We start from the raw sequence: 55,332 nt of genomic DNA on the forward strand, positions 1-55,332 counted from the left end.
CATATCCCTGCTCGAAGAACAGGCACATCGCGAGGATGAAGTAGACCACCACCCGCGCCGGCAGCAGACGGTTGCGCTGCTCAACGCGGCCGGTCTCAGCGATCACCTCATCCACCAGATGAGGCGGAAACGCCTGCGTCAGCACCCCGACCGCAATCCGGTCCGACAACCGCTCACCCGCAGGCGTCCCGGCCTGCCCCACCCTCGCCACACCAACGACAACGAGACACAGCCACTTAAGTCACCGGCATTGCGACTAGACCGCGTCGGGCCCGCGGAGGTTGTACGGCCGACGGGGTCACCCCTCGGCACGCCGGGTGAGGTGCGCGAAGGCGTCCAGGTTGCGGGTCGATTCCCCCCGCGACACCCGCCACTCGTACTCCCGGCGGATCGCGGAGGCGAAACCCAGTTCCAGGAGCGTGTTGAAGCTGCCGTCGGCGGCCTCCAGGACCTGGCCGAGCAGGCGGTCCACCTCGTCGGGGGTGACGGCGGACAGCGGCAGCTTTCCGGTGAGGTAGACGTCGCCGAGGTGGTCCACGGCGTAACCGACGCCGTAGAGCTTGAGGTTGCGCTCCAGCAGCCAGCGGTGGACGCCGGCCTCGTTCTCGTCGGGGTGGCGGATCACGAAGGCGTTGAGGGAGAGCGAGTGGCGGCCCACTAGCAGGGAGACCGTGGTGGACAGCTTGCGGGTGCCGGGGAGCTTGACGACGTAGCTGCCCGGCGCGGGGCTCTCCCACTCGAGTTCGGCGTCCTTCAGGACGCCCTCGATGACCTGACCTGCCTTCTCCGCATCAGCCATGGTGGGAGCGTACGCGACGCCGGTGCGACTGCATCGCCGCCGTGTAGACGTCCGCCGTGGCGGCTGCCGCGGCGTCCCAGCCGAAGGACTGCGCGTGCCGGGCGGCGGCCGCGCCCATGCGGTCCGGCAGCCGCGGGTCGTCGGCGAAGCCGCGCAGCACGCGCGCGTAGTCGGCCGGGTCGTGGCCGCGCACGAGGAACCCGGTGCGGCCGTCCCGCACGGCGACCGGCAGCCCGCCCACGGCGGCCGCGAGCACCGGCGTGCCCGCCGCCTGCGCCTCTATGGCGACCAGGCCGAAGGACTCGCTGTAGGACGGCATGACGAGCACGGACGCCGCCCGGAACCAGTCCGCGAGCTGCTCCTGCCGGACGGGCGGGTGGAAGCGGACCACGTCCGCGATGCCCAGCCGGGACGCCAGCTTCTGCAGTCCCTCCGGCTTGGCGAGGCCGCTGCCGCTGGGCCCGCCGACGACGGGCACGACGATCCGGGAACGCAGCTCGGGACGCTCGTCGAGCAGCACGGCCACCGCGCGCAGCAGCACGTCGGGGGCCTTCAGGGGCTGTATGCGGCCCGCGAAGAGGGGGATCAGGGCGTCCTGCGGGAGGTCCAGACGGGCGCGGGCGGCGGCGCGGCCGTCGGCGGGGCGGAAGCGGTCGAGGTTCACGCCGGGGTGGACGACGGCGACCTTGCCGGGGTCCGCGCTGTAGTGCCGTACCAGCTCGTCGGCCTCCTCCGCGGTGTTCGCGATCAGCCGGTCGGCGGCGGCGACGATCTGGGTCTCGCCGATGACGCGGGCGGCGGGTTCGGGGGTGTCGCCGTCGGCGAGGTTGGCGTTCTTCACCTTGGCCATGGTGTGCATGGCGTGCACCAGGGGCGCGCCCCAGCGCTGGGCGGCGAGCCAGCCGACGTGGCCGGAGAGCCAGTAGTGGGAGTGGACCAGGTCGTAGTAACCGGGGCGGTGGCCGGCCCAGGCCTGCATCACGCCGTGCGTGAAGGCGCACAGCTGGGCGGGCAGGTCCTCCTTGGCCAGGCCCTCGTAGGGGCCCGCGTCGACGTGCCGTACGAGGACGCCCGGCGCCAGTTCCACGACCGGCGGGAGCGCGGCGGCGGTCGCGCGGGTGAAGATCTCGACCTCGACGTTGATCGCGGCCAGCCGCTGCGCGAGCTCCACGATGTAGACGTTCATGCCGCCGGCGTCGCCGGTGCCGGGCTGGTGGAGGGGTGAGGTGTGCACGGAGAGCATGGCGACGCGGCGGGGGCGGCGGTGCAGCCTCAGCCGCGAGGACGTTGCCGGGGAACGACGCCCGAGCCTGCTGCCGTACTGGCTCACGTGGCGTTCCTCCTTGGTGCGGACATGCCGGACAGAGGGTGTGGGGCTCCCTCCAGGGGTGTGCAACAGCGCGGGGACGGGTTCCCATTCCGGGCGGAACGAACTTTGCCGAGGCGTTACCGCAGTCGCTCAACCGTTCGACGGCGGGGCGCGTCCGTCCCGGTCCCCGCACGGCCCGCATACCCTCGTACGCATGACCTCCCGCGCCGCCGCCCTCACCCGCTCCCGGCCTCGCCCGGGCGGGAGCACCGCCGTCGTGGGCACCGTCACGCGCGGGACGACCAACCCCAACCGGCTGCGCCGCATGGACCGCTGGATCGCGGCCGTGCACGGGGCCGCGCTGCGCCGCGCCGACGATCCGGTCGCCGTCGACCTCGGGTACGGGGCCGCGCCCTGGACGGCCGTCGAGCTGCTGCACCGGCTGCGCGCCGTCGCTCCACGCGTGCGCGTGGTCGGCATCGAGATCGACCCGGCCCGGGTCGCGGCGGCCGAGCCGTACGAGCGCGACGGCCTGGTCTTCCGGCACGGCGGTTTCGAGATCCCGCTCCCCCGGCGGCCGCTGCTCGTCCGCGCGGCCAACGTGCTGCGCCAGTACGACGAGGGCGAGGTCGCCGCCGTCTGGGAGCGCCTGCGCGGGCGGCTCGCGCCGGGCGGGCTGCTGGTCGAGGGCACCTGCGACGAGATCGGGCGGCGGCACGTGTGGGTCGCGCTGGGCCCCGAGGGGCCGCGCACGGTCACGTTCGCCACCCGGCTGGGGTCCCTGGAGCGCCCCTCGGACCTCGCCGAGCGGCTGCCGAAGGCGCTCATCCACCGCAACGTGCCCGGCGAGCCCGTGCACGCCTTCCTGCGCGACTTCGACCGCGCCTGGGCGGCCGCCGCGCCGTACGCCTCCTACGGCGCCCGGCAGCGCTGGATCCGCGCGGTGCGCGCCCTCGCGGCCGACTGGCCGGTGACGGACGGGCCGACGCGCTGGCGCCAGGGCGAAGTGACGGTGGCCTGGCGGGCGTTGGCCCCGCGCGGGTGAACCCCCGCCTTCCGCGCACCGGCTGACCTGCGCGGCGCCCCCCGTGGGGGACGACCTGCCGGGGCGCCGGGCGGAGTGCACCGGCCGGGGGTGCCGCCCCGGCGCTGCGGCGGGCGCCCCCGCGCGCGGCGTGCCTTGGCCTGCGCGGCGCAAGTGCACCTGCCGGGGCGCCGGGCGTGCACCGGCCGGGTGAACTGCCGCAGGAGTGACGGCCTGTCGGGAACGGCGGAGGTGAGTCGTTCGTCACAAAGGCGGGGAGATCGCCATCAAGGGAGGGCAAGAAGGGAAGTCCCACGTCCGACGGCCTCTGTCGTTTTGCGCGCGGGCATGGCACGATCCCCCAGGCATCGCAAGTTACTGACGGTTAATCAGGTTGGGGGACAGAGGCATGCGCATGGCGATGGCACCGGGCAAGCACGGCCTGATCGCGACCGCCGTCACCGTGGTCTGCGCGGTCACCGTCCTGGCGGCACCGGGCACCGCGCTGGCGAGCCCCGGCCCTTCCCCATCCCCGTCGGCGTCGCCCTCGGCCTCGTCCTCGTCCTCCGCGTCCCCGGCCCCGGCGCCGGTCCCGAACAAGGACCTCGAGGCGGTCCGCAAGAAGCTCGACAAGCTGTACCACGACGCGGCGGTCGCCACGGACGCGTACAACGCGGCCGAGGAGAAGGCCGAGAAGCAGTCCGCCGAGATCGTCGAGCTGGCGAAGAAGATCGTCGAGGGTCAGCGGAGGCTCGACGAGCTGAAGCGGCGCGCGGGCGCCGCGGCCGCCGCCCAGTACCGCACGGGCGGTCTGCCCGACGAGGCCCAGCTGCTGCTCAGCGACGACCCCCAGGACTTCCTCGACGGCACCGGCCGGGTGCTGCAGGGCCAGCGCGCGACCAAGGGCCTGATCCGTGAGATGACGGACACCCAGCAGGACTTGAAGCAGTACGCCCAGGACGCCTCCGCCCAGTGGAAGAAGCTGGAGAGCCACCGCAAGGCGAAGGCCGCGGCCCGCAAGAAGATCAAGCAGCAGATCGCGGCGGCCGAGGACCTCGAGTCGCAGCTGGAGAAGCAGGAGAAGGAGCGCCTGGCGAAGCTGGAGCGGCAGGCCGCCTACCAGGCGCAGACCGCCTGGCTCGACTCCGGCATCCTCGACGAGATCAACGGCAAGGCCTCCGAACAGGGCAAGAAGGCGGTGAAGTTCGCCACGGCGCAGATCGGCAAGCCGTACGTGTGGGGCGCCGAGGGCCCGGACGCCTACGACTGCTCGGGCCTGACCTCCCAGGCCTGGGCGGACGCCGGACACCCCATCCCGCGCACCTCGCAGGAGCAGTGGAAGCAGCTCAAGCACGTCGACGTCAAGGACATGCGCCCCGGCGACCTGATCATCTACTTCGACGACGCCAGCCACGTCGGGATGTACATCGGCGACGGCGCGATCGTGCACGCCCCGCGCCCGGGGCGGACGGTGACGCTCGCGGGCGCCGGGTCGATGCCGATCCTCGGGGTGGTCCGGCCGGACGCGTGAGCCGGGCCACGTGACGCGGCCCACACGGGTGCGGGGCCAAACCCCGCGCGGACGTGACGTTCGTCATTCCGCCGTCACGGCCCGCCTGTCCAACTGCGGTACGGATCGCGGCATATGACAGTGGCCGGCTGCCGATGGACGTGGCCCGCGCCATTCCGCTGCGGCGCCGACACCCGCTATGGTCCCCGTCGGCAGGTCGAGGCCCCTCGCGCTGCCGTGCCCTCGGGGGGAGGGAAGGAACCCAGCACGATGCCCGTACCCGTACCTCGGCAGAGAGCGATCCCGGCCGTGGAGAGCGGTCAGGCGCAGGCCGTGTCCCCGGACGGCGGCTCCGCCGAGGAAACGTCGGCCCCGCCGAAGGAAGCCACGGTCGACACGAACGGCGCCACGCCCACCCATCTGACGCTGCTGCTGATCGAGGACGATCCCGGCGGTTCGCCGATCGTGCCCGAACTGCACGACTCGGCGGGCAAGCCGATCCGCGTGCGCACCGCCCGCAACCTCACCGAGGCGGAGCGGCTGCTGACGGACGACGTGCACTGCATCCTGCTCGACCTCGCGCTGTCCGCCCCGGGCCGCTCCGACGGCGACGACGAACTCGCCGTTCTCCGGCACGTGCTGCGGCTCGCGCCCCGGCACGCCGTCCTCGCGCTCACCGCGTCCGGCGACGCCGAGCGCGGCGCCGAGGCGGTGCGCGTGGGCGCCCAGGACTACCTCTTCCGCGACGAGCTGGACGGCCGGCTGCTGAGCCGGGCGATCCGGTACGCCGTCGAGCGGAAGCGTTCCGACACCGCCGAGCGGCGGCTCGCCGAGGGCAAGCTGCGCGCCCAGGAGAACCGGCGCCTGGAGCGCGGGCTGCTGCCGACCCCGCTGCTGGAGGGCTCGCCCCTGCGGTTCGCCGCCCGCTACCGCCCGGGCCGCTCCCGCGCGCTGCTCGGCGGTGACTTCTACGACGTCGTCCGCACCCCGGACGGCACCGTGCACGCCATGATCGGCGACGTCTGCGGCCACGGCCCCGACGAGGCCGCGCTCGGCGTGGAACTGCGCATCGCCTGGCGGGCGCTGACGCTGGCGGGCCTGTGCGGCGACGAGCTGCTCGGCACGCTGCAGCAGGTGCTGGAGCACGAGCGCTCCGACGACGAGATCTTCGCGACGCTGTGCACGGTGGACATCGCCCCCGACGGCCGCCGCGCCGGCCTCTGCCTGGCGGGGCACCCGGCCCCGCTGATCGCCCACCCCGGCCGCCCGGCGAGGCTGCTGCCGCAGGAGAACAACGGCCCCGCGCTCGGCCTGCTGCCGGGCGCCCGCTGGCCGCGGATGCAGGTGGAGCTGGGTGCCGAGTGGAGTCTGATGCTCTACACCGACGGCCTGATCGAGGGCCGCGTCGGCGGGAGCGGGGAACGGCTCGGCCAGGACGGCATGGTGGAGCTGGTGCGCCGGCAGCTCGCCGGGGGCCTCAACGGCGAGGAACTGCTGCGGGCCGCGGTGAACGAGGTGCGCGACCTCAACGGCGGCGAACTGACGGACGACGTCGCCGTACTGCTGCTGGACCGGACGCCGTAGCGCTCCGCGAGCCTGCCCGCCGCCGGACCGGGGCGCCGTGCGGAAAGCCGGGCCGACGACGTCAGCGCCTGTCAGCGTCCGCCGTTGTACGGGCCGTACGGACCGTCGCTGCTGGAGCCGCGGCGGCTGCGGCCCCCGCCGGACATGCCGCGCAGGGCGGGCCGTACGTCGACCATGTACACGATGGTCGCGATCAGGCCGATGATCGGCAGGAACGACAGGATGTTGAAGATCAGGTTCACCACGAAGGCGATCCCGAGGACGATCAGCCAGAAGGGCTTCGTCTGCTTGTCGGCCGCGCGGTAGGCGTCCTCGCGGCGCGTGGCGGCGTCGACCAGCGCGAAGCCGCTGAAAAGGATCAGGGCCATGCTCAGCAGCCACATGAACCCTGCGAAGCCCTGCATCAGCACTACGTCCACCACCAGACTCGGCTCGTCCCTACGCGGGTCACCGTACCCGCTCCCGCGACCCCGCTACCCGCAGAACGGGCCGGGCACTCCGCAAGTGCCCGGCCCGTCCGGCGTCGTTCCCCTTCCCCGTATCACTTGACGGGCGGGATCGTCTTCTTCGCGGTGGTCGTCTTGCGGGCCGGCGCCTTCTTGACGCCGGGCCTCTTGTCCGCGGCGGGCTCGGACTCGACCGCGGCGAGCTTCACCTCGGCGGGCTTGGCCTCCTCCTTCACCCCGACGGGCTCGGGGCTCGGCTCGACGGCGACCGCCAGCTCCTCGACCTCCTCGGCCACGTTCTCGATGCCCTCGGCGGCCTCGCCGCGCCAGGTCCGCACGGTCTGCTCGCCGTGCTCGGCGACCTTCTCGTAGGTCTCGCGGGCCTTCACGGCGTACTCGGCGGCGACGCCCACACCGCGCAGGGCGATGTCCTGGGCGGCCTCGCCGAGCTTCTTCAGGTCGGCGTCGAGCGTGGCGCCGAGCTTCTTGACGTCACCGTCGAGGGTGTTGAGGAACTCGTTGACCTTGGCCTGGAGGCTCTCCTGCCGCTCCTTGACGCGGGCCTGCGCCTCCTTGGCGCGCGCGGCGGCCTTCTCCTGGACCGCCTTGGGGTCGGTGTTGCGGACGGCCTCGATGCGGGCCGGCGCCTCGGCGCGCAGCTGCTCCACCAGCGCGGGAACCTTCTTGGCCTTCTGGAAGGCGAGGTCGGCGGTGCCGGCGGCGAAGTAGAGCGGCGTCGGGTCGCTGAATGTCTTACGCAGGTCGTCAGTGATGGCCATGATGCTGGTCCTCCCGGATCGCTTTCGGCTGAGGGTCTGGATTCCCGCGATCGGTCGGCCGACCGGTCGGTCTCGCTGCTCGGTCATGATCAGCCGGCTGTCTGCTGCGGGTCGGCGTCGCTGCCGTCGGACGTGCGGGCGGTACGGCGCGGGGCGGACGTGCGACCGCCGGCCGTGCGGGCCGTCGTGCGGGGACGGCGCTCGCCGGTTCCGTCGCCGTCGCCGTCGCCGTCGCCCTCGCGGGCGCGGCGCGCTGCGGTGCCGCCGTCTCCGCCGGTGTCGCTCACCGCGGTGCCGGCCGCCATGCCGGCCCCGTCCGCGTCGTCCGCCCTGTCCGCCGCGTTCGCCCCGTTCGCCGCGTCCGCCGTGGCGATCCCGAATCCGTTCTCCTTGCGGAAGGACTCGTAGATCTGGAGCAGCACCTGCTTCTGCCGCTCGTTCAGCGTGGGATCGGCGAGGATGACGGCGCGCGTCTCCACCTCGTCCCGGTCCCGTTCGGCGTCGAGGATGCCGGCCCGCACGTACAGCGTCTCGGCGGAGATCCGCAGCGCCTTGGCGACCTGCTGCAGCACCTCCGCGCTCGGCTTGCGCAGTCCGCGCTCGATCTGGCTCAGGTACGGATTGGACACCCCGGCGGCGTCGGCGAGCTGCCTGAGCGACAGCTGCGCGTTGCGCCGCTGCTCGCGCAGGTACTCACCGAGATTGCCGACGTTGAGCGATGCCATGCCTCCACTGTGCACCCATGCGCTAACTATTGCAAGCAAGCCGCTTGCAGGAGTGCGCCCCGGTGTCGGCGGGCGCGGAGTGCCGGGGAACGGTGACTGTCCCGGCTCAGGCCGGCTGTTCCGGGCTGCCTTCCGGGGCCAGTACGGCGTGGCAGGCGGACCAGGCGGGTTCGCTCAGCAGCGGGCGGATGCGGGTGAACAGAGCGAGGAGTTCGGCTCCCCACTTCTCCCGGAAGGACGGATCGACGCGGGCGAGATCGAGTTCGTTGGCGGCGGTCAGTTCGGCGAAGTCCCGGCGCCGCCGCGGCCCGGGGACACGGGCGTCCCCGGTGAACCGGTCGTGGAAGGCCGCGCCGGCGTCCGCGAGCTCCGGGTAGGTGGCCTTCCGGTCGCACGCGGCGTAGAGGTACACGATCTCTTCGGCCTCCGTACCGATCACCGCGGTGAGTTCGGCGCGGCGGTCCAGGGGCAGGAGGGCGACGGGGAAGCCGTCGGTGCCGTAGAACGCGTGGCACAGGCCCGCGAGTTGGAGGGCGGGGCGGGCGCCCCACGCGGCGAGCTGTTCCCGGACGCGCTGGAGGTGTACGAGGAGCGTGCCGCCGGGATGAGCGGCGTCGCCGGCACCGAGTTCGCGCAGGAGCGCGACGGCCAGGTCGGCGGCGGGAGGGGAATCGGACACGAGGCGGAATCCTTCCGTTGCCCGGGTCGGCACCCGTCCGTGCCTCCGCCCGGGGTCCGCGCCCCGCGGAAGCGCCGGACGGGTTGCCGCCCTGGTGGTCCTGGGCCGATCATCGCGAGCAGCGGCGACGCCGGTCAGTCCGGTGGATCCCCCAGCGACAAGAGCCGCGGTGATAGATGCCGTGCCGGCCGGGGAGCATGAAGCATGCGCCCGGATGACTGGTACCTCACCGAAGACGTCGACGACTTCCTCGCCCGAGCGGGAGACTTCCTGCGCTCGCGGCCCGGCCCGCACGTCATGCAGCTCACGTGGGCCGAGAGAGTGCGGACCCGCGGGGCGGAGTCCTTCGGCGCCGAAGCTCCCCTCTTCGGCTCACTGGAGCGAGCGGGCGAGGTCCACGGCACCTTCTACCGCCTCCCGCCCCGTCGTCTCGGCCTCTCCCCGCTCTCGCCCGAGCAGGCCGACTCCCTCGCCGCCCACCTGGCCGCGTTAGGGCAGTCCCCGGCCGGCGTCAGCGCGGACCACGACACCGCCACCGCGTTCGCCGAGGCCTGGCAGCGGCGCACCGGGGCGACGCCGAAGCTCCGCGACACGAGGGTCCGTCTGTACCGCCTCGGCACGCTCACCCCGCCGGAGCCGATGCCGGCGGGCCGGGGCCGCGTCCTGGGCGAGCGGGACCTCGACGAAATCATCTTCTGGTGCGGCGAGTTCGCCAAGGCCGTCGGGGAGGACGTCTGCCTGGACGCCGGCTCGTGGGCCGGCACCCGCTTCGCCGACAAGCGCTACACCCTCTGGGAGACCCCCGACGGCGCCCCCGTCTCCGTTGCGGGCATGAACCCGCTGATCGGCGGCCAGATCCAGGTGGACGTCGTCTACACCCCGGCCCACCTGCGCGGTCGCGGCTACGCGGGTGCCGTGACGGCGGAGGTGAGCCGGGCCGCGCTGGCCGCGGGCGCGAGGGACGTGGTGCTGTTCGCGGACCGGTCGAACCCCACCAGCAACGCCCTCTACCAGCGCCTCGGCTACCGCAGCCTCACCGACTGGTCCGTGTACGACTTCTGACCCCTCCGACGCCTCCGAGCCACGCCTCGACGGTCGCGAAGTCCCGGTCGGTGAGGCCGGATCGGTGGTCGACACGGTGCAGCAGTGCCGGCGCGGGGTGGTGGACGGCCACCCAGGCGCGGTCGGCGTCGGTGAGTTCGTCGTCCAGCCACACGAAGGGGCGGCCGGCCGCCCAGGCGACGAGGGGCCGGGTCTTCCAGTGGGTCGCCCCGGCCGGCCGGTCGTCGCGGTACGCCTCGGCGGGTACGTCGTCCACGGCGTCGTCCGGCCAGGTCACCAGCGGCAGCGGGGGCAGATCGAGCCAGGGCGCGAGGCACTCGTTGGCGTCGTCGTCCCAGGTCGTGGCCCACACCAGCGCGCAGCCCAGCGCGGCCAGCTTCGGGCCGAGGGCCGGGTCGACGCGGGTGAGCAACGGGTGCGAGGCGGCGAGTCGCGGCGACACGCGGCGCGAGGCGTACACCGGGTACGGCGCCGCCCCGCCGAACGGGATCAGCGTGCCGTCGATGTCGAGGAAGAGCAGCATCGAAGCCAGGATCGCCGATGCGGGGCAATGGCGGAACCGGCCGCGAAACCGGCCGGACCGGCAGCCCCGTGCCTCCCGGTCGCGCCGGTCTGACGGCTCAGAACGGCAGTGGCCGCCCGTGCACCACCTCCAGCCGCGACACCGCCCGGGTCAGGACGACGTACAGCCGGTGCAGCCCGCGTCCCTCGGCCTCCGCGATGGCCGCCGGTTCCACGGCGACGACGTGGTCGTACTCCAGTCCCTTGACGACGGACGCCGGCACCACGCTCACCCGGGCACCCGCGACACCCGCCCCGTCGGTCGCGTCCGCCCCGTCGGTCGCGTCCGCCGCGTCCGGTCCCGCCGCCGCGATCCCGGCCGCATCCAGCGCCGCGCGTACCCGGGGCAGGTCCGCGTCGGCCGCGACGACGCCGACCGAGCCCTCCCGGCCGAGGGCGTCCCGTACGGCGGCCACGACCGCGCCCGGCAGGTCCCCGCCCGCCTCCCGCACCCGCAACTCCCCGTCCCGGCGCAGCGACCGGCCCGCCGGAACATCGACGTCGAGGAGCGGCAGCAGCCGGTTGGCGAGCGCGACGACGTCCGCCGGGACGCGGAACCCGGTCGTCAACTGCACCAGGGCCGCATCGGGTTTCCCCAGGTGGCGCAGGGTGGTGGCCCAGGACCGGGCGGCCCACGGCGTGGTGCCCTGGGCCAGGTCCCCGAGGACGGTCAGCGAGCCGAAGGACGCGCGCCGGGCGATGGCCCGGCACTCCATCGGGGAGAGGTCCTGCGCCTCGTCGACGACGACATGGCCGTACCCCCCGGGATGCGCGAGGAGCCCGGCGACCTCGTCGAGGAGGACGAGGTCGGCCTCCGACCAGTGCGCGGACCGCCACGACCGCGGCGGCTTCGCCCACCGCAGGGCCGCCTGTTCGCCGGCGTCCAGCAGCCCGTCGGCCGCCGCACGCAGCGCGTCGGCGTCACCGAGCAGCCCGGCGACCACCTCCTCGGGCCGGACCCGCGGCCACACGGCGTCGACGTACCCGCCGACGGCTCGCGAGATCTTCCGCACCCAACTGTTCGGCCGGGGCCCGGCCCGTCGCTCGGCCTGCGTCTGGACGCACCGCACGATCCGCGTCCGCACCCGCTCCCGCCCGACCTCGTACGGCGGCTCCTCGGCCCGCACGTCATCGACGATCCGCGCGACCTCGTCGGCCGCCACCCGCCACCGGTACGAACCGTCGGCCACGGCGAGGGAGTCGGGGCCGCCGCCGCCCACCCGCGCGTACAGGGCCCGGCGCAGCACCTGCGCCATCCGCGCGTCGTGCTTGACGACGGCGGTGCGCTCGCCGTCGACCGCGGTGACCGGGTGGGCGGCGATCTCGTCGCGCAGGGTCGACTGCCGCACCCCCGTCTCGCCGAGGGCGGGCAGCACCTCGGAGATGTATGACAGGAAGGTGCGGTGGGGACCGAGGATCAGCAGTCCGCCGCGCCGGAGGCGCTGGGGGTGGGTGTAGAGCAGGTAGGCGGCCCGGTGCAGCCCGACGGCGGTCTTGCCGGTGCCCGGGGCGCCCTGCACGCACACGGACCGCGCGAGGTCCTCCCGCACGAGGTCGTCCTGCTCGGGCTGGATGGTCGCGGCGATGTCCCGCATGGGGCCGACGCGGGGCCGCTCGATCTCGCGGGCGACGATGCCGCTGAGCGACGGCTCCCACGCTCCCGGGCGGTCGAGACGCTCGTCCTCCAGCCCGGTCAGGTCGGCGGAGTCCCCCTTGCTCCCCGGCGCCCAGCCGAACCTCCTGCGCAGGGCGACGCCCAGCGGGTCGCGGACGCTCGCCTGGTAGAAGGCGCGGGCGACGGGCGCACGCCAGTCGACGACGAGGGGCGGGACCGCCGGGTGCTCACTGATCCGCAGCCGCCCGATGTGATACCGCTGCCCGGCGTGCCCACGGGCCGGCTCGCGGGTCCCGGCCGGCTCGGAGGTACGAGCCGACTCGGGGGAGTCCGCGGTCTCCGGAGCGCCGGCCGTCTCCGGAACGTCCGCGGCCCCGAGAACGTCGGCGAAGTCCAGCCGCCCGAAGAACAGGGGTCCCTCGGGCAACTCGCGCAGGTTCCTGGCCCGACCGCGCAGTCCGCGTCCGAGCACCTCGGCGTCGGCGCCGGAGGCGGAGACGTCCGCACCGGTGACGACGTGGTCCTGGGCGCCGTCGACCATGGCGGCGAGGGCGGCGCGGCAACGGTCGTGGTGGGCGCGTTCGCGGTGGAGGGCCTGGACGGAGGCGGGTTCGGCTGACATGCGGCCGAGCGTAACCCCATAATGCAACCGAGTCACATATTTTACTGAGCTTCAGTCATGCGAGGTGCGGCAAGCCTGCCGCGAGCATCCCGAACGCCCGCTCCGCCGCGACGACGGCGTCCGCGTGCACGTCCGCCACCCGCTCGCCTCCTGCGACGCGCCGCCAGTTCTCCTGGGCGAGGACGCGCTGCACGGCGACGATCTGCACGGCGGCGAGCCGCGCGTCGAGCCCGCCGCCGAGCGCCTGGGCGAGCGCGCCCTCGGACCGCTCCAGGTGCACGTACAGCCGAGCGACCAGGGCAGGGGTCCCGTACAGCAGCCGGTGGAAGGCGAGCACCTCGGGCTCGTCGTTCAGCCCGGTCACGGGGTCGCGCCGCTCGAGCCCGTCGAGGAAGTGCCGCCGCAGCGCGCCGAGGGGCGTAGGCCCCTCGGCGACCACGCGGGCTGCCTCGCCCTCGTGGTCGGCGATCCGGTGCAGGACGAGATCCTCCTTGACCGGGAAGTACCGGAAGAGGGTCGGCTTGGAGATCTCGGCGGCGGCAGCGACCTCGGCGACCGACACCGCGTCGAAGCCACGCTCCAGGAACAGCCGGACCGCGATGTCGGAGACGTCCTTGTACATCCGCCGCTTCTTGCGCTCCCGCAGGCCGATCTCGCTCATGGGGCGAGCCTACGGGGGTGCCGGGCGGGGCGCCGGGTGCGGCCGGGGGTGGGTGTCAGGGTGCCGTGCCCCGGCGCCACGGTGGTTTCGCGGCCAGGCCCCACAGGTCGTCGAAGTGCTTGCTCCAGGTGGCGACGGCCGCCTTGGAGTCCTCACCGTCCCGGCGTGACCACATATTCAGGTCGGTGCGGTACCCCTTGGGGTCGTAGTAGTCGGGTTCGGTGCCGTAGCCCCTGGTGCGGGCCACCACGTCGTACAGGCCATGCAGCACCGACTCCCGGTTGAAGATGCAGATCTTGTCCCTGGGGATACCGGGGCAGCAGCGGTACTCGCACTCCGCCGTCGTCCGTCCCACCGCGGTGAGCCGTTGCGCGATCGCCGACAGGGTCCGGTCGTATTCGCGGCACTTCAGCTCCAGACGCTTGCGGAACCTCTCGTCGTCCACCGGCGCGCCGTCGGGTCCCACCCGGGAGGGCACGCTCATGGGCTTCTGGAAGTCCGGCACCAGGAACCTGATGGAGACGCGTCTCGTCGGACCGGGGTCGTCGAGGAGAGCTTCCAGCCGGTGGTAGAGGGCGTTGTAGAGCGTCTCGCCCGGGTAGCCGAGGAAGCTGATCTCCACCTCCCGGGCCCGGAACGTCTCGGTCACGAAGCCGCCCGGCAACAGCACACGGGTGATCGCCGGCTCGAAGCGCGCCTGGAAGCGCCTCAGTCTCTCGCCCACACCGTCGTCGGGTATGCCGTTCCCGCCACCGGACACGCGCAGCCCTCCCCCGCACTCCGCACCGTCCGCGGGTCACACCTCCATGGGCGCCCCGTACGCCGGCGCCTCTTCATGGTCGGCACGCGGCAGGGCAAGGGCAAGATAGGGATTGGTCGTCGTCCGGTCCTTGAGCCCGAGCACCGCGGTCGCCGACTTCAGGGTCATGGCGTACGTGTCCACGGCCCGCCGGACGTTCGGGGCTTCGAGGGCGTCGCCGGTGACCAGTCGGTCCAGGTCCACGTAGGCGGAGCGGACGGTCTCGATCCAGCGGTACACCCGCCAGTCGTCGCGCCAGCCCTTCGTGCAGTCCTCCGGCAGCAGCCGGGACCAGCGGGCGAAGAGGCGCTCCCGGATGTCCGGGAGTGTCGGTGTGAGGTGGATGTGCCGGACCAGGTCGTAGAGGGGGTCACCCACTATGGCCATTTCCCAGTCGATCAGGGTGAGTCCCGTACCGTCCGTCTGGCGGATCAGGTTCCAGGGGTTGAGGTCGCCGTGCAGCAGGACGGCCCTGCGCGGAGTCGGCAGGTGCCGGTCGAGGATCTCCCCGAGGCGGACGATGTTCCCGGGCAGTCCCAGCTCCCTGGCGAGCGCCAGCGTCTCCTTGGGCAGTTCGGCCACCATGCGCAGCAGCTCTCCGCGCAGCCCCTGGTAGAAGTCCTGGCCCAGCGTCTCCGGGCCGAGCTCGTAGCAGTCGACCGAGGTCAGCGCGCGCAGCTGGTCGACCAGGTCGTCCGCCTCGTGCGGCCGCAGGCCGTCCACCGGGTGGTCCGGCGGGCGGATCTCGCCCCGCGGGCCCTCGAAGGTGTGGATGGTGAACTGGTCCCGATGGCGGTGACTCGTGCCCAGGGCCAGCACGCGCGGGGCGTTCACCCGCACTCCGGACTTCTCGATCGCCCGGAGCACGGCATGCTCGTTGAGGAAGCGCCGCTCGCGCGGATGGGCGGTGCCCGCCTTCCGCCGCACCATGACCGGGAACGGAATGCCCCGCACCCGCACCGCGGTGCTGAGGTGCGCGGTCCCCTTGAACACATGGTCCGCCGGCGCGGCACCCTCCTCGAAAAGCGCCTCCCTGACCGCCCAGGCGGGGAACCGGTGGCTCTCCGGGACCCGTGGATCGCGCCAGCAGGGGATGGCCATCGCACCCCTGTCCCGGCTGTGCCGCTTGCCGTGCGAGGTGTTCCAGCGCACGAGGATCCCCTCGATCGCCTTCTCGTCCGGCACGCTCTTCAGGCGCAGCGGCTCGGCCGCCGCCTTCAGCGCGTGGTGCACCGCGTGCGTCGCGGCGTCCAGGTCCCGTTGGTCGAACTTGTCGCCCAGCGAGGTCACCGCACGCATCACGTCGGGATAGACGGACTGCGCGTGTTCGAAGGCCACGTAGTGGCGCAGATCCCGCCGGGCGCCGTTGACCGCCTTGAGCCGCCGCCGCCCCATGGCCTCGACCCAGGCGTCGACGACCTCCTGCCGCTGCTCGCGCGGGTACTGCATCCGCACGATGTGGGTGGCCAGGTCGTGCACCGGGTCACCGTAGGTGGCCAGCTCCCAGTCCACACAGATCAGGGGCGGGTCGCCGTCGTACGAGAAGATGACGTTGTCGCGGTGCAGGTCGGTGTGGAGCAGGCTGAACGGGCGACTGATCAGCGCCGGGACGCGTTCGGCGAAGCGCGCCATGGCGTCCTCCCTGATCCCGAGCATCGCGAACAGTCCGCCGAACTCGGCCCAATTGGGCTGACTGACCTGCTCCTCCGTGGCCTGCGCCAGCGCCCGCAGGAAGGCCCGGCTGTCCCGGCTGGTGCGGGGCCAGGACTGCGGCAGCGGTGGCAGATCCTTTCTGCGCACCTGTGTCATGTCCGCCAGCAGGCCGGCGAGGGCGGCGACCAGATGCGGTTCCACCGGCTTGCCGTTGCGGCAGATGGCGGACAGCGGGACGCCCCGCACATAGCTGAGGACGGTCACGTCCCCCCGCTTGACCAGGCACTGCGGAACGTGCGGGAGCACGCCGCGCACCGCGCCGAGGATCTCCGCCTCGTCCTGCCAGGTCCTGATCACCACGGGCAGCGCCGTCCGGATCCGCCGCCGCACGGTCACCCGGTCGTGTCCCGCCAGGGCGGGGAACAGGGCCACGACGTCCCCGGGGGGCCGCACCACGTGGTTGAGGTTGTGGTGGCCCCGGCTGGCCTCGCCCTGCTCCGTGGCGTGCGACACGAGGCGATCGAACGCCGTGTCACGCACCGATGCGGACGTCCTGGGTGGACCGCCCAAAGGTCACTCCTGAATAGCTCTACGACGCCACCGATGTCCCTGCGTCGCGACGGGGTGCGCACACTGTAGTGCCCCGCGAGCCGGGAGGACGGCCAACCACGTCGACTCGTGAGGCGCCTGCTGAGGCGGGGAGACCGGACACCGGCGCGCCCCCGGCCCCGGTGCCGCGGACACCGGCGGCTCACAGCGGGGTGGCGAGCCGCTCCCAGCAGGAGTCGAACCAGGTCTGCATGCTCTCCATGAAGACGGACCCGGTGGAGTTGGGGTCGCCCTCGTCGTTCACGTGCCGGGTCAGCGTCGAGCCGAGGCCCAGGACGTCCAGGGCGTCGATCTCGGTCCCGTCGTCGAGCAGGATGGGGCGCTCGACCACCTCGTAGGGCCCGAACAGCGCCTCCGCGCCCCGGCGCAGGTACAGCTTGAAGGCGGGGACCAACGGGACCTGCCGGACCTGCACGTCCACGGACGGCACCACGCCCTCCGTCTCCAGGTCCCGCAGCGCCGACCGCAACGAGGTCGTGTGCCGCCGGGTGATGCCGCGCAGTCGCTCCTGGATGCGCTCCTGAAGCGCGGCCGGCTGCTCCGCCGCGGTCCCCTCCTCGGCCGGGGGCATCGCTCGCGGATACGGCAGTTCCAGCTTCTCGGAAGGCAGCAGCATCCGCAGTTCGATGCGTTCGGGGGTGGCGATCTCCCCGGTGCGGATGCGCTCGGCCTGCAGCCGGACGTGCGCGTCCAGGCTCTCGGACGTCAGGGTGAAGACGTCCAGCCGGACGACCGGCTGGGCGAAGGCCCGGGCGACGAACGGCCCGAGCGCCGCACGCAGCCGTGGCGCCGCCTGCGGCTCCCGGCCGGAGTGTATGGGGCTCTTGACGACCCGTGAGCCGCTGCCCTGGCGGGATTCGATCCAGCCTTCGCTCTTCAGCTCACGCAGCACGCGCTGCACGGTGTCGCGCGAGATGCCGAACTCCTCGGCCAGCTCCCGCTGCGTCGGCAGGAGGCCGCCCAGGGGGTAGGTGCCGTCGGCGATACGAGCCCGCAGGTCCTCCAGAAGGGAGCTGGAGCCCTTCCCGCCGCCGTCGCCACGCTCTGTGCTCACACCGCGACCGTACCTCTTCGAGCGGTGGGGCAAACCGCTTTCGGCCACATTGGCGGCAGGATTGGACGGTTGGGCGGGCGAGATGTGAAAGGCAGTTAAGGGATCAAGCGGTCAGGGCACATCCAATTCAAAGCAACCAGTCCAATTGGAAGGGTTGTTGATCGGTTGTCAGAGAAGTGAAGACAAGTGAAAGGGGTGGGGTCCCGTGGTCTTCCTCCAACTGGTGGGCACCGTCATGGCACTGGGCACCGAGCAGCTGCTGACGTCCCGGTTCGGGCCCCTCGGGCTGCTGTGCCTGTTCCTGCTGGGCACCGGCTTCCGTGCGCGCGACACCGCCTGCCTGTCGGCCGGCGCCGTGGTCTTCGTGCTCCTGATGACTCAGGCCTAGGGCTGTCCGGCGGATCAGGTCGGAGGAAACCGGCGGCGCCTTCCAACCCAGGTGACCACGCGTCTCCAGCATGATCCGCCGGACAGGCCCTAACCCAGCAGCGCTCTCAGTACGGGTTCCAGGGACGCCACGACGGTGCGGGCGCCCGCGTCCCTCAGCTGCCGCTCCTTGTACGGGTTGCGCGCGTAGCCGAGGAACGGCACTCCCGCCCGCTCGGCGGCCAGGAGGTCCGTGGGGGCGTCGCCGATCATGAGGGCGGTGGAGGGGGCGGCGCCCATGGCGTTCAGCGCCCGGTTGAGGCAGTGCGGGTGGGGCTTGAGGAGGTCGAGTTCGCCGGTGCGTCCGTAGACGTGCGGGGCGAAGCAGTCGGCCAGGCCGCGGACGGAGAGGTATTCCGTCACCGTGCGGGGCGAGTTGTTGCTGGCGACCGCCAGCCTGCCGCCCACGGCGGTCCAGGTGCGTATCAGCGGGTCCGCGTACGCGGTCGGCATGGCGGAGGCGACCGCCTTGAGCTCCTGCTGCGTGAGCCGTTCCTCCAGCTCGGTCACCAGGTCGCTGCGCGGATGCCTCCGGTTGACGGCGTACAGGACGACCATCGGGTCGGGGTGGACCCGCTCCTCCTCCGTCAGCAGCTCTCTCAGCCCCTGCAGCTCCAGCCAGTCCACCAGTTCCTTGGCCACGCTCTCCGCCGTGTGCCCCGCGAAGAGACGGCAGATGGGGCCGTCGAAGTCGAACAGGACGAAGCGGGCCTCGGTGATCAGCTCACGCAGGTTCTCTGTCTCTGCCGTCACCGGTTCAGTCTGCGCCGTATCGGAAGTCACTAGGAGAGTGTCAGGTCCGTCGTGATGGTTTCCCAGAGGGCGTCGAACCACTTCTGGGACTGTTCGACGAACGCCGCGTCCCGCCGGCCGGAGCGCTGCTCGAAGGAGAACAGCAGCGACTTGCCGCCCAGGGCGTCGTACATCTCCAGGGTGCCGCTGTCCCACTCCTCCTCGCGCCGGGTGATCATGTAGTACGCGATCAGCGCCTCGGTGCCGTTGAGCAGGTACAGCTTCACCGGCGGGGTGAAGGGCAGCGCGCGGAAGGTCACGCGCACGTCGATGCCGTGCGAGGAGCGCAACGCCCACAGATTGTGCCGCAGGACCTGCACCTGGGCGTTGCGCTGGGTGAGCCAGCGCTGGTGCACGGCGTCGTCCTCGCCGCGGCCGTCCACCGGCACCGGGAAGGCGAGGTCGATCTTGCGGCTGGGCAGCAGGATGCGCACGTCGATCGACTCGGGGCGGATCCGGCCCTGGTGGATCAGCCGGACCGGCTCGCCCAGGGCGAGCATGAGGGTCTCCGCCGTGAGGCAGGCGGCGTCCACGCGGACCCGCGGGGCCGAGAACGCCTCGGCGAGGCGCGGGGCCAGCCCCACCATCGTGGGCTGGGGCTCGCTCCGGTCGGGCGCCGGCTCCGCGATCCTCGGCGGGCTGCCCTTGCTGACGTTGCTGAGGAGGCCGTCCTCCTGGAGCGCCCGGAGGGCCTGGCGCACGGTGCCCCGCTCCACGCCGAACTCGACCGCGAGTTCGGCCTGGGTGGGCAGGCGGTCCCCTGCCTTCAGGTCACCGCTGCGGATCCGGTCCCGGAGGATGCCGGCGATCTCCTGCGGGGAGAGCTTCCTGTCGCCGTTCACTGCCACGTTCTCCGCCACGTTCTCCTGAGTCACGACCAAACGGTACAACTTACTCCCATCTACGGGGAGTTGTTTGAAAGTTGTTTATGACTGGCTGCCAAGTGGGGACAACATAGGCAGAGTTGGTTACCAACTTGGTCGAGTTGGCGGAGGGTTTGCCTCCCGTTGCTTCCCCGTCCGTCCGACTTCTTCCGCCTCGCACCCCCCACGCCCGTCCTGCCCACGCCTGAAGGGGGAACCACCATGCCTGCCCTCGCCCTGCTGTCGGCGGTCCTCGTCGTCGGCTTCGAGCAGCTCGTCACCTGGAAGTACGGCGCCGTCGGCGTCATCGGCCTGCTCCTGCTCACCACGGGGATCAAGGCCAAGAACCCGACCGTCAGCTCCGTCGGGGCGGTACTGCTCGCCCTGCTGGTCGCGGGTCCCGCCTTGTGAGGGGAAGCCCGGTCCGGCCGTCCGTGGGAGACGTCAGCCCGTGAGCAGCAGCTCCGAGCTGATCGTCTCCCACAGTGCGTTGAACCACAGGTGCGACTGCTCCACGAACGTCGTGTCGCGCAGGCCGGCACCCTGCTCGAAGGCGAACAGCATCGACTGGGTGCCCTCGGCGTCGTACATCTCCAGGTGCTCCTGGTCGATCTCCGCCTCGCGCCGGGTGAGCGTGTAGTACGCGAACAGGGCCTCGGTGCCGTTGAGCAGGTACAGCTTCACCGGCGGGGTGAAGGGCAGCGCGCGGAAGGCGACGCGTACGTCGATGCCGTGCGTGGAGCGCAGGGCCAGCAGGTTGTGCTTGAGCACCTGCCCCTGGGCGTTGCGCTGGGCCAGCCAGCGGCGCTGGAGCCGGCCGTCGGCGGAGGGGTCCACCGGGGTCGGGAAGGCCAGGTCGATGTCGCGGCTGGGCAGCAGCACCCGGACGTCGACCTTGGCCGGTTTCAGCTGTCCGGCGTGGATCCGGCGCAGCGGCTCGCCGATGGCGAGGGTGAGGGACACCGAGGTCAGGCAGAGGGCGTCGATCTCGACGTGCGGGGCGGCGAAGGCGGCCGCGATCCGCGGGGCCAGAGCGACCGTCGTGGGCATCGGCAGGGCCGCGGGGCCGGTCAGGGCGTCGGTGAGACCCGGATCGGGGGCGACGGTGGCCGGAGCGCCCTTGGAGACGTTGGTCAGCAGGTGCTCCGACTGCAGGATGCGCAGGGCCTGGCGTACGGCGCCGCGTTCGACGCCGAACTCGTCGGCGAGTTTCGCCTGCGTGGGCATGCGCTGACCGGCGCGGAGCCGGCCCGAGCGGATGCGGGCACGCAGCTCGTCGGCCACTTCACGGTGTGTCTTCTGTGGCCGCTGTGACCGTTCCCGCCCATTGACGGAGGCGTGTTTCGGGTCCACACCAGAACACTACAACTTCCCGCCATCTTGCGGCAGTTCATGCGAAGGTGGTTATGAGACGCTTCCAAGCGGAGATAACTACAGACAAGTTGGTCGCCAACTTGAGCAACATGGTCGTGCTTCAGGATGGTTGGCCAAAGGTCCTGGGACGTCGCGTCACGGGGAGCACGCCCGGTCCGGACGACACCGGCCGCGCCGCACCGGCTCGGCCGCCACGGATCCGGTCGACCGCGTTCCCTTCCGGAGGGGAGCCGGGAGCTCGGTCGGCCCGCACGAACGGCACCGTCACAACCGAACACCGACAACCGAACAGCAGCACCCGCACAGCCACAACTCCACAGCACAGCCACAACTGAACAGCACAGCCACAACTGAAGAGCACGCTACGGATGAGTCCACCGTCACCGGCGAAAGGAGCGTCAGAATATGTCCGGGCACCACGGTCGCCTGGACGTGCGCAGCAGGGCGTCGGCCACCAGGGCGGCGCCCGCTCGTTCTTCCCGGACCCGGCCCAGCGCCGCCAGCCGCACCGCCGACTCGTCGCCCAGCCACAGGGTCGCCAGTTCGGCGACGTCCAGGGTCAGTTCGGCACGGTCACGGGTGGGCGTGCAGGACGCGCCCACCGCGGACGCCTCCAGCCGGTAGCGGCCGCCGGTGAGGCCGGCACGGTCGGTCACCTCCAGCACCAGCGAGCCGGTCCCCTCGTACGTCCGCGCCCGGAGCGCGCGTTCGACGTCCAGGATGCGCACCCACAGCCAGTCCGCCTGCGTGGTGATGCGGGCGGCCCTCGGGTCGGGCAGCAGAAGGGGGAGCAGGTCGTCGGGGGCCCGCGAGCCGCTCTTGACCCGGGTGACCCAGTCGATCGAGCAGAGGTAGTGCCACAGGGCGCGCTCGGCGGCCGGGGTCGACGCGATCAGGGACCGCACGCTCGCCGTGTTCAGCGGCTGCTTGGCGTCGCCCCACCGGTCGTCCACCTCGTACGCCATGAGGCCCTCGACCGTGCCGTCGGCCGCGCGGTGGACCGCCCAGAACGGTTCGGTCCACTTCGGGTCGACGCGCACGGCGCCCGTGTTGAGCTGCCACCACCAGTCGCCGCGGCTGACGGCGCCCGGTGTGGCGCGGCGTACCCGCTCGTGCAGCTCGGGGCCGATCTTGCGCACCTCGTCGCCGTCCACCAGGTCGACGCGGCCGCCGTCCGCGAGGACGGGCCCGCGGGCGTCGAGGCCGGCGCGCGGGACGTCGACCGTCCACTCGGTCTGGTGGGTGGCGGGGCCGAAGCCGAAGCGGCCGTAGATCGAGTACTCGGCGGCGATCAGCGTGGCGACCACGTCCCCGCGCTCCTTGGCGGCCACGAGGTCCCGGGTCATCATCCGGGTGAGCAGGCCGCGGCGGCGGTGGGTGGCGGTGACGGTGACCATGGAGACCGCGTCGGCCCGCACCGGGGCGCCGCCGACCGCCGTGACCTCCTGCGCGAAGGACCGGAAGGTCGCCACGCAGCGGCCCCCGTCGAAGGCGCCCAGGTAACGGCCGGGCTCGAACTGGGTCGCGCGTGCCTTGAGTTCGTCATCGGAGACGGTCGGCCGCTGCAGGAACCCGGTCCTCAGGGCACGCAGCCACTCGGGGTACTCGGCCTCGGTGACGGGGCGTACGTCGATGTCGGCGGCTCGGCTCATGGCAGCACGGTAGGCGCACGGCCGCGGGGGTGTCGCGCGGATTTCGCCCGCACGTCCTCGAGCGGATCCCTGAGCGGATCCCTGAGCGGGTCCCCGAGCACGTCCCCGAGCACGTCCCTGAGCGCGTGCTCGAGCGCGCTTGAGCGCGTCCCCGAGCGGTCGCCGCCGCCCTCACGTCAGCAGGTCGTCCACCTGGGCCTCCCCCTCGCGGTACCGGCGCGCGATCTCGCCGCCGCAGTCGTCCGCGGTGCGCTGCAGCAGCTGCCGTCGCCGGGAGACCTGCTGCTCGTAGCGCTCCAGCCGCCTCATCGCGGTCTGCAGTTCCTGGTCCGTGCGCGCGCCCAGGTCCGACAGCTCCACCTCGGCGAGCATGTCGGCGGCCAGCCGCCGGTACTCCTCGCCGTGCGGCGTGCCCAGCGTCACGTGGCGGGCCGAGGAACGGTGCCGGGCGGGGCCGTCGGCGAGGATCTCGGACAGCCGCTCGACGACGGAGCCCGCGCCCGCGGGGGACCGGCGGGCCAGCTCCGCCCGCAGGATGTCGACCCGGCCCTGCAGCAGCCGCCGTACGTAACTGAGGTCGGCCTCGTCGCGCTGCGCGTCCCGGCGCAGGGCGCGCAGCTCGGGCAGGCTCAGCACGGTCAGCTCGTGCTCCGGCGCGTCGGCGGGCAGAAACGGGCCCGGACTGTCGGTGCGCTGCGCGGGCGGCCGGAGCGTGCCGGGGCCCGTCGCGTCGGTCAGCGCGACGGGCCCGGACGGCTGCCCGGTACTCGAAGTTCTCATGTGCCTCTACCGTCCCCTCGACCGGCGTGTGGGAGCATCGTGCCACCCCAAGTGGCCGCTATGTGACCGAGTGCCCCCGATCGGCCCCACATGAGGGGGTTGAGGTCAGAAACAGGTCCCCCGGGAAGCTTTCCGGACCCGCCCGGAAGCCCGGTGCGGGCCGCCCACGGCCGCACGGCATCATGGGGCGCATGCGTGCAGTGGTGCAGAGGGTGGACGGCGCGAGCGTCGTCGTGGACGGCGAGACCGTCGGGGAGATCACCGGCGAGGGACTGTGCGTCCTGGTCGGCGTGACACACGAGGACACCAAGGAGAAGGCGGCCCAGCTCGCCCGCAAGCTGTGGTCGATCCGGATGCTGCACGACGAGAAGTCGTGCAGCGACGTCAACGCCCCGCTGCTCGTGATCAGCCAGTTCACCCTGTACGGCGACGCCCGCAAGGGCCGCCGCCCCACCTGGAACGCGGCCGCCCCCGGCGACGTCGCCGAACCGCTGGTCGACGAGGTGGTCGCCCAGCTGCGCGCGCTGGGCGCGACGGTGGCGACGGGCCGCTTCGGCGCGCGGATGCGGGTGTCGCTGACGAACGACGGCCCGTTCACCGTCCTGCTGGACATCTGAGTCCTGCTGGACATCTCAGGCCCCTCGGAGCGGACGCGGGACCGGTCGGTCTACGGCTCCACGACCGTTTCCTGGGCGGCCGCCGTGTCCCCCGCCACCAGCCGCGCGTCCAGCGGGACGTTCCGCTTGACCAGGGCCAGCGCGACCGGGCCCAGCTCGTGGTGGCGGGCGGACGTCGTGACGAAGCCGATCTTGCGGCCGTCGGGGCCCTCGTCCGCGAGCCGGATCTCGGTGCCGTGCGGCGGCAGGTGGACCTCGCTGCCGTCCAGGTGCAGGAAGACCAGGCGACGCGGGGGCTTTCCGAGGTTCTGCACGCGGGCGACCGTCTCCTGGCCGCGGTAGCAGCCCTTCTGCAGGTGCACCGCGGTGCCGATCCAGCCCAGCTCGTGCGGGATCGTACGGTGGTCGGTCTCGAAGCCGAGGCGCGGGCGGTGCTGCTCGACGCGCAGCGCCTCGTGGGCGAGTATCCCGGCCGGCGGCCCGGCCTGCGCGGCCCAGGACTCCAGCTCCGCGCGGGGCAGGAACAGGTCGCGGCCGTAGGGCGTCTCGCGCACCACGACGCCCTCGGGCACCTCGGCGATCGAGCCGGCCGGCAGGTGGACGACCGCGAACTCGTCCGTGCGGTCGGCGACCTCGACCCGGTAGAAGAACTTCATCGACTCCAGGTACGCGATCAGCACCTCCTGGGTGCCGGGCTCGACGTGGGCCCAGACCGTCGCGCCGTCGTCCACGAGGTACAGCGCGTGCTCGATGTGGCCGTGCGCGGACAGGATCAGCGCCTCGGTGGCCTGGCCGGCCGGCAGTTCGCTGACGTGCTGGGTGAGCAGCAGGTGCAGCCAGCTCAGCCGGTCCTCGCCGGAGACGGTGACGACGCCGCGGTGGGAGAGGTCGACGAAGCCGGTGCCGTCGGCGAGGGCGCGCTGCTCGCGGAACAGGTCGCCGTAGTGGGCGGCGACGCCTTCGTCCACACCCTCGGCGGGGACGGCGCCGGGCAGGGACAGCAGGGGGCTTTTCATGGACACAAGCCTACGACTTGGCAGTTGACCCCTTGCGGGAGCAGTCCTTGCAGCGGCCGAAGATCGCGAAGTGCTTCATGTCCGTCTCGAAGCCGAACTCCCGCCGGAGCTTCGCGGTGAACTCGGCCGCCACCTGGACGTCCGCCTCGATGACGTTCTGGCAGTCGCGGCAGACCAGGTGGATGTGGTGGTGGCGGTCGGCGAGGTGGTAGGTGGGCGCCCCGTGCCCGAGGTGGGCGTGCGAGACCAGCCCCAGCTCCTCCAGCAGCTCCAGGGTGCGGTAGACGGTGGAAATGTTGACCCCCGACGCCGTCTTCCTCACCTCTACGAGGATGTCGTCGGGGGTCGCGTGCTCCAGGGTGTCCACTGCTTCGAGGACAAGCTGGCGCTGCGGCGTCAGCCGGTAGCCGCGCTGCCTCAGGTCGCTCTTCCAGTCGGTGCTCACCACGCACCCAAGTCTAGGGCGGGGCGGACCGGGTCTCACGGCTCGGCCGACAGGACGCCGTTCAGCAGGGCGTCGGCGAGCGCGCCGCGGTAGGCGCGGGTCACGCGAGCGATCTCCGCGTGCGCCTGGATCTTGTCGTCGAGAGCGGCGAGCGTGGCACCGATGGCCGCCTGCTCGGCGGCCGACGGGAGGAGGACGGGCAGCTCGCCCAGGGTGCGGATGCTCAGCGAGGGGATGACCGCCCTCACCGTGCGGGCTGTGATCCACTCCTGTGCGGCCGTCGCGCTCAGCCAGGCGACGAGATACGCGGCTCCGACCGGTCCCGCCTCCGGCAGCCTGAGCCGGACCAGGTTGGGGTGGAAAAGCCAGCCCGCGTGCTCCCCGGTGACCAGGGCGCAGCGGCCCACGGTGCCCGTCCGGGTGAGCAGGACGTCCCCTTCGGCCAACTCGTACTTCGCCGGCGTGCGTGCCCGGTCCCAGGAGATCGCCGGTACGGTTGGGGCATCCTCGGTGACGATCCGCCGGCCGTGCAGATCGCGGGGCAGTACCAGGGGAACTCCGCCGTCCGCCCGGGTACGTCCCTTGTCCTCGGGGCGTCGGGCCGGGCCCGTGCCGATGGACAGGCACAGCTCTGCCAGGGGCCTGCGCGACCAGCCGGGCGGCGGCACGAGTTCGCCGGCCGTCGTCACAGTCCGTACCTCCTGAGCCGCCTGGCCGCTTCGGCGTCGGCCGCCTCCGCCCGCGCGTGCAGGCTCGCAAGCTCCTCGGACAGTCTCGCCAGGACGTCCCGGGTCTCGTCCGGGCCGGGCGCGCCGGCGGCCGAGCCGTGGCCGGGCGGACGGACGTACCGCGCGGGGTCCAGACTGTGGCGCTGGTCCACGATGTCAGGCACCGGCACGGCCAGGCTCAGGCACGCGACGCTTGGCACTCGCCCTCGACGACATCGCCACTGTGGCCACGCGAGCCATCACCTTGCAAGCGCATTGCCATGCAATGAATTCCGTTAACCCCTGAGCTGCACACGCTCCAGGGGACCCGACGAGCAGAACGTCCCCCAGGCCACTGCGGCACGGGGGACGTGAGGGAGCCGGTGAAGGCGCCGGAGGACTACTTGAAGAAGGCGATCCCGTCGTCGGGCAGGTCGTCGGGCAGGGCCTTGGCCCAGCGCTCGACCTCCTCGGGGGTGACGACCTTCTTCAGGTGCGCCGACATGTAGGGGCGCAGCTCGACGTCGGGCGTCTGCTTCTCGCCGACCCACATCAGGTCGCTCTTGACGTAGCCGTACAGGCGCTTGCCGCCGCTGTAGGGGCGGGAGGCCGCCGTGCGCGCCACCGCGTCCGTGACCAGGTCGATCTGCGGCTTCTTGGCGGCCAGCTCGCCGTACCAGATCTCGATGACGCCGTCGTCGCGGGTCATCGTGACCTCGACCTTGCGGCCGGCGTCGACCCGCCAGAAGCCGGACTCGGACTCCAGGGGACGGACCTTGTTCCCGTCGTTGTCCAGCACCCAGGTGCGGGAGTGGTACTCCAGGAAGTCCCTGCCGTCGTGCGTGAAGGTGACCTCCTGTCCGAAGTTGCACTTCTCCGAGCCGGGGAAGTCGTGCACGCCCGCGCCGGCCCAGTTGCCGAGCAGGAAGGCGAGGGGTACGAGGTCCTTGTGGAGGTCGGACGGGATCTCGATCATGAGGAGAGGTTCCTAGACGTGGGTCAGCGCTGGCCCTGGTACAGCTTCTTCACGGTCAGCCCGGCGAAGGCGAGGACGCCGACGCAGACCAGGATCAGCAGGGCTTCGTAGAAGTACTCCAGCACGAGGTGCTCCTTGGGACGAACCAGGGTGGCGGTACAGACGGACCGGAGCCCAGCTTACGCGGCCGGGCCCCGGCTTCCGCCGTGAGGTACGCCGTTGCGGGGCTCAGCCGAGCAGCTGGCTCTGCAGGGTGACGGTCTGCTGGAACGGCACCGCCTTCGCGCCGCCCTTCCTGGACTGCACGATCACCGCGAGGACGTCCCCGGCGGCCAGGTAGGCCTGCCGCACCTGCTCGCCGCCGTAGGGCGCCTGCTCGACGTAGGACCTGCGCTCGACGCCGTCGACCCGGGCCGCTCCGGGGAAGTCCTCGTCGAAGGCGGACGCGTCCGCTCCGCGCACCCGGAAGGCGGGGGCGCTGGTCGGAGCGACGCCGTCGTCGAGCAGGTCGTCCACGACGGCTGCGGTGCCGAAGTGGAGCAGGTAGATCCGGGTGCTGGTGCCGTCCGGGGTGGTCCAGCCGCGGGCCGCGATGTGCCGCAGGGCGTGGTCGACGAGCTTCCAGCGCAGCGTGTCGCGGTCGTCCTTCTCGGGGTACTCCGCGAGGAAGTCGCCGGTCGCCAGCCAGCCGTCCTTCCCGCGCAGCTTCGGGTCCTCGGTCGCCCCCTTCGGCGCGGGCAGCACGAGGGCGCGCAGGTCGGCGTAGTGGGCGCCGGCCTTGTTCGACGGGGCGAGCGGTCCCGGGCTGCCGGACGGCAGCGGCGGCCTGGTCAGCGTCGGGTAGTCCCAGCGCCCGTCGGACGCGGTCGCCAGACCCGGTACGTCCGTCCGGTCCATCGCCGTGATCCCGTACGCCGTTCCCGCCCCGGCCGCCGCGAACACGGCGACGGCGGCGGTCCAGCGCAGAACGGCCCGCAGCACGCGGCGGTCCCTGCGGGGCGCGGGCGGCACGGACGGCGCCGGCGGCACGGTGAGGGGCGGCGGCGCGGACGGCGCCGACGGCACGGCGAGGGGCGGCTGCGGGCCGGCCTGCTCTGCCTTCTCGACCTGGTCTGCCTGCACGACCTGCTCGGTGACGTCCGGCTGCTCGGTCACTTCCGTCTGCTCCGTCTGCTCCGTCTGCTCCGTCATACGGCCTTCCCCGGCTCGGCGATGCGGTCCAGCTGTTCCTTCAGCAGCCTCGCGACCCCGCGGGCCTCCAGGGGTTTGGCGCCGTCGGCGCTGAGGGTGACCAGGACGTCTCCCTGGTAGGCGGAGCAGTACATCGTGTCCAGCTTCTCGTCCTTGTCCACGGGCGGCAGGAAGCAGCGGGCGTTCTTGTGGCCCTCGACGCGCGGGCCGTCCCGGAAGACGCCGAGGGCGTCGAGGAGCCCGTGCTGGAACTCCGCGGCGTCGCGCAGGGCCGCCTTGTTGTCCATCTGCACGAGCTGGATGCTCACCGTGGACGCCCGGCTGGTGTAGACCGAGGACTTCTCGTCGGTGCTGACGTAGCTGCGCATCGCCATGCCCTGGATGCGCTGCTTGTCGATCCGCCGCTCCAGCTCCCGGCGCTGTGAGCGCGGCAGTCCGCTCACCCACTCCTTGCGCAGGGCCGTGGCCCGGGCGCCTCCGAGCTGCGTGTCGGAACCGAACTCGCCGATGTCGGGGCCGCGGCTCCAGCCGTCCGCGCCGTAGGGCACGAGCATCCCGGCGAGCCCCTTGGCGTCCGCCGCCTCGGTGTCCGCGGGCTTCGTCTTCGGGAGCTTCCACACGGGGGCGCCCGCGTCCCGGTCGGCGTTCTCGACGGTGACGACGGTGTACCCGACGCCCGCGACGACGGCCGCGGCCAGCAGGACGGACCCGGCGACGGCGGCGATCCGGCCACGCCGACGGCCCTTCCCGGCGAGCGGGCCGGGCAGCGCGCCGCCCTCGGCCGGAACGGCCCCGGCCGGGGTGTCCCCCGCCGACGCGGACTCGACCGACGCGGACTCGACCGACGCGGACTCGGCCCCGGCAGGCCCCACCGGAGCGGGCGCGGACGGGGCGGAATCGGGGCCGGTGCCCGCGGCCGGGGCAGGCTCGGCCGGGCTCGCCTCGGCGTCCGGCCGGTACTGGTTGTCGCTCACAGCCGCTCCATCTGCCGCTCGGCCAGGTCCGCGATCTTCGCCTTGGGGATCGGCCGGGTGTCGTACATCCAGATCTCCATGGCGACGTCACCGCGGACGGCGTGCGCCTCCGCCATGTACAGCGGCACGGAGCCCACCTGGGTTTCGGGCCGGGGGTGGGCGTATGCCATGCCGCTGCCCGTGCCGGGCACCGGCCGGCTGTTGTCGGTGTCGTCCTTGTTCACCGCCCAGAACTGATGGTTCTCGACGGAGTCGAAGGCCGCGGGGGTCTCCTCCTGCCGGAACTGGACCAGCCGGATCTCGACGGCCTGGTAGCCGCTCCGCCAGCCGGTGACGGCGGCGCGGCGGAACTCGTCGCCGACGAGCTTGCCGAACTCGGCGGCCGGCTGCTGGAATTCCTCGGCGTAGTCGGCCGTGTCCATCCAGCCGTGGGACCGGGACAGCCACTCGGAGTCCTTGGCGCCGCGCGGCTTCTTCAGCAGCAGCTTGCGCAGGTCGCCCTCGGTCTTCAGACGGCGGTCCAGCGAGGCAGGCAGCGGCTCGGGGCCGGGGCCCCCGGCCTGCGCGAGCTCCGGCTGCGACAGGGACGGCAGCGCGGTGGGCTCGCGGTCGGCCTGGACCAGGTAGCCGGTGCAGGCGCCGGCGACGACGCCGAGCAGGGCGGCGCCGGCGATCAGCAGGATCGTACGGCGACGACGGCGACGGCGGGGCCGGGGCGCACCCGGGTCCGCGTCGTCGGGCACGACGGACGCGACCGGGACCGCCGGCGCGTCGGGTCCCTCTTCGGGTACTTCCAAGACTCCCCCACAGGAACGTGAAGCGCGCATGCCACATGCGTGCGCACAGGAGACTCCTGACCCACGGCCGGAGTTGTGGAGGTGTTGATTACGATTCGGCCATGGCGAAGAAACTCGTGATCAAGGTGACGGCGGGGGCCGACGCCCCCGAACGCTGCTCGCAGGCGTTCACGGTTGCGGCGGTGGCCGTGGCCAGCGGCGTGGACGTCTCCCTGTGGCTGACCGGCGAATCGGCGTGGTTCGCCCTGCCGGGCCGGGCCGCCGAGTTCGAGCTGCCGCACGCCGCCCCGCTGCCCGACCTGCTCGACTCCCTGCTCGCCGGCGGCAAGGTCACCCTGTGCACGCAGTGCGCGGCCCGCCGCGACATCACGGAGCAGGACGTCATCGAGGGTGTGCGCATCGCGGGCGCCCAGGTCTTCGTCCAGGAGGCCCTGGCGGACGATACGCAGGCGCTCGTCTACTGAGACGCTGAGACGCTGAGACGGTGAGACGCGGGGCCCGGCCGTCACCGCGGGCGCTTCTTGCCGTCCAGTTCGTCCCACCACTCGTCGGACGTGGGGTCGCCGGACGGGTCGTCCCACCAGCGGTCCTCGGGGCCGCGGCGGTTGGCGACCATCGCGGCGACCGGGGGGATGACCATCGCCACCACGCACATCGCCACGGCCGCCGGGACGGACCAGATGCGGACGACGCCCCAGGCCAGGACGAACAGCGCGATGCAGACGCCCATCATCGCGAAGTAGACGTGCCGTCGGCGCGCGTACATGACTCCAGGGTAGGTCCGGACACGGATCCGGACACGCCGAAGGGCCGCACCCAGGCGTCCAACCCGAGGGGTGCGGCCCCAGTTCCGGCGCGCGGCGTCAGACCGCGATCGCGACCTCCGCGAGGCCGCCCTGCTGGGCGACGACCGTGCGGTCGGCGGTGCCGCCGGGCACGAGGGCGCGGACGGTCCAGGTGCCCTCGGCCGCGTAGAAGCGGAACTGTCCGGTGGCGGAGGTGGGAACCTCCGCGGTGAACTCGCCGGTCGAGTCCAGGAGGCGGACGTAGCCGGTCACGGGCTCGCCGTCGCGGGTCACCTGGCCCTGGATGGTGGTCTCACCGGGCTTGATCGTCGAGGCGTCGGGGCCGCCGGCCTTCGCTCCACACATGTGCTTCTCCAGAGGTCTTGAAAGGGGGGCGGTTGAAAGGGGGCGGTCCTACTTGGCGGCGCCGAGCTCGATCGGCACGCCGACGAGGGAGCCGTACTCGGTCCAGGAGCCGTCGTAGTTCTTGACGTTCTGGACGCCGAGCAGCTCGTGCAGGACGAACCAGGTCAGGGCGGAGCGCTCGCCGATGCGGCAGTAGGCGATCGTGTCCTTGGCGAGGTCCACGTTCTCGTCGGTGTAGAGGGCCTTCAGCTCCTCGTCCGACTTGAACGTGCCGTCGTCGTTGGCGTTCTTCGACCACGGGATGTTGCGGGCGCTCGGGACGTGGCCCGGACGCTGCGACTGCTCCTGCGGCAGGTGGGCCGGGGCGAGCAGCTTGCCGGAGAACTCGTCGGGCGAACGCACGTCGACCAGGTTCTGCGCGCCGATCGCGGCCACGACGTCGTCGCGGAACGCGCGGATGGAGGTGTCCTGCGGCTTGGCCTTGTACTCGGTCTTCGCGCGCTCGGGCACCTCGGAGCCGTCGACCAGCTCGCGGGCGTCCAGCTCCCACTTCTTGCGGCCGCCGTCGAGGAGCTTGACGCTCTCGTGGCCGTACAGCTTGAAGTACCAGTAGGCGTACGACGCGAACCAGTTGTTGTTGCCGCCGTAGAGGATGACCGTGTGGTCGTTGGCGATGCCCTTCTCCGACAGGAGCTTCTCGAAGCCCTCCTGGTCGACGAAGTCACGGCGGACCGGGTCCTGGAGGTCCTTGGTCCAGTCGATGCGGATCGCGTTCTTGATGTGGTTCTTCTCGTAGGCGGACGTGTCCTCGTCGACCTCGACGATGGCGATCGTCGGGTCGTCCAGGTGGTCCTGCAGCCAGTCGGCGTCTACCAGGACGTCGCTGCGGCTCATGTGTCTCCTCCGGGGCAGTTGCGGCGGGGCGTGCGAGTGCCGGTGCAATTACGTGCGATGACGAGTGCGAGAGGTGCGCGCGCGTCCGCTCCGAGGCGACGGCGGCGCACGGATGCCCTGGGCACAGGGCGGGGAATGCGGAGGTCTGCGCTCTCCGCTCAGAAGGTGCGACAGAGCATGGCGGCGACGCGGCACAGGTCTACTGCCCGCCGCTTCGTGAGATCCGCCTGTCGCTTCATGGTGCCGATCGTAGGGACGGACGGCGGGAGATGTCACCGGCGTGTCGTATGGTGAGACGCCATCGTCCGGGATACGGGATCGGATCGCCGCCCGAATGTCCGCCGTACGGCCTCGGCCCCGGTGTGTCCGCCGCCCCGGCCGCGCCGCGGACGACGGCGTCTCGCCCTTCGGACGCCGCGGGTCCACAGCGGCTCTGGTCCCGGCCTCGCGAGGCCCCTCGTCCTTACCCCGCGAGCTTGACGTCCGAACCCTTCACGGTGATCTCCACGCCGTTCTTCGCCGCCTCGACCTTGTCGAGCCTGACGTCGCCGGGCAGTTGGTCGATCGTCTGCTGGAAGTCGGTTATCGCGCGGATGCGGGACTCGGCGAGCTGCACGACCAGCTTGGGCAGCGAGTCGGCGTGCACCTTGACCGTGGAGCCCTCCACGGTCACCGAGCTGAGCACCGGGTAGGTCTGCTCCGCGCCGGCCGCCCGCACCTTGACCTCGACCTTGATCTTGCCGTTGCCGCCGTCGGACAGCCCGACGACCTCGGCGGTGATCCCCGGGATGATCTGCGTCGGCCCGGACTTGGCCGCCTTCAGCAGCTCGTCGTAGGAGACCAGGGCGGTGCCGGTGGCGGTGGCCGCGGTGGCGGAGCTGTAGTCGCCGGAGAACTTCACGCCCTTCATGTGGGCGTCGATGTCGTCGACACGGATCGTCTTCGGGGCTCCGGCGGCGGTGCTGCCGGTGTCCGCCTCGTAGCCCTTGATGCCGATCTCGACGTCGTCCAGCTCCCCGGACGCCACCTGGGTGAGGAACGGGAAGCCGTTGATGGACACGTCCGGGGTGGAGGCCAGGTTCTCGGTGGTCCTGAGCTTGTCCGCCGCCTCGTTCTCGGCGAAGTAGACCGCCACCCGGTCCACGAGCACGAACAGGCCGCCCAGGATCACGACGACGATCAGTAGTATTCGCAGGGCGCGCATACCGAATGTTTCCCCCACTTCGGCCGTCATCCACGAAGGCCGGTCACCGACGACCCGGGTGGCCGTCTGGCGCGAGACTAACCCTGGGACGGGCGCGCGCCCGCGAATTGTGGATCACCTGTGACAGGAGGGTGCACAGGGGACGCCGGACGCCGCTACCCCAGCGCCCGCCCGAGCACGTAAACGACCGGCGCCGCCGCCGTCAGCGGCAGGGCGACGCCCGCGGTGAAGTGGACGAAGCGCGACGGGTAGTCGTAGCTCGCCGCCCGGTGCCCGATCAGGGCGCACGCCGCGGCGCCCGCGCCCAGCAGCGCGCCCTTCGCGCCGAGGTCCGTGAGCGCGCCGGCCGCGATGCCCGCGCCCGCCGCCGCCAGCAGCGAGACGGCCACCGACGCCGGAGTGGGCAGGGGCAGGGCGCGGGCCAGCAGGGCCACCGCGACCGCGGCCGCGCCGACGGACACCGCGTCCGCACCGGCCGCGAGGTAACCGGCCGCGAGGACGGACAGCGCCGCCGAGACGACGGTCGCCATCAGGCCGTACATCCGCTCGTCGGGGTCCGCGTGCGAGCGCAGCTGCAGCACCAGGGAGAGCAGCACCCACACGCCGATGGTGCCGAGTATCGCGGCCGGGCCGTGCTCGCGGCCCGCCGCGAGCAGCGCCGCGTCCGCGACGAGCGCGCCGAGGAACGCCAGCGCGATGCCCTGCCGGGCCGGCCACATGCCGTTGAGCCGGAACCAGCCCGCCGCGGTGACGGCCTGCAGGGCGACGAGCGGGACGAGGAGGGCGTACGAGCCGATCGCCGCCGTTCCCGACAGCAGCAGCCCCAGCAGCGCGGTCAGCGCGGCCGGCTGCCCGCCGGGCTCGATGACCGGGGACCGGCCCTCCAGGCGGGCGCGCTGGGCGTCCGTGATGCGGGAGTTGCCGGCGAGGGTGGCGGGGCCGTAGGCGGGGCCGCCCTCCGGCTCGGGCGCGGCGGGACCGGCGTGACCGGCGTGGCCGGCGGGCTGGACGGCCTGCGGCAGGGGTTGCGGCTGTGGCTGCCGGTCCCACGCCGGGGCCGGGGCGTGGGCCTGGGCCTGGGCCGGGTCCTGGTGCGGCGGATGCCCGTACCCGGCGGCGGCCTGGTCGTGGGGCGCCGGGTGGTGCGGCGGGTACCCGGCGGGCGCCTGCGGGGGCAGGTACGCCGTCTCGGCCGCGTCCACCGCGGCGACGGGCGGCTGCAGCTGCGTCTCCCAGGTCTGCCCCTGCCACTGCTGCGTGTACTGCAGGGCGTCCGGGTCCTCGTACCCGGCCGGACCCCGCTGGTCCTGGTACGCCTGCTGCGCGGGCCACGGCTGCGGCTGCGGCTGCGGAGACTGCTGGTACTGGTCGTACCCCTGGTACCCGGGGTCGTACGGCTGCTGGTCGGTCATCGTCACCCTCCTGCGAACGGCGGGAGCACCTCGACCGTGCCGCCGTCGGCCAGCCGTACCGTCTCATGTCCGCGGGTGCCCACGGGATCACCGTCGACGAGGAACGAGCATCGCTGGAGCACGCGGGTGAGTTCGCCGGGGTGTCGCCCGCGCACGGCGTCGAGCGCCTCGGCCAGCGTGTCCGCGTCGTACGGCTCCTCGGCGACCCCGGCCGCGGCCTTCGCGGCGGCCCAGTAGCGCACCGTGACCTTTGGCATCCGTTCCTCAATCAGTTCGGCTGTGGACACCTCAGGCTAGCCCGCCCGGGCCACCGCCCAGTCCCCGATCCGGGACAGCAGTTCGTCCCCGGCCGCGTTCTCGGCGTGGCCCATGCCGTGCTCCACCCACAGCTCGGCGTCGTCGCCGGCGGCCGCGGCCAGCATGCGCGGGTGGTCGAGGGGGAAGTAGCCGTCCCGGTCGCCGTGCACGATCAGCAGCGGCGTCGGGGCGATCCTCGCCGCCGCCTCCACCGGGGACAGCGGTACCGGATCCCACTGACGGTGGTGGATGCGGGTGCGCAGGCCGTAGCGGCCCACCAGCCGGCCCGCGGGGCGCGTCACCAGCCAGTGCAGGCGGCGCATCGGGGCCGTGCCCCGGTAGTACCAGCGGGCGGGCGCGCTGACGGAGACCACGGCGTCGGTCCCCCCGTGCAGGGCCGCGTGCCGCAGCACCACCGAGCCGCCCATGGAGAAGCCGACGGTCACCACGCGCGTGTGCCCGAGCTCGCGGGCCCAGTCCACCGCCGCCGCCAGGTCGAGCACCTCGCGGTCGCCGACCGTGGAACGGCCGCCCGAGGCGCCGTGGCCGCGGAAGGAGAAGGTGACGACGGCGCCGTGGCGGGCCAGGGCCGCGGCCACCCGCCGCACGTGCGGCCGGTCCACGTCGCCGGTGAAGCCGTGCGCCACCACGAACACCAGGTCACCGGCGGATGGCCGGGAGGCGTCGTATACGACGGCCGCCGGATCGTATACGGAATCGACGGCAACCCCGTCGACCGTGTACAGAAACGTACGCAAAGGTTCCCGTCTGCCCGTCTCGGAGTGCGGACGAAGCGTGGATCGCGCCACATGACCTGCCGGACCGGTGTTCATGTGGGCTATTCTGCTGGACAGAGGACTCGGGCAGCGTAGCCCCCGGGTCCTTTTGTGCTTTCGGAAGCGTTGTATACGAAGCGGGAAACCCCCAGGTGACCGCGGTGTACGGGCCCCCGGGATCGCAGAGCAGTTCCGCACCGCAAACGTCCTCGCAGGGACCGAGGAGGAACCAGACTTATGAGTTCTCTGCTGCTCCTGACCAATGCCCTCCAGCCGTCGACGGAGGTGCTCCCCGCCCTCGGCCTGCTGCTGCACAACGTGCGCGTCGCTCCGGCGGAGGGACCCGCCCTCGTCGACACCCCGGGCGCCGACGTCATCCTCGTCGACGGCCGCCGCGACCTCCCCCAGGTGCGCAGCCTGTGCCAGCTGCTGCGCTCCACCGGGCCGGGCTGTCCGCTCGTCCTGGTGGTCACCGAGGGCGGCCTCGCCGCCGTCACCGCCGACTGGGGCATCGACGACGTCCTGCTGGACACCGCCGGTCCGGCCGAGGTCGAGGCCCGGCTCCGGCTGGCCATGGGCCGCCAGCAGATCGTCAACGACGACTCGCCCATGGAGATCCGCAACGGCGACCTGTCGGTCGACGAGGCGACCTACTCCGCCAAGCTCAAGGGCCGGGTCCTGGACCTGACCTTCAAGGAGTTCGAGCTCCTGAAGTACCTCGCCCAGCACCCGGGCCGCGTCTTCACCCGCGCCCAGCTCCTGCAGGAGGTGTGGGGCTACGACTACTTCGGCGGCACCCGCACGGTCGACGTGCACGTACGGCGCCTGCGTGCCAAGCTCGGACCCGAGCACGAGTCGCTGATCGGGACCGTCCGGAACGTCGGTTATCGATTCGTTACCCCGGAGAAGGGCGACCGGGCCACCGAGGAGACCAAGGCCCGAGCGGAGCACTCAAAGACGGAGAAAACGGACGAGACGGCAGCCCTGGACGCCGTCGAGGTCCGGGCGGAGGCATAGCGGACACCCGGGCAGGGGAGCGCTCCCGCACCGGAAGCGCCGAACGGGCCCGGGTAAGCCCGGCCCAGCGCCTTCTCGCCCTGCCCGGTCCCGGTCTCTCCGCGTAGACTCCGCGAGTGGCCAAGGTGACTCGGGACGACGTAGCACGGCTGGCAGGGACGTCCACTGCCGTCGTCAGCTATGTCATCAACAACGGACCCCGGCCGGTCGCCCCGGCCACGCGCGAGCGCGTCCTCGCCGCGATCAAGGAGCTGGGCTACCGGCCCGACCGGGTCGCCCAGGCGATGGCGTCCCGGCGTACCGACCTCATAGGGCTGATCATCCCGGACGCGCGCCAGCCCTTCTTCGGGGAGATGGCGCACGCGGTCGAGCAGGCCGCCTCCGAGCGCGGGAAGATGGTGCTCGTCGGCAACACCGACTACGTCAGCGAGCGCGAGGTCCACTACCTGCGGGCGTTCCTCGGGATGCGGGTCTCCGGCCTGATCCTGGTCAGCCACGCGCTCAACGACCTGGCCGCCGCCGAGATCGAGGCGTGGGACGCCCGGGTGGTCCTGCTGCACGAGCGGCCCGAGGCCATCGACGACGTCGCCGTCGTCACCGACGACCTGGGCGGCGCCCAGCTCGCCGTGCGCCATCTGCTGGAGCACGGCTACGACTACGTGGCGTGCGTCGGCGGCACGGCCGAGACGCCCGCGGTCGGCGACCCCGTCTCCGACCACGTCGAGGGCTGGCGGCGCGCGATGCAGGAGGCGGGCGTGGAGACCGAGGGCCGCCTGTTCGAGGCGCCGTACAACCGCTACGACGCCTACCGGATCGCCCTGGACATCCTCTCCGGGCCCCGGCGCCCGCCGGCGGTCTTCTGCTCCACCGACGACCAGGCGATCGGCGTGCTGCGCGCGGCGCGCGAGCTGCGCATCGACGTGCCGGGCGAGCTGGCGGTGGCCGGCTTCGACGACATCAAGGAGGCGGCGCTCGCCGACCCGCCCCTGACCACGGTCGCGTCGGACCGCTCGGCGATGGCCCGGGCCGCCGTGGACCTGGTGCTGGACGACGGGCTGCGGGTCGCGGGATCGCGGCGCGAGCGGCTGAAGGTGTTCCCGTCCCGGCTGGTCGTCCGGCGGTCCTGCGGCTGCGCGTGAATGAGTGAGCGTGGCTTGCTGAGAGCCTGCTGAGAGAGTCCCCCGGGCCGCGAGAAGCGTCTTTATATCGGGCATACGAGGTTCTGCCGGGCTTCTCAGCGGACACTCAGGGGGCTCTCATGGTCGAGCGACAAGCTCGTTCCATGACCGAGAGCATCCGCCGCGGCGGCGAGTACGACGACCCGTACCAGGGCGAACGCCACGCGTACCCCCAGCAGCACGCCTCCTCGCCCGCGAACCCCGAGTGGCCGCCTCCGCCGGCGCAGCCGCCGGTCCGGCCGGTCACCGTCGAGCCCGGCACCACGGTGTGGCCGGGCCAGGCCGCCGCGTCGGCCGGCGGCTCGTACGGCGGCGACGGTGGCGGCGGCACCGCCCTCCTCGACGCACCCCCGGCCGCCGGACCGGGCGAGCACGCGGCGCCTGCCGCGCCCACCGTGCCCGCGCCCGTGCCCGCGCCGAAGAAGCGGACCCGGGGACCGGTCGCCCTGCTGGCCGCCGTGGCGATCGTCGCCGCGGCCATCGGCGGCGGCACCGCCTACGGCATCCAGGAGCTGACCGGCGGCAACGACACCGTCGCCACCACCAGCAGCACCAGCGTGGTGCCCGCCGCCAAGAAGGGCGACATCGCCGCGATCGCCGCCGCGGTCAGCCCGAGCATCGTCGAGATCAACGCCACCTCGGGCTCCGGGGAGTCGACCGGCTCCGGCGTGATCATCACCAGCGACGGCGAGATCCTCACCAACAACCACGTCGTCTCCGGCGCCTCCTCCATCAAGGTCAAGACCAGCGACGGCAAGTCCTACACCGCGCAGGTCGTCGGCACCGACAGCAAGAAGGACCTCGCCCTGATCAAGCTGCAGGGCGCCTCCGGCCTCAAGGCGGCCACCCTGGGCGACTCCAGCGGCGTCAGCGTCGGCGACACGGTCGTGGCGATCGGCTCCCCCGAGGGCCTGACCGGCACCGTCACCAGCGGCATCGTCTCGGCCCTGAACCGTGACGTGACCGTCTCCACCGACGAGAGCCAGAGCCAGGGCGGCGGCAACGGGCAGTGGCCGTTCGAGTTCGGCGGCCGGCAGTTCAACGGCGACACCGGCTCGTCCACGACGACGTACAAGGCGATCCAGACGGACGCCTCGCTCAACCCCGGCAACTCCGGCGGCGCCCTGATCGACATGAACGGCACCATCGTCGGCATCAACTCCGCCATGTACTCGGCCAGTTCCCAGTCGTCCTCGGCCGGCGCCGGCAGCGTCGGCCTCGGCTTCGCCATCCCGATCAACACCGTCAAGTCCGACCTGGCCACGCTGCGGGCCGGCGGCTCCGACTGACACCGCTCGCAGCGGCTGACACCGTCCGTAGTGAGGGAGCACGTCATGATCAAGCAGGTTCCGCACCCGGGCGCCGGCACCGGCGCCGCCGACTTCACCCTGGCCCTCGAGGTGGCGTACGACCTCCACGCGCCGGCGGTCCGGGCACCCGAGGTGGCCGCCGTCCCCGCCGTCGGCCGCCGCGCCGGCGCCGTGCGCGGCCGTCGCCGCAGCGGCGCCCGCGGCTGATCCCGGCCGCGCTCCGCCTGCGCTCCGCCTGCGCTCCGCGCTTTCCGCGCCGGCCGGGAAACATGCGACGCTGAAGGCGTCCAGCTCCCGTCGTTCCACCGCACCCGAGGAATCCGAGCCCATGAGCCCCGCCGATGGCGACCGTGACCCCCAGCGCATCCTGATCGTCGACGACGAGCCGGCGGTGCGCGAAGCACTCCAGCGCAGCCTCGCCTTCGAGGGGTACGGCACCGAGGTCGCCGTGGACGGCGCCGACGCGCTGGAGAAGGCCACGGCGTACCGGCCCGACCTGATCGTGCTGGACATCCAGATGCCCCGCATGGACGGCCTGACCGCCGCCCGGCGCATCCGCGGCGCGGGCGACACGACGCCGATCCTGATGCTGACCGCCCGGGACACCGTGGGCGACCGGGTGACCGGGCTGGACGCCGGGGCCGACGACTACCTGGTCAAGCCGTTCGAGCTGGACGAGCTGTTCGCCCGCGTCCGCGCCCTGCTGCGGCGCAGCTCCTACGCCGCCGCCGCGGCCGCCGGCGCCGACCAGGACGACGAGGCGCTGGCCTTCGCCGACCTGCGGATGGATCTCGCCACCCGGGAGGTCACCCGGGGCGGGCGGCCGGTGGAGCTGACCCGCACCGAGTTCACCCTGCTGGAGATGTTCATGGCGCACCCGCGCCAGGTGCTCACCCGCGAGCAGATCCTGAAGGCGGTGTGGGGCTTCGACTTCGAGCCGAGCTCCAACTCGCTGGACGTCTACGTCATGTACCTGCGCCGCAAGACCGAGGCGGGCGGCGAGCCGCGGCTCGTCCACACGGTGCGCGGGGTGGGGTACGTGCTGCGGCAGGGTGGCGCCGAGTGAGCAAGGTGGTACGCCGGTTCCGGTCCCTGCCGATCCGTTCCCGGCTGGCGCTGCTGGTCGCGGCGGCGGTGGCGTTCGCGGTGGCGGCGGTGTCGGTGACGTGCTGGTTCATCGTGCAGGGGAAGCTGTACGAGCAGCTCAACCAGGATCTCCAGCGGGGCATGCGGGGGCCGCAGCAGATCACCCAGGCGGAGCTGGCCCTCAACAACTGCTCCACCACCCCGCAGGGCAACGGCTTCTTCCGCAGCAACTACTCCCAGGTGGTCACGGAGAGCGGGAAGGTCTGCGTCACCGACGACTCCACCGGGGCCGTCAAGGTCACCCACGCCGACAAGGAGCAGATCAAGAACGCGGACATCGGCCGGGTCTACTTCCGCGACGGCACCGACGAGGACGGCAACGCGGTGCGCGTGATGGTCCGCCCGCTGGGCGCCACCAGTACCGCCGACGGGGAGACGGGGCCCAGCGTCGGGTTCGTCGTCGCCGTCCCCCTGAAGAGCACCCGGAACACCCTCAACGACCTCGCCCTGATCCTCCTGCTCGTCTCCGGCGTCGGCGTGCTCGGCGCCGGGGCGGCCGGGCTCGCGGTCGCGCGGGCGGGGCTGCGGCCCGTCGACAAGCTCACCGAGGCCGTCGAACACGTCGCCCGCACCGAGGACCTGACGGTCCGCATCCCGGTGGAGGACGACAGCGAGGACGAGATCGCCCGGCTGTCCCGCTCCTTCAACTCCATGACCTCCTCGCTGGCCAGCTCCCGCGATCTCCAGCAGCAGCTCATCGCGGACGCCGGCCACGAGCTGCGCACCCCGCTCACCTCGCTGCGCACCAACATCGAGCTGCTCACCCGCAGCGAGGAGACGGGCCGCCCCCTCCCGGAGGCGGACCGCAAGGCGCTCCTCGCCTCGGTGAAGGCGCAGATGACCGAACTGGCGTCCCTCATAGGCGACTTGCAGGAACTGTCGCGGTCGGAAGGGCAGCGGGGTGAGCGGGTGCAGATCGTCTCGCTGCAGGACACCGTCGAGGCGGCCCTGCGCCGGGCCCGGCTCCGTGGGCCCGAGCTGTCCATCACCGCCGACCTCCAGCCCTGGTACGTCCGGGCGGAGCCCTCCGCCCTGGAGCGGGCGGTCGTCAACGTCCTCGACAACGCGGTGAAGTTCAGCCCCGAGGGCGGCACGGTCGAGGTGCGGCTCGACGACGGCGTGCTGACCGTCCGCGACCACGGTCCCGGCATCCCGGAGGACGAACTCCCGCACGTCTTCGACCGCTTCTGGCGCTCCCCGAGCGCCCGCGCGCTGCCCGGCTCGGGCCTCGGCCTGTCGATCGTCGCCCGCACGGTCCACCAGGCGGGCGGCGAGGTCACCCTGTCCCGCGCGGACGGCGGCGGCACGGTGGCGACGGTGAAGCTGCCGGGAGCGCCGACGGCTCCGCCCGAAGCCCCCTGAGCCGTCCGTCGAAGCCGTGACCGGCGCGGCGTGACCGGGCCGCCCGCGGCCGGCTCGGTCACGCCGGTGCGGCAACCTTTCCGTCCGGGGTGACGACCCATCAACGGTCCTGTCCCCCGCACGGAACGGAGTTCCGCATGGTTCGGCACCGCAGGCGTGGAAGCGTCCTCGCCGTCACACTCCCGCTCGCCCTGACCGCCGCCGTCGCCCTGACCCAGGAGGCCCTGCCCGGAACGCGGGCCGAGGCAGCCACCGCCGCCACGACCACGCTCACCGTCGCCAAGGACGGCAGCGGGCAGTACACCACCGTGCAGGCCGCCGTGAACGCCGTCCCCGCGAACAACGCCTCCCGCGTCGTCATCGCCGTGGCGCCCGGCACGTACCGCGAGACGGTGAAGGTCCCGGCGAACAAGCCGCACGTCACCATCCAGGGGACGGGCTCCAGCCGCAAGGACACCGTCATCGTCTACGACAACGCCTCCGGAACGCAGAAGCCCGACGGCTCCGGCACCTACGGCACCTCCGGCAGCGCCACCGTCGCCGTCGAGGCCGACGACTTCCAGGCCCGCAACCTCAGCATCGCCAACGACTTCGACGAGGCGTCCCACCAGGACATCGCCCAGCAGGCCGTCGCACTGCGCACCGCCTCCGACAAGGTGTTCCTGGACTCGGTCATCGTCAGCGGCGACCAGGACACGCTGCTGCTGGACACCGCGGCGAAGGACAAGCCAGGCCGGGTCTACATGACCAACTCCTACGTGGTCGGCAACGTCGACTTCATCTTCGGCCGCGCCACCGCCGTCATCCACAAGTCGGTCATCACGCTGAAGAAGCGCTGGAACGGCACCTCCGCCGGCTACGTCACCGCCCCCAGCACCGCCGCCGGCCGCAAGGGCATCCTGATCGCCGCCTCCACGGTGAACGGGGACGTCTCCGACCGCAGCTTCTACCTCGGCCGCCCCTGGCACGCGGGCGGCGACGCGAGCCTCGACCCGCAGACCACGGTCCGCGACACCGTCCTGAGCGCCGCGATCAGGACCACCCCGTGGACCGACATGAGCGGCTTCTCCTGGAAGGACGACCGGTTCGCCGAGTACCACAACAGCGGCGCCGGCTCCGGCGCGGCGAGCAGCGACCGGCCGCAGCTCACCGACGCGCAGGCCGCCGACCAGGAGGTGGCCGACTGGCTGGGCGACTGGACACCGTCCGCCGGCTGACCCCCGGCCCTCAGCCCGTGGCCAGTGGCCCCTACGGGAGACCGCGGTGCGCGGTCTCCCGTAGGGGCCAGGGCCGCGGCCCGTGTGCTACCACCTGAGGATCATGGTGTCGTCCGCGGCCGGCGGCGCGTCGGCAACGGCGTCGGGCAGCGGCTCGGCGAGCGCCGCGTAGGCGCCCCGCCGCGCGAGGAGTTCCTCGTGGGTGCCCGCCTCCACCAGCCGGCCGCGGTCGACGACCAGGATCCGGTCGGCGTCCGGCGCCAGGCTCAGATCGTGCGTGATCATGATCGTGGTGCGGCCCGCCATCAGCCTGCGCAGCGGCTGCACCACCTGGCGGGCGGCCACCGCGTCCAGGCCGGCCGTCGGTTCGTCCAGGACCAGGACGGGCGCGGCGCGCAGCATCGCGCGGGCGATGGCGATGCGCTGGAGCTGCCCGCCGGAGAGGGCGGCCGTGCCGGGCGCGATGGGGGTGTCGTACCCGTCGGGCAGGGCGGTGACGAAGTGGTGCGCCGCCGCGTCGACGGCCGCGCGTTCGATCTCCTGGTCGCTCGCGCCGGGGCGGCCGCAGGCGATGTTCTCGCGGATGGTGCCGTTGAGGATCAGCGTCTCCTGGGGCAGCAGCGCCACGTTCTCGCGCAGGAACTCCAGGCCCAGGTCGGGCAGCGGGACGCCGTCCAGGGTGATCACGCCCTGCGCGGGGTCGTAGAAGCGGGTCAGCAGCTTGGCCAGGGTCGACTTCCCGGCGCCGCTCGGGCCGGTGACGATGACGAGTTCGCCGGGTCCGGCGGTGAGGCTCACGTCGCGCAGCGAGGCGCGGCGGGAGTGCGGGTAGCGGAAGGAGACGTGGCGGAGCTCGACCCGGCCGTGCACGGGCCATCGCGCGACGGGTGCGGCCGGGTCGGTGACGGCCGGACGGGCGTCCAGGATCTCGTTCAGGCGCTGGGCGCCCGCGGTGGCGGCGGTGAGGGTGAGGCCGAGCCGGCCGAGGCTGCGGACCGGCGGGTAGAGGTAGCCGATGAAGGCGGCGAAGGCCAGCAGCCGGCCCAGCGTCAGCCGGTCCGCGGAGATCTCCCACACCCCGAGGCCGATCACCGCGAGCACGCACAGCGTCTCGACGACCTCGACGAACTGCTCGTACATCTCGCTCAGCCGCGCCCCGCGCACGCTCGCCCGCATCCATGCGCGGGCCTCCCGGTCCAGCCGCCGTTCCTCGTCGCGGCGGCGGTTGTATGCCTGGGTGAGGACGATGTTGCCGAGGGACTCCTCCACCACGGAGGTGATGGCGCCGTCCGCGACCCGCTCGTCCTGGGAGGCGGCCTTGATCCGGCCGGAGAAGCGGCGGGCGGCGAGCAGGAACAGGGGCGCCAGGACGAAGGTGGCCAGGGCCAGGTCCCAGCGCAGGTACAGGGCGGCGCAGGCGTAGAAGACGGCGGAGAAGGCGGCGGAGACCGTGCCGACGACTCCCGAGACGACCAGCTGCTCGATGGCCTCGACGTCGCCGGTCAGCCGCTCCACCAGATCGCCCTGCCGGTGCTGCTGGAAGAAGTGCGGGGGCAGGTCCTGGACGTGCCGGAAGACCTTCGCCCGCAGGCGCAGGACGAATCTCTCGGCGGTCCAGGCGGCCAGCGAGTTGCCGAGGTAGCCGACGAACGCGCCGAGCACGGCGGCGCCCAGCCAGGCCCCGGCCGGGCCCCAGAAGGCGGAGAGCGAACCGGCCTGCAGGGCGGTGTCGGTGAGCTGCGCGAACAGCAGGATCGAGGCGGTCTCGGCCAGCGCGCTCGCCACCACGCAGCCGACGATCACCGCCAGCCACCCGCGGTCGCCGCGGGTCAGCGGCCAGAAGCGGCGGAAGGCCGCACGGACGTCCCTCATGGTCAGCGTCTCCTCTTCGGGTCCCCCGGCCCTGCTGCCGGGCATGGCCGAGGCGGGGCCGCCGGGCGAGCGATGCTCGCGGCCGGTGGCCCCGCCTCGTGGCGTGCGTCAGCCCTGGTGGGCGACCGGGCGGCGCTTCGGAGCGGCCGGCGCGGCCTTCTTCGGGGCCTTCCGCTTCGGCGCGGGGGCGGGCTTGGCAGCCTTCTTCACGGGGACGATCTTGTGGAAGCTCATGTCTGTTTCCCTCCGTGCTGCGGTTCTGCAACAGTTCGCCTTCCGACCTGCTGCAATTTCCTGTGATTTACGTCAGTGAATGGACGGTCAGCCCTTGTGGGCGACCGGACGGCGCTTCGGCGTGACCCGCTTCGGCGCCTTCTCCTTGGGAGCCGGGGCCACCGGCTTGCGGGCCTTCTTCACCGGGGCGATCTTGTGGAAGCTCATCGAATCTCTCCTTTGCTTTCGCGTCGTTCGCTTCGACATGGAAAACACTACGTCACTTCCGCAGCCGGAAAAGCCAATTCGCCTTAGAGGTCAATAAGTTTCGATAGGAGTTGCCTCAGAAATGAAACTCTCAGGCAGGGCGCGGAACCGATCGCGAATTCACACAGGCCTTATGGCGACGACAGGCCTTCCGGCGACGGGCGGAAACGACGAACCCCGCCCCGGCGGTGCCGGGACGGGGTTCGGGGCGGTGCCGCGCTCGGGAGCGGGCTACTTGGTGATCGTGATGCGGTTCGCGGCCGGCGGGGCGATCGGGTTCGCCGCCGAGGAGTTGGCCGTCAGGTACTGCGCCAGGGCCGCCAGGTCGTCGGTGCCGACCAGGTCGTTCGTGCCCAGGCCCAGCGTGGTGAAGCCGTCGCCGCCGCCCGCGAGGAAGCTGTTGGTGGCGACGCGGTAGGTGGCCGCGGGGTCGATCGCGGCGCCGTTCAGGCGGATCGAGTCGGTGACCACCCGGTCGGCCCCGGTCTTCGTCAGGTCCAGCGTGTAGGTCAGGCCCGACGAGGGCTGGAGGATCTTCGGGGACGCCGCGTTCGAGCCGCTGACCTGCTCCTTGAGCACCTGGATCAGCTGCGCGCCGGTGAAGTCCTGGAGGTTCACGGTGTTGGCGAACGGCTGCACCGTGAAGCCCTCGGCGTAGGTCACCACGCCGTCGCCCTCGGCGGCCTTGGCCGCGTAGGTGAGCCCCGCCCGGACGCCGCCCGGGTTCATCAGCGCGAGGTCCGTCTCCGGGTCGAGCTGCTTGCCGTAGGCGAGCTGGGCGTCGGCGATCAGGTCGCCCATCGGGGACTCGGTGCCGGTGTTGGGGATGTCGGCGGAGATGTAGCCGATGGGGCGGTTGCCGATCGGGGCGGCGAGGGTGTTCCACTTGCCGATCAGCTCGGTCATGTCGGCCGCCTTGGGCACGTCCCGGCTGACCACGTGGTTCGCCGACGTGACCGCCGTGCGGGCGATGTCGCCGGTGTAGCGGTCGTAGGTGAGCGTGGTGTCCGTGTACAGCCGCCCGAAGGACGAGGCCGAGGTGACCATGCGGGGACGGCCCGCCGGGTCGTCGATCGTGCAGACGTACGAGGTGTGGGTGTGGCCCGTCACCAGCGCGTCCACCGCCGGCGTGACGTTCTTGGCGATGTCGACGATCGGCCCGGAGATGCCGTCACCGGCGCCCGGGGAGTCGCAGTCGTAGTTGTACGACGACGAGGCCGGCGCACCGCCCTCGTGGATCAGCGCGACGATCGACTGCACGCCCTGCGCCTGGAGCACGCGCGCGTACTTGTTGATCGTCTCGACCTCGTCCTTGAACTGCAGGCCCTTGACGCCGTCCGCGGAGACGATGCCCGGGGTGCCCTCCAGGGTCACGCCGATGAAGCCGATCTTGACGTCCTTCTTCTTCCAGACCCAGTACGGCTTCAGGATCGGCCGGTGGGTCTTCTCGTTCAGGACGTTGGCGGCCAGGTACGGGAAGTCGGCGCCCTCGAACTCCCGGTCCGTGTAGCAGCCGTCGGTGGGGTGGCAGCCGCCGTTCTGAAGGCGCGCCAGTTCCTTGGGGCCCTCGTCGAATTCGTGGTTGCCGACGGACGTGACGTCCAGGTCCAGCTTGTTGAGCGCCTCGATGGTGGGCTCGTCGTGGAACAGGCCCGAGATCAGCGGCGACGCGCCGACCATGTCGCCGCCGGCCGCGGTGATGGAGTAGGGCTTGCCCTGCCTGGCCTGGCGCAGGTGCGTGGCCAGGTACTCCACGCCGCCCGCGTCGATCGTCTTCGTGGTGCCGTCCGCCTGCAGTTCGGTCACCCGGCCGGAGGAACCGGACGGCGGCTCCAGGTTGCCGTGCAGGTCGTTGAAGGACAGCAGTTGCACGTCCTGGTAGCGGCTCGGGTGATGGCCGCCGTGCTTCGTGTCGTGCGCCTGCGCCGGAAGCGCGGCGACCAGCGCGCCGGCGGTCGCGAGACCCGCGGCTGCGGCCAGCAGACGGTACGTCCGTCTGCGGCGCTGGTACGGCTGGGAGTTGGCTGGCATACGCCCCCCTGTCGTTCTGCTGAGGTGGTGACCCCGTCGGGGCGCAGCCTAGGGTCAACGCGCGTAGCGCGACAGGGGGTTCCTGGTTACATCCTGGTTTCCCTTTGCCCTCCGCTTTGCCTTTGCGTTCTGTTGTGCACGTACCTCCGCTCCGCCGGGCCTTCCCCTTACCCTCGTACGCATGACCAGCGACGACACCGCGCGCCCCGACGGCACCCGTTCCATCGAGACCATGACCGCGCTCTCCCCGGACCGGACCGAGGCCGTGCTCGGGCTGCTGGCGGAGGCCGCCCGGCACGACGGGCACCAGGCGGTGTCCGAACAGGGCCGGTTGCAGCTGCGGGGCGGCGAGCGCCAGGGCGTGTCCCATCTGCTGCTCACGGTCGGCGACGAACTCGTCGGCTACGCCCAGCTGGAGGACACCGATCCGGTGGAGGCGCCGGCCGCCGAGCTGGTCGTGCACCCCGCGCACCGGGGGCAGGGGCACGGGCGGGCGCTGGGGTCGGCGCTGCTCGCCGCCTCCGGCAAGCGGCTGCGGGTGTGGGCGCACGGCGGCCACACCGCGGCCCGGCACCTGGCGCAGGTCCTGGGGCTCACGCTGTTCCGCGAACTGCGGCAGATGCGGCGCCCGTTGACGGACCTGGAACTGCCCGATCCGGTACTGCCCGAGGGCGTGACCGTGCGGACCTTCGTGCCCGGCCGGGACGACGCGGCCTGGCTCGCGGTGAACGCCGCCGCGTTCGCCCACCATCCCGAGCAGGGCTCCCTGACCCAGCGCGACCTCGACGACCGCAAGGCCGAGCCGTGGTTCGACCCGGCCGGCTTCTTCCTCGCCTTCCGCGGCGACGAACTCGTCGGCTTCCACTGGACGAAGGTCCACGCCACCGAGCAGCTGGGAGAGGTGTACGTGCTCGGGGTGCGTCCCGGGTCCCAGGGCGGCGGCCTGGGCAAGGCCCTGACGACGATCGGCCTGCGCCACCTGCGGGCCCAGGAACTGCCCACGGCGATGCTGTACGTCGACGCCGACAACAAGGCGGCCGTCGCCGTGTACGAGGGGCTGGGGTTCGTGACGCACGAGACGGACCTGATGTACCGCACGGAGACATGACGCCTCCGGCGGCCGGACGGTGTACGGCGCGCAGGTGAGGCCGGACCCCCGCCCGGCGCCCCGCCCCGGACCCCGCTCCCGCAAGGGTTCACCCTCCGGGGCCTCGCCCCGCCCCCACGACCGACCCGCCGCACACCCGCCGGACCGAGCCGCGGCACCCCCGCCCGCCGGACCGTCCGCGGGCACGGGTGGCCGGGGGCGCCGACTGCGGTCGCGCCCCGGACCCGAGTCCGGTCCGCCCCGCCCGGGCACGCCGGACCTGGACGACGCCTGCGACGGCGAAGCCGTTCGCCCGGCAGGGCGACGGGTCTCACCCGGGGCAGACACGCGGGGTTCGCCCCGCACGACGGCGGCATTCACCCCGCACAGCGGCGGAGTCCGCCCGGCAGGGCGGCGGGCCTCGCCCGGCAGGCACGCGGAGTCCGCCCCGGCGCAGCAGCGGAGTCCGCCCCGCACGGCAGCGGGCCTCGCCCAGCAGACACGCGGAGTTCACCCCGGCACAGCGGCGGAGTCCGCCCCGCACGGCAGCGGAGTCCGCCCCGCACGGCAGCGGGCCTCGCCCGGCACGGCGGCGGGCCTCGCCCAGCAGACACGCGGAGTTCACCCCGGCACAGCGGCGGAGTCCGCCCCGCACGGCGGCGGGCCTCGCCCGGCAGGGCGGCGGGCCTCGCCCGGCAGGCACGCGGGGTTCGGGGCCTGGGCTCGGCTTCTGGCGCTGTGCCCCGACCGCAAGCGCCCGGCCGGGCCGTGAGCCCGACCGAGACGTAAGATGTCCGGCTGCGAGAGCCGACCGGCCCGCACCCGGCCAGGGCAGCCGGCCAGGGCACCCGGCCTGGGGCCTCACCCGCGGCCCCGCGGCCCCGGGGCCCCGCGCCCCGGCCGCCTCGCCCGCGGACGCCCGGCCGGCACACGACGCGCCCAGCCGTGCGAGGCCCTGTCGTGCCCCGCGCCGTCCTCAGCCGCCCGGAGGGACCGACGGTCGCGGTCAACGGCGGAAGGGGGTTCCCCGCCGCTTCCCGTTTCGCTCACGTCTCCCCGTCGCACGAGCCACGCCCTCCGGTTCACGGCCCGCAGTGGAGATCACCGCGGACTCCGGCCGCGACGGGCTCGCCGCCTGCCGGCCCACGCGGGACTTCTGTGGGGCGGCCCTCGCCGCCGTCACCCGTACCGCCGCCGGGCCGGTCGCGGCCCCCCGCGGCGCCTGGCAGGTCGACGACGGCGCCGACGCCTCCGGCCGCCCCGCGCTGCCGGCCCATGAACCGGGTGGAGACCGGCCTCCTCCTCGCGATCACCGCCCGCGTCAGCGGCATGATCCACCGGGCAGGCCCTGACCCGCACCCCGCCGGAGGCGCGGCGGCCGGGAGCCGCCCGCCGATATCCCGAACGCCATGTCGCCGTAACCATCGGTTCAGACAGGCTTGCGACGCTCGGCCAATGACGCCCGCCGTGCCAGACCCTTCGCCACCCCCCGAGGGGGCCGCGGGGAACGGGGACGCCCACTTCTTCGAAGCCAAGCTCCCGCCCGCCGCTTCCGACGCGCCCGTGACACCTCCGGCGCGGAAGAATGGGTTCATGAGCCAGCCAAACGCCCAGGCACAGGTACAGCACCCGCAGCCCTCCGTGGGCTCCATCGCCGCGCACCGCCCGCACACGGTGTCCGCGGCCGTCTCCGACCTGGAACCCGACATCGACGCCGACCTCGACTCCTACGAGGAGGCGCCGCACGAGGGCCCCCAGCTGCCGCAGGGCCGCTTCCTGGACCGGGAGCGCAGCTGGCTCGCCTTCAACGAGCGGGTCCTGGAACTCGCCGAGGACCCGAACACGCCCCTGCTCGAACGCGCGAACTTCCTCGCGATCTTCGCCAGCAACCTGGACGAGTTCTTCATGGTCCGGGTGGCCGGACTCAAGCGCCGCATCGCCACGGGCGTCGCCACCCGCTCCGCCTCCGGCCTGCAGCCCCGCGAAGTGCTGGAGATGATCTGGGCCCGCTCGCGCGAGCTCATGGCCCGGCACGCCGCCTGCTACCACGAGGACGTCGCCCCCGCCCTCGCGGAGGAGGGCATCCACCTGGTCCGCTGGAGCGAGCTGACCGAGAAGGAGCAGGCGCGGCTGTTCACGCTGTTCCGGCACCAGATCTTCCCGGTCCTCACCCCGCTCGCGGTCGACCCGGCGCACCCCTTCCCGTACATCTCCGGCCTGTCCCTGAACCTGGCCGTGGTGGTGCGCAACCCGGTCACCGGCCACCGGCACTTCGCCCGCGTCAAGGTGCCGCCGCTGCTGTCCCGCTTCCTGGAGAGCTCCCCCGGCCGCTACGTCCCCCTCGAGGACGTCATCGCCGCCCACCTGGAGGAGCTGTTCCCGGGCATGGAGGTGCTGGAGCACCACGCCTTCCGCCTCACCCGCAACGAGGACCTCGAGGTCGAGGAGGACGACGCCGAGAACCTGCTGCAGGCCCTGGAGAAGGAGCTCATGCGGCGCCGCTTCGGGCCTCCGGTGCGGCTGGAGGTGGAGGAGTCCATCGACCGCGAGGTGCTCGACCTGCTGGTGCGCGAGCTGAAGACTTCCGAGGCCGAGGTCTACCCGCTGCCCGGCCCGCTGGACCTCACCGGCCTCTTCCGCATACACGGCCTGGACCGGCCCGAGCTGAAGTACCCGAAGTTCGTCGCCGGCGTCCACCGCGACCTCGCCGAGGTCGAGTCGGCGTCCGCGCCCGACATCTTCGCCGCCCTGCGCAGCCGGGACGTGCTGCTGCACCACCCGTACGACTCCTTCTCCACGTCGGTGCAGGCGTTCCTGGAGCAGGCGGCCAACGACCCGGACGTCCTCGCCATCAAGCAGACCCTGTACCGGACCTCGGGCGACTCCCCGATCGTCGACGCGCTCATCGACGCCGCCGAGTCCGGCAAGCAGGTCCTCGTCCTGGTCGAGATCAAGGCCCGCTTCGACGAGCACGCCAACATCAAGTGGGCGCGCAAGCTGGAGGAGGCCGGCTGCCACGTCGTCTACGGCCTCGTCGGCCTGAAGACGCACTGCAAGCTGTCGCTGGTGGTCCGCCAGGAGGGCGAGACGCTGCGCCGCTACAGCCACGTCGGCACCGGCAACTACCACCCGAAGACGGCCCGCCTGTACGAGGACCTCGGCCTGCTGACGGCCGACCCGCAGGTCGGCGCCGACCTGTCGGACCTGTTCAACCGGCTCTCCGGCTACTCGCGCCGCGAGACCTACCGGCGGCTGCTGGTGGCCCCCAAGTCCCTGCGCGACGGCCTGATAGCGCGGATCAACAAGGAGATCCAGCACCACCGTGCCGGACGCCCCGCCTTCGTCCGCATCAAGGTCAACTCGCTCGTCGACGAGGCGCTCATCGACGCCTGCTACCGCGCGTCCCAGGCGGGCGTGCCGGTCGACATCTGGGTGCGCGGCATCTGCGCCATCCGCCCCGGGGTCACCGGCCTGTCGGAGAACGTCCGGGTCCGCTCGGTGCTCGGCCGCTTCCTCGAGCACTCCCGCGTGTTCGCCTTCGGCAACGGCGGCGAGCCCGAGGTGTGGATCGGCAGCGCCGACATGATGCACCGCAACCTCGACCGCCGTATCGAGGCCCTGGTCAGGGTCACCGACCCGGCCCACCGCGCAGCCCTGAACCGGCTGTTGGAGACCGGCATGTCCGACACCACCGCCTCCTGGCATCTCGGCCCGGACGGCGAATGGACCCGGCACGCCACCGACGCGGACGGCCAACCCCTGCGCAACGTCCAGGAGATGCTCATAGACGCCCGGAGGCGCCGGCGTGGCACAGCAACATCTTGACCCGACGGACCCCGTGGCCGGGCCCTCCGCCACCGGAGAGACCCTCGCGGGTTATCTGCGGGCCCAGGCCACCGAGTTCCTCCGCGCCCTCAGGCTGCACCGGGAGTCCGGCGCCGGGGGCGGCGGAGGGAACGGCACCGCGGAGTCCGCCGACGCGGCGCGCGCCCTGCGCCGCTCGGTCCGCCGCATCAGCGGCAGCCTGCACACCTTCCGCCCCCTGCTGGAGGCCGACTGGTCCGAGGGACTGCGTCCCGAACTCGCCTGGCTGTCAGGTACGTTGTCGATGGAGCACGCCTACGCGGCCCGCCTGGAGCGGCTGCTGCTCGCGCTGCACAGGCTGTCCGGCGCGGCGGTGTTCCCCGCCCAGCAGGCGGGTCCCGGGGCCGCCCGCGCCGACACCGGCCGCGGCAACCTGACCGTGGGCGCCGCCAAGGCGGGCGCCCTGCTCGAACGCCAGCTGACCCTGGCCCGGACCCGGGCCCACTCCACCGCCCTGCAGGCCCTCGGCTCCTCCCGCTTCCACGCGGTCGCCGACAAGGTGGCCGTACTGGCCAGCGAGGTCCCGCTGACGCCCGCCGCGGCCGGCACCGGCCTGGGCCCGCTGGCCGCCGCCGCCGAGGAACGCCTCGCCGACGCCGTCGCCGCGCTGCCCCTCGTCACCGCGGGCAGCCCGTACAACGCGGAGGCGCTGGTGCACGGCCTGTCCCCGGACCCGGCGCCGCACCCGCAGGACGGGCCCTGGCACCAGGTCCGCCTGCTGCTGCGCCTGCACCGCTACGCCCGCGAGGTCCTGTGCGGCGAGGACGTCCCCGTGGACGTGCGGCTGCTGGCCGCGGGCCAGGCGCTCAACCGGCACCGCGACGCCTCGGAGGCGGCCGCCGCGGCGGCGTCGGCGGCCCGCACCCCGCGCATCGCCCCGGCGACGGCGTACGCGCTCGGTGTGCTGCACGCCGACCAGCGGCACGAGGTGGAGGCGGCCCGGTTCGCGTTCCAGCAGTCCTGGCAGAAGCAGGCGGTGAGCGCGCCCTGAACCCGTCGCAGCACGCCGAAGAAGGCGGTGAACCCCCGGTGGCCCCCACCCCCGGCGCCCCGGTCCTCGCGGCCGGCTGCGTCCTGTGGCGCCGCTCCCCCGCGGGCGGCGTCGAACTCGCCCTGGTGTTCAGGCCCAAGTGGTCCGACTGGTCCTGGCCCAAGGGGAAGCTCAAGAAGGGCGAGGCGGCCCACGCGGCCGCCCTGCGCGAAGTCCGGGAGGAGACCGGCCACACCTGCCGGCTCGGCCCAGCCCTGCCGACCCTCCGGTACGTGGATCACACGGGCCGGGAGAAGCAGGTCGTGTACTGGGCCGCGGAGTCGACCGGCGGAGCCTTCAGTCCCAACGACGAGGTGAGCGAACTCGCCTGGCTGTCACCGGACCGGGCTCGCGAGCGCCTGACGTACCAGCGGGACAGGGAGCTGATACCTCCGGCGCTCGCGGCCATCGGCCCGGGGCGGCACGGGGAGAGCTGATTCGCCGCGGTGGTCAGCCGTGCAGCCTGACCGGCAGCTCGAAGAGGTCGTTCTGCGTCACCACCGGCTTGTTGCGCAGCGCCGACGCGGGTACCGCGAGGTCCAGCCGCGGGAACCGGGCGTACAGCGCGGGCAGCGCCACGCCCGCCTCCAGCCGGGACAGGGCCGCGCCGGGGCACACGTGCGGGCCGTGGCCGAAGGAGATGTGCCGGGTCCCCGTCTCCCGGGTGACGTCGAACTCACCGGCCGTCGGACCGTGTGCCCGCTCGTCCCGGCCCAGCGCGCCGTAGGACACGATCAGCGCGTCCCCCGCGGGGATCACCTTGTCGCCGACGGGTACGTCCTCGGTCGCGAAGCGGATCAGGACGTGCGAGGTCGGGGTCGACCAGCGCAGTGTCTCCTCCACCACCGCCGACCAGTCCACCTTGCCGGAGAGGACCAGGGCCCGCTGGTCGGGATGGGTGGAGAGGTTCACCACGGCGTTGACGATGAGGGAGATGGTGGTCTCGTGCCCCGCGGCGACCATGAGCTGCAGCGTGGAGACGATCTCCTCGTCGGTGAGCCGGTCGCCGTCCTCGGAGGCGAGGACGAGCGCGCTGGTCAGGTCGTCGCCGGGCTGCGCCCGCTTCGCCGCGACGGTCTCGCCCATGATGCCGGCCAGCTCGGTGAGGGTGGCGACGACCTCCTGCGGCGGCGTCTGGGTGGAGAAGAACTTCTCGAACAGCACCTTGAGCCGGGGAAGCACGGCCTTGTCGATGCCCATGAGGTCCGCCACGACGAGCATCGGCAGCGGGTAGGCGAACACCGCCTTCAGATCGACGACGTCGGCGTCCGCGGGGATGTCGTCCAGCAGCTCCTCGGTGAGCTGCGTGACCCGGGCCCGCATGGCCTCCACCCGGCGCGCGCTCAGGGCCTGGGCCACCAGCGTCCGCATCCGGCGGTGCTCGGCGCCGTCCACGGTCAGCATCGAGCGGCCCGGGTTCGCCAGCCCGATCAGCGGCCAGTCCGGCGGGATCTCCCCGCGCTGCCAGGCGCCCCACACGTTGATGTCCTTGACCAGCCGGGAGTCCGTCAGCAGCGCCTTGGCCTCGGCATGGTGGGTGACCGCCCACACGGGGACGCCGCCGGGCAGCTCGACCGCCGCCAGCGGTCCCGCCGCACGCAGCTTCGCGCTCTCGCCGTCCAGGTCGCCGACTAAAGGATCCAGCGCTATGCGTACTTCTTCGGTGGGGGAAGTCACGGTCAGTTGCCTCCGAGAGCAGGGGTGGGTGTGAACCGCACGGGCAGTTCCGTCAGCCCGCGCAGCCAGGGCGAGGGACGGCGCGTCAGCGCGTCGGCCGGCACCGACAGATCCATGTCGGGCAGGCGGTCCAGGACGACCTCGATGCTGGTCCGCGCGATCACCTCGGCGATCTCCTGAGCCGGGAACGGGCAGCGGTGCTCGCCGTGCCCGAAGGAGAAGTGCG

At 72.6% G+C, this 55,332-nt stretch carries 57 protein-coding genes and 1 pseudogene (1 of these 58 only partly in view); 19 read left to right on the plus strand and 39 right to left on the minus strand.

The window, feature by feature from the left end; translation table 11 throughout:
• The 3 genes from AB0G63_RS23825 to mshA all read right to left on the minus strand — a co-directional run.
• A partial coding sequence (locus AB0G63_RS23825; RefSeq protein WP_360753634.1) for a transposase domain-containing protein occupies positions 1-202 on the minus strand: 202 nt, incomplete at its 3' end.
• A 96-nt stretch (positions 203-298) separates the two neighbouring features.
• On the minus strand, positions 299-799 hold the full coding sequence (locus tag AB0G63_RS23830; RefSeq protein ID WP_360753636.1) for a YbjN domain-containing protein: 501 nt from the start codon (positions 797-799) through the stop codon (positions 299-301).
• On the minus strand, positions 792-2,129 hold the full coding sequence (mshA, locus tag AB0G63_RS23835; RefSeq protein ID WP_360753639.1) for a D-inositol-3-phosphate glycosyltransferase: 1,338 nt from the start codon (positions 2,127-2,129) through the stop codon (positions 792-794). Before mshA ends, AB0G63_RS23830 begins: the two co-directional genes overlap by 8 nt.
• A gap of 193 nt (positions 2,130-2,322) precedes the next feature.
• On the opposite strand from mshA, the gene AB0G63_RS23840 reads away from it, so the two are divergent.
• From AB0G63_RS23840 to AB0G63_RS23850, 3 genes are all read left to right on the plus strand, one after another.
• The gene (locus tag AB0G63_RS23840; RefSeq protein ID WP_360753642.1) at positions 2,323-3,153 is read left to right on the plus strand and encodes a class I SAM-dependent methyltransferase; all 831 of its coding nucleotides are present in this window, start codon (positions 2,323-2,325) and stop codon (positions 3,151-3,153) included.
• A gap of 400 nt (positions 3,154-3,553) precedes the next feature.
• Entirely contained in the window at positions 3,554-4,663 is a 1,110-nt protein-coding gene (locus AB0G63_RS23845; RefSeq protein ID WP_360753802.1) for an NlpC/P60 family protein, read from the plus strand.
• A gap of 249 nt (positions 4,664-4,912) precedes the next feature.
• Complete coding sequence (locus tag AB0G63_RS23850; RefSeq protein WP_360753644.1) at positions 4,913-6,226, plus strand: fused response regulator/phosphatase; 1,314 nt, start codon at positions 4,913-4,915, stop codon at positions 6,224-6,226.
• Positions 6,227-6,297: 71 nt separating this feature from the next.
• Here the strand turns inward: AB0G63_RS23850 and AB0G63_RS23855 are convergent, their stop codons facing one another.
• The 4 genes from AB0G63_RS23855 to AB0G63_RS23870 form a co-directional block, all read right to left on the minus strand.
• The gene (locus AB0G63_RS23855; protein ID WP_360753805.1) at positions 6,298-6,630 is read right to left on the minus strand and encodes a DUF2516 family protein; all 333 of its coding nucleotides are present in this window, start codon (positions 6,628-6,630) and stop codon (positions 6,298-6,300) included.
• A 137-nt stretch (positions 6,631-6,767) separates the two neighbouring features.
• A complete protein-coding gene (locus tag AB0G63_RS23860; protein WP_360753647.1) occupies positions 6,768-7,451 on the minus strand; it encodes a hypothetical protein in 684 nt (227 codons plus the stop codon).
• Between the two features lie 89 nt (positions 7,452-7,540).
• Complete coding sequence (locus AB0G63_RS23865; RefSeq protein ID WP_360753650.1) at positions 7,541-8,176, minus strand: helix-turn-helix transcriptional regulator; 636 nt, start codon at positions 8,174-8,176, stop codon at positions 7,541-7,543.
• Between the two features lie 106 nt (positions 8,177-8,282).
• Positions 8,283-8,855 carry a DUF6817 domain-containing protein gene (locus AB0G63_RS23870; protein ID WP_360753653.1) on the minus strand — a complete coding sequence of 191 codons (573 nt, stop codon included), beginning with the start codon at positions 8,853-8,855 and terminating at the stop codon, positions 8,283-8,285.
• A 204-nt stretch (positions 8,856-9,059) separates the two neighbouring features.
• Between AB0G63_RS23870 and AB0G63_RS23875 the strand changes: the two genes are divergently transcribed.
• Entirely contained in the window at positions 9,060-9,917 is an 858-nt protein-coding gene (locus tag AB0G63_RS23875) for a GNAT family N-acetyltransferase (RefSeq protein WP_360753655.1), read from the plus strand.
• Here AB0G63_RS23875 and AB0G63_RS23880 read toward each other — a convergent pair.
• The 6 genes from AB0G63_RS23880 to AB0G63_RS23905 all read right to left on the minus strand — a co-directional run bounded on the left by AB0G63_RS23880 (position 9,889) and on the right by AB0G63_RS23905 (position 17,491).
• The gene (locus AB0G63_RS23880) at positions 9,889-10,440 is read right to left on the minus strand and encodes an HAD domain-containing protein (RefSeq protein WP_360753658.1); all 552 of its coding nucleotides are present in this window, start codon (positions 10,438-10,440) and stop codon (positions 9,889-9,891) included. The two genes, AB0G63_RS23875 and AB0G63_RS23880, sit on opposite strands and share 29 nt — an antisense overlap.
• A 97-nt stretch (positions 10,441-10,537) precedes the next feature.
• Entirely contained in the window at positions 10,538-12,715 is a 2,178-nt protein-coding gene (locus AB0G63_RS23885) for an AAA family ATPase (protein ID WP_360753660.1), read from the minus strand.
• A gap of 55 nt (positions 12,716-12,770) precedes the next feature.
• Positions 12,771-13,376 carry a TetR family transcriptional regulator gene (locus AB0G63_RS23890; protein WP_360753663.1) on the minus strand — a complete coding sequence of 202 codons (606 nt, stop codon included), beginning with the start codon at positions 13,374-13,376 and terminating at the stop codon, positions 12,771-12,773.
• 55 nt (positions 13,377-13,431) lie between these two features.
• The gene (locus AB0G63_RS23895) at positions 13,432-14,136 is read right to left on the minus strand and encodes a hypothetical protein (protein ID WP_360753665.1); all 705 of its coding nucleotides are present in this window, start codon (positions 14,134-14,136) and stop codon (positions 13,432-13,434) included.
• Between the two features lie 36 nt (positions 14,137-14,172).
• Entirely contained in the window at positions 14,173-16,341 is a 2,169-nt protein-coding gene (locus AB0G63_RS23900; protein WP_360753667.1) for a phosphotransferase, read from the minus strand.
• A gap of 238 nt (positions 16,342-16,579) precedes the next feature.
• The gene (locus tag AB0G63_RS23905; RefSeq protein ID WP_360753670.1) at positions 16,580-17,491 is read right to left on the minus strand and encodes a GntR family transcriptional regulator; all 912 of its coding nucleotides are present in this window, start codon (positions 17,489-17,491) and stop codon (positions 16,580-16,582) included.
• Between the two features lie 205 nt (positions 17,492-17,696).
• Between AB0G63_RS23905 and AB0G63_RS23910 the strand changes: the two genes are divergently transcribed.
• On the plus strand, positions 17,697-17,879 hold the full coding sequence (locus AB0G63_RS23910) for a hypothetical protein (RefSeq protein WP_360753672.1): 183 nt from the start codon (positions 17,697-17,699) through the stop codon (positions 17,877-17,879).
• A gap of 89 nt (positions 17,880-17,968) precedes the next feature.
• Here the strand turns inward: AB0G63_RS23910 and AB0G63_RS23915 are convergent, their stop codons facing one another.
• Together AB0G63_RS23915 and AB0G63_RS23920 are read right to left on the minus strand one after the other, a co-directional pair.
• Complete coding sequence (locus tag AB0G63_RS23915; RefSeq protein ID WP_360753675.1) at positions 17,969-18,700, minus strand: HAD family hydrolase; 732 nt, start codon at positions 18,698-18,700, stop codon at positions 17,969-17,971.
• Positions 18,700-19,590, minus strand: coding sequence for a winged helix-turn-helix domain-containing protein (locus tag AB0G63_RS23920; RefSeq protein WP_360753677.1), 891 nt, complete (start codon positions 19,588-19,590; stop codon positions 18,700-18,702). The genes AB0G63_RS23915 and AB0G63_RS23920 overlap by 1 nt, the downstream gene beginning before the upstream one ends.
• A 204-nt stretch (positions 19,591-19,794) precedes the next feature.
• Between AB0G63_RS23920 and AB0G63_RS23925 the strand changes: the two genes are divergently transcribed.
• Positions 19,795-19,983 (plus strand): hypothetical protein, encoded by a 189-nt coding sequence (locus AB0G63_RS23925; RefSeq protein ID WP_324783544.1) that lies wholly within the window; start codon positions 19,795-19,797, stop codon positions 19,981-19,983.
• A 33-nt stretch (positions 19,984-20,016) separates the two neighbouring features.
• Here AB0G63_RS23925 and AB0G63_RS23930 read toward each other — a convergent pair whose 3' ends face one another.
• From AB0G63_RS23930 to AB0G63_RS23940, 3 genes are all read right to left on the minus strand, one after another.
• Positions 20,017-20,925, minus strand: a complete 909-nt coding sequence (locus AB0G63_RS23930; protein WP_360753680.1) for a winged helix-turn-helix domain-containing protein — start codon at positions 20,923-20,925, stop codon at positions 20,017-20,019.
• A gap of 419 nt (positions 20,926-21,344) precedes the next feature.
• Entirely contained in the window at positions 21,345-22,598 is a 1,254-nt protein-coding gene (locus AB0G63_RS23935; protein WP_360753682.1) for a GNAT family N-acetyltransferase, read from the minus strand.
• Between the two features lie 171 nt (positions 22,599-22,769).
• Positions 22,770-23,378: an aerial mycelium formation protein gene (locus tag AB0G63_RS23940; RefSeq protein WP_360753684.1), complete on the minus strand. Its 609-nt coding sequence runs from the start codon at positions 23,376-23,378 to the stop codon at positions 22,770-22,772.
• A 191-nt stretch (positions 23,379-23,569) separates the two neighbouring features.
• On the opposite strand from AB0G63_RS23940, the gene dtd reads away from it, so the two are divergent.
• On the plus strand, positions 23,570-23,995 hold the full coding sequence (dtd, locus tag AB0G63_RS23945) for a D-aminoacyl-tRNA deacylase (protein ID WP_360753687.1): 426 nt from the start codon (positions 23,570-23,572) through the stop codon (positions 23,993-23,995).
• 50 nt (positions 23,996-24,045) lie between these two features.
• Here dtd and AB0G63_RS23950 read toward each other — a convergent pair whose 3' ends face one another.
• From AB0G63_RS23950 to AB0G63_RS23985, 8 genes are all read right to left on the minus strand, one after another.
• Positions 24,046-25,011 carry a folate-binding protein gene (locus tag AB0G63_RS23950; protein ID WP_360753690.1) on the minus strand — a complete coding sequence of 322 codons (966 nt, stop codon included), beginning with the start codon at positions 25,009-25,011 and terminating at the stop codon, positions 24,046-24,048.
• 10 nt (positions 25,012-25,021) lie between these two features.
• Positions 25,022-25,459, minus strand: a complete 438-nt coding sequence (locus AB0G63_RS23955) for a Fur family transcriptional regulator (protein ID WP_360753692.1) — start codon at positions 25,457-25,459, stop codon at positions 25,022-25,024.
• Between the two features lie 32 nt (positions 25,460-25,491).
• Positions 25,492-26,145, minus strand: a complete 654-nt coding sequence (locus AB0G63_RS23960; RefSeq protein WP_360753694.1) for a restriction endonuclease subunit S — start codon at positions 26,143-26,145, stop codon at positions 25,492-25,494.
• A complete protein-coding gene (locus AB0G63_RS23965) occupies positions 26,142-26,348 on the minus strand; it encodes a hypothetical protein (RefSeq protein WP_360753697.1) in 207 nt (68 codons plus the stop codon). Before AB0G63_RS23965 ends, AB0G63_RS23960 begins: the two co-directional genes overlap by 4 nt.
• 215 nt (positions 26,349-26,563) lie before the next feature.
• Positions 26,564-27,139, minus strand: a complete 576-nt coding sequence (locus tag AB0G63_RS23970; protein WP_360753700.1) for an FABP family protein — start codon at positions 27,137-27,139, stop codon at positions 26,564-26,566.
• A gap of 228 nt (positions 27,140-27,367) precedes the next feature.
• A complete protein-coding gene (locus AB0G63_RS23975; RefSeq protein WP_360753702.1) occupies positions 27,368-28,330 on the minus strand; it encodes a hypothetical protein in 963 nt (320 codons plus the stop codon).
• Entirely contained in the window at positions 28,327-29,097 is a 771-nt protein-coding gene (locus AB0G63_RS23980) for a hypothetical protein (protein WP_360753808.1), read from the minus strand. The genes AB0G63_RS23975 and AB0G63_RS23980 overlap by 4 nt, the downstream gene beginning before the upstream one ends.
• Positions 29,098-29,300: 203 nt before the next feature.
• Positions 29,301-30,101: a hypothetical protein gene (locus tag AB0G63_RS23985; protein ID WP_360753704.1), complete on the minus strand. Its 801-nt coding sequence runs from the start codon at positions 30,099-30,101 to the stop codon at positions 29,301-29,303.
• Positions 30,102-30,202: 101 nt separating this feature from the next.
• On the opposite strand from AB0G63_RS23985, the gene AB0G63_RS23990 reads away from it, so the two are divergent.
• Positions 30,203-30,565 (plus strand): DsrE family protein, encoded by a 363-nt coding sequence (locus AB0G63_RS23990; RefSeq protein ID WP_360753705.1) that lies wholly within the window; start codon positions 30,203-30,205, stop codon positions 30,563-30,565.
• Between the two features lie 41 nt (positions 30,566-30,606).
• On the opposite strand, the gene AB0G63_RS23995 is transcribed toward AB0G63_RS23990, so the two are convergent.
• The 8 genes from AB0G63_RS23995 to AB0G63_RS24030 all read right to left on the minus strand — a co-directional run bounded on the left by AB0G63_RS23995 (position 30,607) and on the right by AB0G63_RS24030 (position 35,892).
• The gene (locus AB0G63_RS23995; RefSeq protein ID WP_360753708.1) at positions 30,607-30,867 is read right to left on the minus strand and encodes a DUF3099 domain-containing protein; all 261 of its coding nucleotides are present in this window, start codon (positions 30,865-30,867) and stop codon (positions 30,607-30,609) included.
• A 97-nt stretch (positions 30,868-30,964) separates the two neighbouring features.
• Complete coding sequence (locus AB0G63_RS24000; protein WP_004986406.1) at positions 30,965-31,252, minus strand: DUF1416 domain-containing protein; 288 nt, start codon at positions 31,250-31,252, stop codon at positions 30,965-30,967.
• Between the two features lie 48 nt (positions 31,253-31,300).
• A complete protein-coding gene (locus AB0G63_RS24005; RefSeq protein ID WP_360753710.1) occupies positions 31,301-32,146 on the minus strand; it encodes a sulfurtransferase in 846 nt (281 codons plus the stop codon).
• A gap of 158 nt (positions 32,147-32,304) precedes the next feature.
• On the minus strand, positions 32,305-32,385 hold the full coding sequence (locus tag AB0G63_RS24010; protein WP_350310325.1) for a putative leader peptide: 81 nt from the start codon (positions 32,383-32,385) through the stop codon (positions 32,305-32,307).
• A 224-nt stretch (positions 32,386-32,609) separates the two neighbouring features.
• Complete coding sequence (locus AB0G63_RS24015; protein ID WP_360753713.1) at positions 32,610-33,350, minus strand: DUF2993 domain-containing protein; 741 nt, start codon at positions 33,348-33,350, stop codon at positions 32,610-32,612.
• A gap of 155 nt (positions 33,351-33,505) precedes the next feature.
• A complete protein-coding gene (locus tag AB0G63_RS24020) occupies positions 33,506-34,762 on the minus strand; it encodes a hypothetical protein (protein ID WP_360753715.1) in 1,257 nt (418 codons plus the stop codon).
• A 2-nt stretch (positions 34,763-34,764) separates the two neighbouring features.
• On the minus strand, positions 34,765-35,019 hold the full coding sequence (locus AB0G63_RS24025; RefSeq protein WP_324784429.1) for a MoaD/ThiS family protein: 255 nt from the start codon (positions 35,017-35,019) through the stop codon (positions 34,765-34,767).
• Positions 35,020-35,055: 36 nt separating this feature from the next.
• Positions 35,056-35,892, minus strand: coding sequence for an alpha/beta fold hydrolase (locus AB0G63_RS24030; RefSeq protein ID WP_360753718.1), 837 nt, complete (start codon positions 35,890-35,892; stop codon positions 35,056-35,058).
• Between the two features lie 180 nt (positions 35,893-36,072).
• On the opposite strand from AB0G63_RS24030, the gene AB0G63_RS24035 reads away from it, so the two are divergent.
• The 7 genes and pseudogenes from AB0G63_RS24035 to AB0G63_RS24065 all read left to right on the plus strand — a co-directional run.
• Entirely contained in the window at positions 36,073-36,852 is a 780-nt protein-coding gene (locus AB0G63_RS24035; RefSeq protein ID WP_360753721.1) for a response regulator transcription factor, read from the plus strand.
• 116 nt (positions 36,853-36,968) lie between these two features.
• Positions 36,969-37,991, plus strand: coding sequence for a LacI family DNA-binding transcriptional regulator (locus AB0G63_RS24040; RefSeq protein ID WP_324784432.1), 1,023 nt, complete (start codon positions 36,969-36,971; stop codon positions 37,989-37,991).
• A 143-nt stretch (positions 37,992-38,134) separates the two neighbouring features.
• Positions 38,135-39,319: a trypsin-like peptidase domain-containing protein gene (locus AB0G63_RS24045; RefSeq protein WP_360753725.1), complete on the plus strand. Its 1,185-nt coding sequence runs from the start codon at positions 38,135-38,137 to the stop codon at positions 39,317-39,319.
• A 45-nt stretch (positions 39,320-39,364) separates the two neighbouring features.
• Entirely contained in the window at positions 39,365-39,547 is a 183-nt protein-coding gene (locus AB0G63_RS24050) for a hypothetical protein (protein ID WP_360753728.1), read from the plus strand.
• Between the two features lie 121 nt (positions 39,548-39,668).
• Positions 39,669-40,406: a response regulator transcription factor gene (locus tag AB0G63_RS24055; RefSeq protein ID WP_360753730.1), complete on the plus strand. Its 738-nt coding sequence runs from the start codon at positions 39,669-39,671 to the stop codon at positions 40,404-40,406.
• On the plus strand, positions 40,403-41,848 hold the full coding sequence (locus tag AB0G63_RS24060) for a HAMP domain-containing sensor histidine kinase (protein WP_360753732.1): 1,446 nt from the start codon (positions 40,403-40,405) through the stop codon (positions 41,846-41,848). The genes AB0G63_RS24055 and AB0G63_RS24060 overlap by 4 nt, the downstream gene beginning before the upstream one ends.
• A 254-nt stretch (positions 41,849-42,102) precedes the next feature.
• Positions 42,103-43,065 (plus strand): annotated as a pseudogene (locus AB0G63_RS24065) (pectinesterase family protein); the annotation flags it as partial.
• A gap of 87 nt (positions 43,066-43,152) precedes the next feature.
• Here the strand turns inward: AB0G63_RS24065 and AB0G63_RS24070 are convergent.
• The 3 genes from AB0G63_RS24070 to AB0G63_RS24080 form a co-directional block, all read right to left on the minus strand.
• Positions 43,153-44,937, minus strand: a complete 1,785-nt coding sequence (locus AB0G63_RS24070; protein WP_360753734.1) for an ABC transporter ATP-binding protein — start codon at positions 44,935-44,937, stop codon at positions 43,153-43,155.
• Between the two features lie 108 nt (positions 44,938-45,045).
• Positions 45,046-45,171 (minus strand): hypothetical protein, encoded by a 126-nt coding sequence (locus AB0G63_RS24075; protein ID WP_360753736.1) that lies wholly within the window; start codon positions 45,169-45,171, stop codon positions 45,046-45,048.
• Between the two features lie 477 nt (positions 45,172-45,648).
• A complete protein-coding gene (locus tag AB0G63_RS24080; protein WP_360753739.1) occupies positions 45,649-47,448 on the minus strand; it encodes a bifunctional metallophosphatase/5'-nucleotidase in 1,800 nt (599 codons plus the stop codon).
• Between the two features lie 181 nt (positions 47,449-47,629).
• Between AB0G63_RS24080 and mshD the strand changes: the two genes are divergently transcribed.
• The 4 genes from mshD to AB0G63_RS24100 all read left to right on the plus strand — a co-directional run bounded on the left by mshD (position 47,630) and on the right by AB0G63_RS24100 (position 53,866).
• Positions 47,630-48,556, plus strand: a complete 927-nt coding sequence (gene mshD, locus AB0G63_RS24085) for a mycothiol synthase (protein ID WP_360753740.1) — start codon at positions 47,630-47,632, stop codon at positions 48,554-48,556.
• A gap of 1,572 nt (positions 48,557-50,128) precedes the next feature.
• Positions 50,129-52,360, plus strand: a complete 2,232-nt coding sequence (locus tag AB0G63_RS24090; protein ID WP_360753743.1) for an RNA degradosome polyphosphate kinase — start codon at positions 50,129-50,131, stop codon at positions 52,358-52,360.
• Complete coding sequence (locus tag AB0G63_RS24095; protein WP_360753746.1) at positions 52,341-53,390, plus strand: CHAD domain-containing protein; 1,050 nt, start codon at positions 52,341-52,343, stop codon at positions 53,388-53,390. The genes AB0G63_RS24090 and AB0G63_RS24095 overlap by 20 nt, the downstream gene beginning before the upstream one ends.
• Before the next feature lie 38 nt (positions 53,391-53,428).
• A complete protein-coding gene (locus AB0G63_RS24100) occupies positions 53,429-53,866 on the plus strand; it encodes an NUDIX hydrolase (protein WP_360753748.1) in 438 nt (145 codons plus the stop codon).
• A gap of 13 nt (positions 53,867-53,879) precedes the next feature.
• Here AB0G63_RS24100 and AB0G63_RS24105 read toward each other — a convergent pair whose 3' ends face one another.
• Both AB0G63_RS24105 and AB0G63_RS24110 read right to left on the minus strand, forming a co-directional pair.
• On the minus strand, positions 53,880-55,106 hold the full coding sequence (locus tag AB0G63_RS24105; RefSeq protein WP_360753749.1) for a cytochrome P450: 1,227 nt from the start codon (positions 55,104-55,106) through the stop codon (positions 53,880-53,882).
• A gap of 2 nt (positions 55,107-55,108) precedes the next feature.
• Positions 55,109-55,332: the 3' portion of a cytochrome P450 gene (locus AB0G63_RS24110; RefSeq protein WP_360753751.1), read on the minus strand. It continues 994 nt past the right edge of the window; the window shows 224 of its 1,218 coding nt (coding positions 995-1,218); the start codon falls outside the window, past its right edge; it ends in the stop codon at positions 55,109-55,111.

Source organism: Streptomyces sp. NPDC020996 (assembly GCF_040641355.1).
GTDB lineage: Bacteria > Actinomycetota > Actinomycetes > Streptomycetales > Streptomycetaceae > Streptomyces.

Bases quoted from the DNA above. Each gene is read 5' to 3' on its own strand.
- AB0G63_RS23830 (WP_360753636.1), bottom strand. From the start codon at position 799: ATGGCTGATGCGGAGAAGGCAGGTCAGGTCATCGAGGGCGTCCTGAAG.
- AB0G63_RS23840 (WP_360753642.1), top strand. From the start codon at position 2,323: ATGACCTCCCGCGCCGCCGCCCTCACCCGCTCCCGGCCTCGCCCGGGC.
- AB0G63_RS23845 (WP_360753802.1), top strand. From the start codon at position 3,554: ATGGCACCGGGCAAGCACGGCCTGATCGCGACCGCCGTCACCGTGGTC.
- AB0G63_RS23850 (WP_360753644.1), top strand. From the start codon at position 4,913: ATGCCCGTACCCGTACCTCGGCAGAGAGCGATCCCGGCCGTGGAGAGC.
- AB0G63_RS23855 (WP_360753805.1), bottom strand. From the start codon at position 6,630: ATGCAGGGCTTCGCAGGGTTCATGTGGCTGCTGAGCATGGCCCTGATC.
- AB0G63_RS23860 (WP_360753647.1), bottom strand. From the start codon at position 7,451: ATGGCCATCACTGACGACCTGCGTAAGACATTCAGCGACCCGACGCCG.
- AB0G63_RS23865 (WP_360753650.1), bottom strand. From the start codon at position 8,176: ATGGCATCGCTCAACGTCGGCAATCTCGGTGAGTACCTGCGCGAGCAG.
- AB0G63_RS23875 (WP_360753655.1), top strand. From the start codon at position 9,060: ATGCGCCCGGATGACTGGTACCTCACCGAAGACGTCGACGACTTCCTC.
- AB0G63_RS23880 (WP_360753658.1), bottom strand. From the start codon at position 10,440: ATGCTGCTCTTCCTCGACATCGACGGCACGCTGATCCCGTTCGGCGGG.
- AB0G63_RS23885 (WP_360753660.1), bottom strand. From the start codon at position 12,715: ATGTCAGCCGAACCCGCCTCCGTCCAGGCCCTCCACCGCGAACGCGCC.
- AB0G63_RS23890 (WP_360753663.1), bottom strand. From the start codon at position 13,376: ATGAGCGAGATCGGCCTGCGGGAGCGCAAGAAGCGGCGGATGTACAAG.
- AB0G63_RS23925 (WP_324783544.1), top strand. From the start codon at position 19,795: ATGCCTGCCCTCGCCCTGCTGTCGGCGGTCCTCGTCGTCGGCTTCGAG.
- AB0G63_RS23935 (WP_360753682.1), bottom strand. From the start codon at position 22,598: ATGAGCCGAGCCGCCGACATCGACGTACGCCCCGTCACCGAGGCCGAG.
- AB0G63_RS23940 (WP_360753684.1), bottom strand. From the start codon at position 23,378: ATGAGAACTTCGAGTACCGGGCAGCCGTCCGGGCCCGTCGCGCTGACC.
- dtd (WP_360753687.1), top strand. From the start codon at position 23,570: ATGCGTGCAGTGGTGCAGAGGGTGGACGGCGCGAGCGTCGTCGTGGAC.
- AB0G63_RS23950 (WP_360753690.1), bottom strand. From the start codon at position 25,011: ATGAAAAGCCCCCTGCTGTCCCTGCCCGGCGCCGTCCCCGCCGAGGGT.
- AB0G63_RS23970 (WP_360753700.1), bottom strand. From the start codon at position 27,139: ATGATCGAGATCCCGTCCGACCTCCACAAGGACCTCGTACCCCTCGCC.
- AB0G63_RS23975 (WP_360753702.1), bottom strand. From the start codon at position 28,330: ATGACGGAGCAGACGGAGCAGACGGAGCAGACGGAAGTGACCGAGCAG.
- AB0G63_RS23990 (WP_360753705.1), top strand. From the start codon at position 30,203: ATGGCGAAGAAACTCGTGATCAAGGTGACGGCGGGGGCCGACGCCCCC.
- AB0G63_RS23995 (WP_360753708.1), bottom strand. From the start codon at position 30,867: ATGTACGCGCGCCGACGGCACGTCTACTTCGCGATGATGGGCGTCTGC.
- AB0G63_RS24000 (WP_004986406.1), bottom strand. From the start codon at position 31,252: ATGTGTGGAGCGAAGGCCGGCGGCCCCGACGCCTCGACGATCAAGCCC.
- AB0G63_RS24005 (WP_360753710.1), bottom strand. From the start codon at position 32,146: ATGAGCCGCAGCGACGTCCTGGTAGACGCCGACTGGCTGCAGGACCAC.
- AB0G63_RS24010 (WP_350310325.1), bottom strand. From the start codon at position 32,385: ATGAAGCGACAGGCGGATCTCACGAAGCGGCGGGCAGTAGACCTGTGC.
- AB0G63_RS24015 (WP_360753713.1), bottom strand. From the start codon at position 33,350: ATGCGCGCCCTGCGAATACTACTGATCGTCGTCGTGATCCTGGGCGGC.
- AB0G63_RS24020 (WP_360753715.1), bottom strand. From the start codon at position 34,762: ATGACCGACCAGCAGCCGTACGACCCCGGGTACCAGGGGTACGACCAG.
- AB0G63_RS24025 (WP_324784429.1), bottom strand. From the start codon at position 35,019: ATGCCAAAGGTCACGGTGCGCTACTGGGCCGCCGCGAAGGCCGCGGCC.
- AB0G63_RS24030 (WP_360753718.1), bottom strand. From the start codon at position 35,892: ATGAACACCGGTCCGGCAGGTCATGTGGCGCGATCCACGCTTCGTCCG.
- AB0G63_RS24035 (WP_360753721.1), top strand. From the start codon at position 36,073: ATGAGTTCTCTGCTGCTCCTGACCAATGCCCTCCAGCCGTCGACGGAG.
- AB0G63_RS24045 (WP_360753725.1), top strand. From the start codon at position 38,135: ATGACCGAGAGCATCCGCCGCGGCGGCGAGTACGACGACCCGTACCAG.
- AB0G63_RS24050 (WP_360753728.1), top strand. From the start codon at position 39,365: ATGATCAAGCAGGTTCCGCACCCGGGCGCCGGCACCGGCGCCGCCGAC.
- AB0G63_RS24055 (WP_360753730.1), top strand. From the start codon at position 39,669: ATGAGCCCCGCCGATGGCGACCGTGACCCCCAGCGCATCCTGATCGTC.
- AB0G63_RS24070 (WP_360753734.1), bottom strand. From the start codon at position 44,937: ATGAGGGACGTCCGTGCGGCCTTCCGCCGCTTCTGGCCGCTGACCCGC.
- AB0G63_RS24075 (WP_360753736.1), bottom strand. From the start codon at position 45,171: ATGAGCTTCCACAAGATCGTCCCCGTGAAGAAGGCTGCCAAGCCCGCC.
- AB0G63_RS24080 (WP_360753739.1), bottom strand. From the start codon at position 47,448: ATGCCAGCCAACTCCCAGCCGTACCAGCGCCGCAGACGGACGTACCGT.
- mshD (WP_360753740.1), top strand. From the start codon at position 47,630: ATGACCAGCGACGACACCGCGCGCCCCGACGGCACCCGTTCCATCGAG.
- AB0G63_RS24090 (WP_360753743.1), top strand. From the start codon at position 50,129: ATGAGCCAGCCAAACGCCCAGGCACAGGTACAGCACCCGCAGCCCTCC.